This window comes from Marinobacter sp. (genome assembly GCF_052094685.1).
Classification (GTDB): Bacteria; Pseudomonadota; Gammaproteobacteria; order Pseudomonadales; family Oleiphilaceae; genus Marinobacter.
Map to the genome: position 1 here is coordinate 1 of NZ_JBQDKB010000021.1, position 44,117 is coordinate 44,117.

Below are 44,117 nucleotides of genomic sequence, written 5' to 3' on the forward strand. Positions count from 1 at the left end.
GCGGTGCCGTCGGCTACGTGGTGGTCGCCCTGGGCGCCTTGGGGCTGCTGGTGGCATTGGTGCAATATGCCTATTTGCTGCGCACCACGCTGACTCAGCGTCGCCAGCTTGTCGACCTTGAGCGGCTGCGTGACGATAATCCGCTGGGCCGCGTACTCAGGCGCTTTCACGCCTTTGGTGCCGAGCATGTGCCCGAGGCCCTCGAAGCGCGCCTGGATGAAGCAATGCTTGCTGAGCAACCCCGACTTGAGCGTGGCCAGGCGCTGGTCAAGATGCTTGCCGCAGTCGCGCCACTGCTTGGTTTGCTGGGCACCGTGACCGGCATGATCGTGACCTTTCAGTCGATCACTGTATTCGGTACCGGCGATCCACAGCTGATGGCCGGCGGTATTAGTCAGGCGCTGGTCACTACGGTGCTTGGTTTGATTACTGCCGTGCCGTTGCTGTTTGCCCATACCGCACTCGCCAGCCGCAGTCGTGCCTTAATTGGCAGCATGGAAGGTCGTGCCAGCGCAGTGCTCGCTGACCGCCTCGTAGCCGACTGCTTGTCGTCGGCTACGCCTTTGACCGGTGCGAAACGCCATGCCGATGCACTGGCTTGAACCTCTTGTTGGGTTGATCGAGGCCGGTGGCCCGATACTGGTAGTGATCGCCGGGGTGGCCATGCTGCTGTTCAGCGTGGCGCTGGAGCGCTGGTGGTTCTTTCGCTTCCACTATTGTCCGGCACGGCGCGCACTGGTGGCGCGCTGGGTGGCACGGGATGAGCGCTCCAGTTGGAGCGCCATGACTCTGCGGGAGGTGTGGGCCAATGAGCTGGTCGCCGGCCTGTGTGGCCCCTTGCCGTGGCTCAGGTTGTTAGTGGTGATTTGCCCGCTGCTTGGCCTGTTGGGCACGGTCACCGGCATGATCAGCGTGTTTGACAGTCTTTCTGTCAGCGAGGTCAATCAGGCCCGAGCCATGGCTGACGGCGTGGCACGGGCTACGTTGCCTACGCTGAGCGGCATGGCAGTATCAGTGGTGGGGCTGTTATTCATTACCCGCCTGGAGCATATCATTCGGCGCGAAGGACAGTGGCTGCACGACCGCCTTGCTCGCGCTGTGGAGGAAACTCATGCGTAAACGCCGGCTGGCAGCCGTGGCCGAGGAGTCCAGCGAAGTTAACCTGACTCCGATGCTGGACGTGGTCTTTATTATGCTGATCTTCTTTATCGTTACCACCAGCTTTATCAAGGAAAGTGGCGTGGAGATCGAGCGCCCCGAGTCCAGTGCGGCCACGCCGCGTGCCAATGTTCAGGTGCTGGTAGCGATCACGTCTGAAGGTGCGGTATGGGTCGATGGCGAGCCGGTGGATATTCATCGGGTGGGTACGCTGGTGTCGGGACTGGTCAGCGATGATGGCTCAGCGGTGATTCAGGCCGACCGCAATGCCACCACCGGGGTACTGATCGAAGTCATGGATCGCCTGCGCGATGCCGGCGTGGAGCAGGTGGCCGTGGCCGCCCAGCGGAGCCGTGACTGATGCGCTACTCCTTTGGCCTGCTGACCGGGTCGAGCTTGGCGCTGCTGCTATTCGTCCTGCTGGCCTGGCTGGTGGCGCCGCCCCAGGCGCCCAAACCGCTTAAGGAAATGACACTGAGCTTGGCGGAGATTTCCGATGTGCCCGCCGAACCGCCGATAACCAAGACGGCTAGCCTGTCGCCACCACCACCAGCGGTGGCACCGCCGGCTCCCGCGCCCAATACTGAGAGTACCATCATGCTTCCGGACCCGGAGCTTCCGCCGTTGGAGGAGCCTGCGGTCGAGCTGGATGCACCGCTGCCCGAGCTCACCGAGACGCCGCCTGAACCCGTACCTAAGCCAGAACCTAAGCCCCTGCCAAAGTTACAGCCAAAGCCGCAGCCTAATCCAGCACCCAGTGCTAAGGCCAGCACTGAGCTCGTCGCTGAGTCAGCGCCTGCGTCGTCACGGGAGCCGGTGGATGTGGGTAGTTCGGCTCAGCCGACGCGTCGCGTACTGCCGCAGTATCCTTCCCGCGCCCAGCGTCGCGGTCTGGAAGGGCATGTGGTGGTGCAATTTCTGATTCACGCCGATGGCAGCGTCGACACTGGCAGTATCAAGGTTCTCGAAGCGCGCCCGCAAAAGGTATTTGAGCAGGTGGCACGGCAGGCGATTGCAGACTGGCGCTTCGAGCCTGCGAGGGGCCTGCGCCGGGCTCGGCAGCGACTGGAGTTTCAACTGAAATGAGAAACTACTGGCGAAACCTGTCTTTACCCTGGCTGGCAGTGGGTGCTCTGCTGCTGGCGCTGCCGGTAGTGGCGGCACCAACGCTGCCGGGCGGCGTGATCGCTGATCTCAAGTCGATGGAGCGTCAGCTTCAGGATGGCGAACACGCCGAAGTGCGTCGACACGGTCGGGCCCAGGCGCAGCGGCTGGAGGGAGGCAATGCCTCTGACCGCTGGGCGAGGGCACTGTATCTGCAGTTGGCCGCCAGTGCCGAAGCACGCTCGGGTGACGCCGCTGCGGCCGCCGAGCTTCTGGCCGAGGCCCGTGGCATTCGCGGCATGGAGTCTGCTCAGATGGACCGCTGGCAACGCCAGGAAGCCGGGCTGCGGTTGCAGGCCAGGCAGCTCCAGCAGGCGCGTGATTTGCTCGGTAATTGGCTTGAGCGTCATACGGGCAGCGCTGCCGACCGCTGGTTGATAGCGCGGCTGCTGTCCGAGGATGGGCAGTGGAGCGCTGCGGCCTCGTGGGTTGAAAGCGCACTTGAGCTTGAAACTAGACCAGATGGGTCTCACAGCGCCTTTGCCGCCGCTGTGCTGCAGCGCTCCGGTGACAAAAGGGGCGCGCTGGTAATTATCGAGAAGCGTCTGACTCAGGCCGGCGACGATGCCACTGAGTGGCGACGGGCGGCAGGCTTGGCCCAGCAGTTGGCTGATGCCGGGCGTGCCGCGGCGATTTGGGAGGCTGGCTGGCAGCGCGGAGTGTTGGCCGGCAGTGATGATCTGGAGCAGCGTATTCGTCTGCATTTGGCGGGAGGTACCCCGGCGCGAGCCGCCGAGCTGCTTGCGCAGTCGCTGTCAGATGGTGCCCTGAAAGACAGCTTTGAGCATCGGCGAATGCTGGCATCTGCATGGCAGGCCGCCCGAGATCATGATCACGCACTGGCGGCCTGGCAGTCGCTTGCTAGGCAAAGCGAACAGGCTGACGATTGGCTGCGCCTCGGCCAGTTGGCTCACGGCTGGGGCAGATGGGTGTTGGCACGTCAAGCCCTGAAGCGTGCTCATACGCTGGGGGCTGGCGAAGCTAACGACTGGCTGAGGAACCTGCCCCCGAAGGACTCGTCGCGAGAGGACTCGTTTTAACTTTAGCCTGTGATGACGGCCCCTGGTTTCGGAGCCTTCTGATCATCCCGAATTAGAAGCTACCTTCAAGCTTTGCAACAAGCCCCCTGCCAGGTGACAGGGTTTCACCATCTGTCAGGTGTTCCCGGTAACGCTTGTCTAGCAGATTGTTGCCTTCCAGGGTTACCTTCAGGTTACTCAGATCACCGGTTGAGCCAAAATCCCACCCCAGTGATATATCGATGGTTGCATAGCCGGGTGTGCTGCTTTCCGTATTGTTGGAGAAGATATCCGCTGTTCTGTCCTGTTCAGCCACCGCACGAACCTGGCCATGCCAGTTGAAGCCCGGGCGGAAATGTTGGCCTACACCGAGGGTGAGTTCCGGTGCCGGCATCTGGTACAGCGGCTCGTTATCCTGTCTGTTTTTGCCCCGAAGCCAGGTAAGGCTGCCATCGAGATCAACTGCAGGGGCAGTGGCACTCAGCGCCTCCAGAGGCATAATGAACCCGGCTTCGGCACCGTAGATTGTCACTTCATTCAGGTTTTCTGTTTGTTTGATGGGCAGGTTGTTGTTCGGATTATTGGTGCCGGTTACCCGACCGGCGATGTAGTCATCGATCCGGGTGTAAAATGCTGCGAGCTGATACTCACCCAGGCGACCACGTCCTTTGAGGCCAATTTCAGCGCTGGTGGATTTTTCCGGATCCAGCTGTGGGTTTCCTTTGTGGAAGTATCCGTCGCCACGGGATGCGTCTTCAAAGCGTTCGCGCATATCTGCAGCACGGTAGGCCGTTCCCACTGAAACGTAAGGGTTGACCATCGCACTCAGGTTGTAGATGGCGCCGGTCGACCAGGAAAGTGTTTCAGTACTGTTTTTCAGGCCGTTCGTGCGCGCGCCCGGACCGTTACCCACCACCCGTGCATCGCCGGTCACTTTGTCGTATCGGGCGCCAATCTGAATATTCCAGTCGCCTGTGGCAATGTCGTCCTGCACAAAAACACCCTGGCTCTGTATTTCCCCATCCCGGAAGGGAGAATTGGATATTGCGGTATTCGACATCGGTGGGTTGTAAGTAAACCGCTCCGGGTCTGCTGTCATCTCCCAGGCTTCCAGCCCAACCGTAAGCAGGTGGGCATCGCCGATAGCCATTCTGTACTGTGCCTTGGCGCCATCCGTATCAAAGCTGACGTCGTTCCAGACCTGGTTGCGATCCTTGAAATCCCAGAAGGCTCTTATCTCACGCTCTACTTCTTGCCTGTAGATACTGGCTTCCAATGTTCCGGATGCGATTGTGGCTTCATAGCCAAGTTCCGCCAGGATTCGGGTTTGTTTCGGAGAGTGGATTGTTAGCGTGCCATTACCAGCCGGGCCGGGTTTTGCCGAGCCTGGGTACCAGACCTCACGGTCTTCGTGATTTTGCAGATTCAGGGTGAGTTTCTGATCATCGGTAAGGCGGTAGGCGTATTTAGCCAAAAGGGATTCAGAGCGATAACCGCTGTTCTTCACCTCGTCATCCGGGGTTTCATAATCGTCTATATCTTTGGCGGCAGCACCGAGAACCAGGCCATGGTTTTTGCTCGAGAGTTGAACCAGAGCGCCTCCGGCGAGGCTGCTGTCTACTGTGCCAGTACTGCCGGAGAAGCGGCCGTGAGTTTCCGCAGTCTCCGTAAATTGTGCTTCCGGTGTGCGCAGGTTAATAGCGCCACCCAATGCACCAGTTCCATGCAGTACGGAACCCGGACCTTTTACCACCTCTACACTCTCAAGCAAGCTCATAGCGGCTAAAGAGGCAATCGCCCCTTGGGGTTGGGCTGAGTTGAGCCGAACCCCATCTACTAACATGACAACACTTTCTTTTTTTAACCCTCGGATAACCGGGTTACCACCCCAGGCGCCGCCATCACCCTGAATGGCCAGGCCTGGCTTGCCTTTGAACAGGTTACCGGCGTTGTCTGATGCCGAGGCTTCGCCGGGGTTCAGCTTTTCAATGGCGCTGGCCGTTTCCAGCGTGTCGGATTCGTAGCCTTTTGCAGTCACAACCAGCTCGTCCAGTTGCACTTGTTTTTGCGCAAATGCCGGAATCGAGAGGGCGGGGGTTGCGGATAGTGACAGTATGGCAATGCATAGGCGGTTAGGATTCATGAAGGCTCCGGGTGTGATGTTGGTATTGACGATATGCGAACGGCAATTTATTAATGATAAGTTAAATGCAAATTAATATCATTTGAGTTTAGTCAAGATATCATGAGAAAGTAACAGCTATCCTTGATGTCTCTGGCAATGAGCGTTTCATTATGGGCAGTTTGTTTCGAGTCAGTTTGAGTTGGGGTGGCAGCCTGACCGGTATATTGCTGTTTGTGGCTTTATGGGAATGGGGCAGCCTGAACTACGGCAGCTTTCTGCTACCCGGACCTCGGGATGCTCTGGCGTCTATAAAGGGTTTCTGGCAACAAGGAGAGCTTTGGGGGGCGGTCTGGGCGACAACCTGGAGAGCAATGACCGGGTTTGCTTTGGCCTCGTTAGCCGGGCTGGTGCTGGGCCTGATGGCTGGCCTGTCTCATACGCTTGGACGAGCATTGGAGCCGGTATCGACTGTGTTGCTGGGGATTCCGCCGATAGCCTGGATTGTGCTGGCCATTCTCTGGTTTGGCAGTGGTTCAATGGCGGCTATTTACACCGTAGCGGCAACCACCTTGCCAGTTACCTTTGCGGGTGCGCAGATTGGTGCCCGCACGCTCGATAAGCGTTTGCAGGAGATGGGCGACGTTTATCGTGTGCCCGGCTGGATGCGTTTGTGGGATTTCTATCTGCCCCATATCGTCTCTTATGTATTTCCAGCCTTGATCACGGCGCTGGGCGTAGCCTGGAAGGTAACGGTGATGGCAGAGCTGTTCGCCACGGAGGAAGGCGTTGGAGCTGGTTTGGCAATGGCGCGGGTTAATCTCGATACGGCCGGTGCCATGGCCTGGATTTTGGTCGTAGTGGCACTTTTGCTGGTTGCCGAGCACGGCTTTCTGAGGCCGTTACAAAAAAAGATGGAGCCATGGCGCCAAGGCGCTACTCAGGAAAAACCATGTTGAATCTTCGCAACGCCTCCTTGGAACTGGGGCCGAACAAAATTCTTGAGGCTGTCGATTTGTGCGTTCAGCCCGGCGAATCTGTGTGCCTTGTCGGGCCTTCAGGATGCGGTAAAACCAGCCTGCTGAGAGTTGCTGCCGGGTTGGTTGAGATTTCCGATGGGTCGGTGGAAAACGGCTTCGTCTGCACGGCAGGGGTGTTTCAGGAGCCGCGGTTACTGCCCTGGCGGCGCATGCTGGATAACATCGCGCTCGGCTTGAAGGCTCGGGGCGTTCCCCGTAGAGAGCGACTGGATAAGGCTCGGGAACTGGCGGATTCGGTCGGCCTTGCTGACAAGTACACGCTGTTTCCCCATGAGCTCTCTGGTGGAATGCAGCAAAGAGTTGCTCTCGCCCGGGCACTGTCAATAGGGGCTGATTTCCTGTTGCTGGACGAGCCATTCAGCGCGCTGGATGTCGGATTGCGTAATGAAGCTCAAGAGCTTGTTCAGCACCTCGTGGTTGAGCGCGGAATTGCCAGCCTTTTGGTAACCCATGACTTGACCGAAGCCTTGCGGCTGGCTCATCGGGTTGTCGTAATTTCGGGCTCGCCCGGCAAGATTGTTTATGAACATCAAGTGAATGAGCCTTTTGGGAGCCGAACCCAGACCTGGCTGTATGAGGCTGCTGCGGATTTGTTGCGACAACCTGTAGTGAATGAGTGCTTTCTTTATAAACCGCATTCGGAGGTGGCATGAATCGGATAAATCGGCGTGATGTGCTGAGGCTTGCCGCCAGCTCGGCGTTATTGTCGGCTTTGCCTTTCCAGAGAGCTTTCGCGCAGTCATCCGGCAAGCTGATTGCAGCAACACCCTACGGCATTCCGCAGGTAATTCTGGCCAGGGCACTGGAAGATCCAGCTGTGAAAAAGCTGATTCCGGAGTCGGAGTTAAAAGCCTGGAAAGATCCTGACCAGCTTCGAGCCTGGTTGGCCAGAGCTGAAGTGATGCTTACGGCAACGCCGACCAATGTGGCCGCCAATCTATATAACCGGGGTGTTCCACTCGTGCTGATGAATGTAAACGTGTGGGGTACCCTTGGAATGCTCGGGCTGAAAGAGAAAGGCCCGCTGGCATCCGTGGAGGATCTTGCCGGGCGCCATATTGGCGTACCCTGGCGCGGAGATATGCCGGACCTGGTATTTCGGTATCTTATTGGCAAGGCTGGATTGGAAGTGGGCCGGGATTTGAAGGTCAGCTATCAATCAAGCCCGTTTGAAACCGTACAAATGTTTGTCGCCCAACGCCTGGACGCAGTGGTTTTACCTGAGCCCATGCGCACCGCCACGCGGCTGCAAACTGCGCAGTTTGGTCAGATGCCGGCGGAGTTGGATCTGCAGGAAGAGTGGGCGCGGCTGACCGGCGAGGCGCCGAATCTGCCGCAAGCCGGGGTTGTTTGTCGCCGGGAGTTTCTGGATCAGCATCCGGAGCAGGTTGCCGCAATACAACACGCCATCAGTCGCGCGGTGGATTGGGTGGTTGCTACACCAAATGAAGCGGCTTTGATTGGCAGCCAAAATTCGCCCCTGGCGACCAGTGTTTTTGAAGGCGCAATACCTGGAACGCGGATTCATATGGCTACGGCTGCGGAGTCCCGGCCAAGGCTTGAGGCGTTTTTTACAGCGCTCACGGATCTTTCCAGTGGATTCATTGGCGGCAAGCTGCCAGGCAGTGATTTTTATCTCCGCGAAATGGCCAGTAACGCTGGAGGCAAAGTATGAAGACAGAGAGGGTGTTTTTTCAAAGCCCGTGGCTTGCTTATGGATTCAGGCCGTTTTTCCTGTTAGCGGCCGTTTACGCGCCGCTGGCACTAATTCCATGGGTCGGCGCTCTGCTCCAGCAATTCACACTGCCCATGGCGATGATGCCTCTGGCTTGGCATGGCCACGAAATGCTGTTTGGGTTTGCGAGCGCTGCTCTGGTTGGCTTTCTGTTGACCTCTATTCCTTCCTGGGCGGGCGTTCGGCCTATAGACGGTAAAGTTCTGGCCGCTTTTGTTATTTGCTGGTTGCTTGGCAGGGTGACAATCTGGCTGTCGGCCAGTTTGCCGGGGCCCTTGGTCGCAGTGCTGAATATTGCCTTTCCGCTTTTCATACTTTTCTGGGCAGCGCCAGCTCTACTGACTAAAGGAGGGCGCAGGCACCTGAGTATTGGTTTGGTATTGCTGGCATTTGTTCTGGTACAGGGGGCATTTTATCTCAGCTGGCTTTGGCCGGGGCTACCGTTGCCGGCACCTCTTGTTCTGCTGAACACCGCCGTCAATATATTGCTTGTTCTTATCGCGCTGACAGCCTCGCGCATTGTGAGAGTGATTGCGACGGTCGCGAAAAAAGAGGCCGGAGAAGCGGGCCCGCCACGCCTGACACCTGCCCGCGAACATCTGGCAGTTACTGCGCTTATCTTCTTTGTGGCCGCCGATCTGCTGGCGCCCGGGCACCCGGTCACCGGCTGGATTGCTCTGGCAGCTGCCGCGGCTCAAGCCGACAGGTTAAGCGAGTGGCCCTGGGGCAAAGCCATGGGCAAGTTGTACATGTTGCTGCTGACTACGGCCTATTTGTGGATGGTCGTTGGTCTGATTCTGGTCGGCATCAGCGGATTGGTCGATGGCCTGCCGGGTTACGCCGGCCGCCATGCGCTATCGGCCGGGGCAGCGGGGACTGCCATACTGGCTGTATTCTGCATTGCAGGATTGCGGCATACCGGCCGCCCGCTGAATCTCCCGGGAGTTATCTGGCCGGCGCTCGCGGCCCTTTTCCTTACCGCATTGTTGCGCACATTGATTCCCATCTGGAGGCCGGAAATATACCTGCTGGCCGGCGTCGGATTGCCATTTGTGTTGTGGCTCACAGCGTATTTTCTATACCTGATTGGTTACGCCCGTTTTCTGGTCAGTGCGCGTGCGGATGGGCTGGCGGGTTAAAGAACCTGACTATCTCTTCTCAGCGTTGGGGTGTGGATAAGCCTACTTGGTCTGCTCCCGATCATTCCATGAAGTCCTTCGTTACGTCTTCATCGGAATCAAAATGTTCATCCCACACGGAGTCAGTTGGCCGTTCGTAGCGTTTGACTGACCCTTTGAGCCGTTCCAAGGGAGTAAGCTCCTGAGGGAGCGGTTCTGTCAGCTTGTCGGCATGAACTGTGTGAGCATTGAGGTTTTCCAGCAGTTCTTTTTCCGTCTTGCGCTTGGTGGACATGGATCCTCCTACAGGGCCAGGCAAGCCTTGGTTAATATGCTTTAATAACGAGAATGATCAATTAGTAAGTCTCGTTACTAATCTGTACTAACTGATACCGGTCTGTCTGCTGTTTGCGTGATAACACTCTCACACTGTCGCTGAGCGGATCCGTCGAACCAGCTCGACCAAAACATCAGAATGAGAGGCATCCAGCAGGTGTGTGCGGATGGAGATCCCGTTTAGACCCCACAGATAGATCGGCTTTCGAAACCACTCAAAGGCCATCCTTTCCTGTTCGAAAGGCGTCAGTAGTACCAACGACTTGTGAAGGCCAAGTAGCAGGCCAATTCGATCCACAACGTCCGCTGGCAGCTTTAACGTTTTGTTGTCGGTCGATAACCACTTCCGTATGGTTTCAGCTGTTACGCCGAGCAAAGTTGCCAGCTCAGCTTCGGAAAGTCCCCACTGCTCGCGGTGATCAGAAAGCCACAATAAGCCCGCAGTTTCGTGCTTGTCGGTTATTCTCGGTAGTTCATTCATTCCCCGGTCAGTATCATGAATCATACCGTGATTGATAAAGCAGCTAGATTGACAGATCCTGGCAGGCTTTCTAAATCGCATTTTCTGCCCTCCAAACGCAAGTAACCCACCGGTTTGAGATTACTACTACAAACATAGCCTTGGCGAGTATTATCGTAGAGGTGGTGGCGGCTCAAAAGCCAGAGGTGAAACAAATGCCACCCCAGATAAATCAGCGATCAACGGCACTAAAGATATGCCGATACTTAAGGCGTTCTAGGGAGGGTCTGATGAACCGAGGAAACAGTGTGGGGCTATATAAGAAATGGTGCGAGTCCACCAAGGAAGCAAACGAACGCAGGTATTACTGGACCTATGTCGAAAAGGACGGCGGCCGCGACGAGATCCACGATGACTTGGCCAAGACAATCCGCTCACATTACGACCGGCTGGAACGCATTGCCGAAGATGTAGATCGGCTCGGATACAAGGTCGCAGCACAGATCCTCAGCGAGGCGATGCCCCAGACACTTAGGGGTAGGTCAGGCGATCTCGGCGAGATTCTTGCGACTGAGCTGGTAGAGGAAGAGATCGGGCTGCGCGTCCCCGTGCGCCGTTTCCGCTACAAGGACGGGCGCAACATGGCGATGCGTGGTGACGATTTCATCGGCGCGGAATATGACGGCGAAACAGAGAAACTCCGGCTTCTCAAAGGCGAAGCCAAAAGCAACAAAGTTCTCGGGAGAACTACGGTCAAGAACGCTCGCAATGTGCTCAACCGCGACAACGGCCGCTGTACGCCTGATTCCCTACTCTTTGTCGCTAACCGCTTGCTGGAGAGCAACGTCTCTGACGACAAGAAGCTTGGACGCAGCCTTCGTGACGAAGTGGGCCTGAAGTCCCTCTACGCAGACCGCATCGACCATATGCTTTTCACCGTATCGGGTAACGGCCCACACCCTTCGCTGAAAAAGGACCTCAAGGCGACAGGTGCCAACCGAAACCAGTATGTTGTAAACATCCACGTCGAAGACCATCAGGACTTCATCGCAGACATGTATGCGGAGGCGGAAGACCTTGGAAACGATTGACGAACTGACCACGTTCCTGACGACCGCGACCGGCGATGGCATCCTTGGACGCCTTCTCTACCGCGGTGCGGCCTGGTCACTGATGCGCAAAAATGGTGTGCTGCCGCTAAATGCGCCGCCGCTCGGCGAGACAATTGAAACCGATCTCGCCGAACACGGCTTCTCCCTGCTTCGGGGCGCGATGGCTCTTCGTGCTCAGACCGGCAATTCGGAGCTGATCAGCAAGGCATTCGAGCGAGCAGCCAACGCTTTCGAAGCCCTTGTCCGCAATGGCGATCCGGAATTGCCTACTCGTGGCTTTCGCCGGACCATAGCGGCCGTAGCCTACCACCTCGCAGGCTTTTCAGCCGTCGCCTATTCGCTCTTCAACGAGACTACGGACGATCTCAACACCTCGCCCGGTGAAACAGCCATTAGGCACTTGATCCTGCGCGAGCTCGACCAATTACGCGGTTTCGTTCGTGGGTGGCTGGAAGACAAAGCTCACCAGGATGAGCAGATCGCCGAGACGCTTCAGGGTGAAGAGTCCGATGTCGATGAGGTGCTGTCGACGATCCTCAATACAACGATTTGTCGAGCCTTGGCTCATTTTGATTTCGCGCTCGAGACCGGCGAATCCGAACCAATCGAGACTGCTCGGGCACTACTCGACACCGCAGTTAGCCTGTCTGACAATGCGGAGAATATTCCGCTGTGGTGGATCTCGAACCTCTGCCGCCACCTAATTGACGACCTATGGCAGCATTCGCTTCATCAGACTTTACCGCCCGAACCACCGGAAGGAATGGAGGAAACATACCCGGACCTGCGGCGGCTTTTCATCTCGTCGCTCTATGCACGCAAGATTTCTGAGGTCGAGCTATGGCCATCGCAACGCGAAGCTGCCCGGCGTTCCACTGACGTCACAGATGACCTCGTCGTCGCATTGCCGACCAGCGCCGGCAAGACACGAGTGGCCGAGATCGCAGCGCTGATGACTTTGTCTGTGGAGCGCCGGGTGCTGATCGTCACGCCACTGCGCGCCCTGTCGGCACAGACAGAACGATCCTTCAGAAAGACCTTCGCGCCCCTCGGTTTCAGCGTCTCCTCCCTTTACGGTGCCAGCGGCCTTTCGGCTGGCGATGAGGACGCGCTGCGCACCCGCGAAATCATCATTGCAACACCTGAGAAGCTCGATTTCGCACTGCGAAGTGACCCAACCCTGATCGATGATGTCGGTCTTATCGTTCTTGACGAAGGCCATATGATCGGCCCCAGCGAGCGTGAGATCCGCTACGAAACGCTGGTACAACGCCTGCTTCGAAGGGCGGACGCAAGCGAACGTCGAATTGTCTGTCTGTCCGCCATCCTGCCGAGCGGCGATGAACTTGACGATCTTACCGCATGGATACGATCCGACGAGCCCGGTGAGCCAGTGCGCTCCGACTGGCGTCCCACGCGGCAGCGGTTCGGCGCACTTACCTGGCGGGGCAAGCACGCGCTTCTTCGTCTCGACCTCGACGACGATGGTCCTTTCCTCGATAAGTTCGTGCTGCAGAAACCGGCTCTCGGGAAAGAGACGAAACCTTATCCGCGCAAGAACTCGCACCTTGCCCTATTCGCGGCCTGGGAGTTTGCGAATCAGGGCAAGCGGACGCTGATTTTCTCCACTCAGGCGAACTGGGTCGAGAGCTACGGCAAACAGGTCGTAGACCTTTGTAAACGCGGCTATCTGGAGTCGCTGCTGGAGGATAAGGTGCCGATCGCCCGTGCCCTGGAGGTTGGCAAGGAATGGTTGGGAGAAAACCATCCCGCCGTCGCCTGCCTTGAGGCAGGCGTTGCCATACACCACGGCCGGTTGCCGAGTCCGTTCCTGCGTGAGTTGGAAGCCCTGCTGTCCGAAGGTGTGCTGAAAGTCATCGTCGCGTCGCCGACACTGTCGCAGGGCCTCAATCTCAATGCCGCCGTCTTGTTGGTACCGGCATTGTATCGGGCATCCGAGAGGATTGAAGGCGAAGAGTTCGCGAATGTTGCAGGACGTGCAGGGCGCGCCTTTGTGGACGTCGAAGGTCTCATAGTTCATGTGATGTTCGACAAGATCAAGTGGCGAAAGCGAGAGTGGCGAGGTCTGGTTGCCTCCGCCAAGGCTCGCTCTCTGAAGAGTGGGCTCATCCAAATCGTCGCAGAGATTCTCGAACGGCTGTCCCGTAATGGTGTCCTCGATCGCGATGATGCTTGGGAATATCTCGCCAACGCGCGTGAAGCGTGGCGTTCGCCTGAGGAGGAGACCGCTGTCGCAGAGCGGCTCGCTGCCAGTGTGGACTACGACTCTGATAGCAACGATGATGAACGCGGCGCTGCAGATGAAGAGGCCATCGACGAGGAACCGCTTTCTCTGATTGTCGAACGTCTCGATGCAACGGTGTTCGGTCTGGTCGAAGCGCTTGATGCTGAGCGCGTCGAACTGCCGAAGCTCTTGGACGACGCACTCAAAGGATCGCTTTGGGCCCGGCAGATCGCACGCGAAGGTGAGAACGTCGCCCCAATACATAAGAGAGTGTTCGAGACACGTGCCGATCTCATCTGGAAGACCACCACAGCGGAGTCGCGACGCGGACACTTTGCCATGGGCGTCGGGCTCGAAGCTGGCCTTACCATTGACGCCATGGCCGATGAGCTGGCCGAGCTTCTCGACCTAGCCGATGTCGCTGCCCTGAACGGCGACATTGACGAACTCGTCGACGCCCTAGGCGGCCTCGGCGAACATCTGCTGTTCATGAGGCCCTTCATACCTCACAAGGCGAACGCACTGCCGACGAACTGGAAAGCCATCCTGCGCAGTTGGGTCTCTGGAGACGATGTCGCCAAGATCGGGCCACAGAATATGCGGGCGGTCGAAGAGGCCTTCACCTATCGACTGGTCTGGGCGTTGGAAGCAGTCCGCACCCGGCGCATGTCTCTCGGCTGGTCACCGGAGACTGTGACGGGTGGAGCCGCAGCGGCACTCGAAACCGGCGTCCCTCAGCTCATGATGTCAATGTTGATCCGCGCGGGTCTTCCTTCCCGGCGAGCAGCGATGGCGGCAATCGAGAATGCCAAGCCGGACTTTGCAACACCCGCCGAGATGCGGGCCTGGCTCGAATCCGACGAGATCACAGCCATCACCGATGTTGGTGACTGGCCGACAGCCGATACGGCGGCGCTATGGGCACGATTCCGAAGCGATGCCCTCAGTGATGGTATTCAGAAATGGTCGATCAGACACTACAAACGCCTACTCGATACTTCGACCGTCCCACCAGTAGGCCTCTACCGGATTGTCACCGATGAGAGCGATGAACGAACCTGGCTAGCCACGGCAGATTATCGTCGTGTTGCCGCGTTCAAGAAGTCGGCGACCGGATCCAACCCCAGTCTTTTCTCAGGCCGGCTTACGGGTACGACAAAGCTCGTGGAAGCCGTGCGCATTGGACCTGGGAAACTGCACTGGCCACCCACCAATAGGTGAAAAAGTGGTATGTCAACCCTTTTTTATTCAACCTATTCAAACAGAGAGTCCGAATGCCTCTGGCTGCTTATTCGAGATCAGAACAAAATCGGTAACTCTGCCTCACCCTATGTAGAGGCCTAGGATCACCGGATAGCATTTACCCTGCTGATCGCTCTCGGTTTGCACATGATCTATGAAGCCCGGACCAGAAGAGGTAGAGAAGCCTTTCAGGCTTTCACTTCTTGAGGTTGCTCTGCCTGCACTCGGTACGAGTATTGATTCGCTGTCAGTCGGTGTTGGTTTCCGGTTTAGCATTTGTCAATGTGAATATCTGGCTAGCGGCTGTGCTTATTGGTATAGCCACAATAACTATGGTGACAATAGGAATCATGCTAGTGCGAGCCATGGATTCCATGTTGGGAAAAAAGCGGAAATGTTTGGCGGTTTAACGCTAATCGGGGTAGCCGTATGGATCTTATCAGGCCATCTATAATGACTAACAGGTAAGCATTCGGTCATCAAACTTTGTTAATGACAGCTGGTTTCTACCTATGTGGTAAAGCTCATCGATTATTCTGCATCGGCAGAGATATCAGCACATTCTTCAGGCTGACATACGGATCATATCCATTCAGCTTCGCTGACTGGATCGGGGTCATTGCAGCAGCCGAGCATTGGCCAGTGCGCAATAATTCCGAGAACAGTCAGAGAGGCCCAACGCCTGGCCTGGATTTCCACCCGGTTGTGAATCTTTTAAAGGTAGCTGAGGGCACATCTCTGTCACGATAGACGAAATGCCGCTGATATTGTTCGCAAAGGCTCCAAGCCTTGCGCAAGGATACTTTTGCGAATTTCCACATCCGCATCGGTTGCTAAAAAATTTAAGGATCCATCTTGCCATAAATGATAATGATAACTATTATCGTTAAAGTGAAGCAGAGGAGGATGCTATGAAATTTCTTTGTCCGCGCCATCGCTCGATGTTCGCAAACCTGTCACTCAATGAACAAAATGATTTGTGGATGTTCTGGATGGAAAACGCTTTTACCTATCAAGGAAACCGGGATTCAGAAAAGATCATCATGGTGACCGGCAATGCTTTTGATTTAGCCTGCCTGGCCCGTGCCAGCCGCCCTGACTGCATGCATGTGGAGTTGACTCTTTCCGCCATTCTTTTGTGCAGCATCCTACGTAGTTGCGGTGAACATTGCGTTGCAGACGATATGTTGCTTCGAGCCCTTGAGAGTTTGCGAGCGACAGAGCCCTGCCACATCCGCACGGGCGAATGTGGTAACAGCAATGAATGCATCGAGATCTTGCTGGATGCTTCACTCCAGCCTGAGTTTTTTGCCCAATACCTGAACTGGCCGACGTGTCCAGTCACCTTTCCGTCTAGGCAACCGGCAATGATGGTCCACTGATGCATCGGAGGAACTATGGGAATGCCTTTTAGCGGTGTGGATAATTTTCAGTCACAAAGCCTCTACGGGGAGGGTCGCCCTGATTGTCGGAAGCCCGAGCATTTGAGCATACGGATTGAGACAGACAGCCTGATCCGTTTACTGAAGACGAGGCAGCTCCATGTAGAGAATTTTTCCTGTGCTGACCTTGCCTCAAAAACGGTGATACGCAATCTGCTGCTGGGGTTTGCGCTAAAGTACTGATGTTGCCGCGCTACTTTCGACAATATCTTCCGCGAAACTTGTGACCTGAAGAATGGAGAGCATGCAGATCCAAGCTTGGAGGTCATCACTGAAGCGCTTTACTAACGAAATCATCAGGCTAGCCACACTCATAATTGACTATCGAATACACAAGTCCCATTAGTCTGTCCTGATTTTGCCGCCGCTTGGTGTTTCCAGCATGTCGCACCTTCAAAAGGAAGAAATAAGAGCCTATAATCCGCTTAAGGAACTTTGGCTAGGCGGAGCAGGCATGTCCCAGATTGACACAGCAACAAAAATTATTCAGTTCATTCACCATTACAGCAGCCCCGAGCTCTTTGAAGAGCTCCCAATCTTGATCCATGAAGCATTCAAATTAGCTGATGAAGACAGTCGTGGGCGTATTAAGCACTGTGCACTAAGGCAAAGTCGCAAACGTAGCCAGGATCGTTATTTTTACGTTCAGGATGCGGTGTGCAATGCTCAGTCAGGTTGGCGGCCTTCGATCCAGGTTACAGAAAATGAAGGAGAGTCATACACGGAGTTGGAAACTGCCAACATGCTGGCAACCATTCACGTTCCCTCCTGGTCCAGTGGTAAAGTCCGCCCTGCCAAGTACAGAGCTAAAAATGCTCGCCACAATATTGGTATTTGTGAGCAACTGGCGCTTCAGTTAGAGGCAAAATCGACGCCAGAGAAAGCGAAGAATTTCGAGAAGCTCAACCTTATAATTGTTGCGCAAGCTCCGTCCCCTGAGCAACAACAGGATGGACCTGCTTACATACAAGTGCGAGTGCCCCATGAGAACAACAAGGGGTACCATTTGATAATTGATATTGATGAGCTACTGGCTGGTTATGCTGCAGCCCAGCCACCTGTTGAACCTGAAGATCAAGCTTGGCCGAGGCTACGCAAGCAAATGCGCCAAGCTGAAAGTAATGAAAGCAATGAACAGAATGATTAAGGGGTACACACGATCATGAGATCCGGAATTCAAGGCTTTCAGTCACTGCGGCTACGACAACTTCGTGCCAGCGCAGGAATGACTCAGGCCGAACTTGCCGACCTCATTCAATGTGCAAAAGGCAATATCTCGAAATGGGAGCAGGGAAAAAGTAGCCCTGAAATTAGTAGTTTTCAAAAAATTTGTAGAACCTTCGGCGTTTCTGAATCTTGGTTGCTCGAAGTCCCGATCGCTAGTTGTGAAGCGCAGCCTAGCTTTTTTAGAGCACAAAATCAGACGCCAAAAATCTCAAGAGAGGTTGCGAGAATTCGGTTGGATTGGGCCGAAGAAATTTCTTACAAATTACAGGAAAGTTTAGAATTTCCACCCCTCAACTTGCCGGAGCACAAAGGTGACTTCAAAGCGTTGACTGACTATGAAATAGAAAACTTTGCTGCCGAGTGCCGACAACGTTGGAAGCTTGGCCAGTCACCTGTTGATAATTTGATTAATACCATGGAAAGCAATGGCATCGTAGTCACTCGTGGTAGCTTGGGTTTCGCTAAAATGGATGGAGTATCACGCTGGTCACAGGTGGATGCCCGTCCTTATGCCTTTCTTTGCATGGATAAAGCCAATGGCTTTAGGACGCGATTTGATTCTGCACACGAGTTGGGTCATATAGTGCTTCATAAAACAGTTACTGATGCAGACTACCAGAAACACTACCACCTGTTAGAAAAGCAGGCACACCGCTTTGCTAGTGCTATTTTATTACCGGCAGCTTCTTTTGTGCGAGAAGTGCGGTATCCAACACTAGACACTTTTCTGGCTCTCAAGCCAAAATGGAAAGCATCTGCTGCCGCAATGATTCGACGGTGTCGGGATCTGGAAATTATAGGCGAAGATACGGCCTTACGGTTGTGGAAAGCACGTTCTGCCCGCGGGTGGGTACAACGTGAACCACTTGATGAAACGCTAGAGCCTGAAGAGCCTAAATTGCTCGAGCGCAGTGTTAAAATGTTGGTTGAGAATCAAATCTTGGCCAAAAATACTTTACGTCAAGTCTTGGGAATGCCTGCGAGTATTATTGAAGAGCTTTGTAATCTCCCCCAAGGCTATTTTGAGGAAGACGAAACTAACAACGTCATCGAATTGCGTTTAAGATCGAGTGCACAACAACGTTCAACTTCGCAACAGAGCAGTAACAGCGGCGGGCGAGTGATTCCTCTCGAACGAAAGTAGGAGCTGAAAGAGTTCGGAGACTTACTAGTACCATGTAAGGCTCGAAAAGGTGAACTTCCGTGACTTACACTGCACTTGTGGGTAAGGCTTAGCGTGAAAAAAATTAAAAGTTACCATCTTTATTAACATGAAAAACACACCGGAAAGGATGACGGCACTTTTCAGTTACCAACTTTATTTTTTTATGTGGGCGAAGGTGTCCACTAAAATGGGCGCTAGGGGAATGTTTTGTTACCAACTTTATTACGAGACCACACCACCGGTGTTTTCAGCTCGGGGGTGAACTTAAGGCCCAGCTCTTTAATCAGTTGGATGCTTTCGCGATGGCTTAACAGGGTGCCTTCAGTGGCATACAGATTCGTGCGCCAATCGGCGGTACCGCCAAGATACTCCTCAGGGGTAGTGGCATCTCCATTAAACGCATCCATTTTTCCCCGGAGCGTCTTAAACTCAGCTAGCGTAATGTCACTGGTGCGGCATTCAGCCTCAGCCTTAGTGCCTGCGCTCGGATTGGCGGGCACGAATGGCTGTGTGCATTTGGCGTTCAGCTCTGGCACGGCCACAATGTTGGTCGTGGTGTGCAGGTCATTCTGAGCATGGCGGCAGACTAATTGCCGGTCCTTGGTAAAGGCAACGTCGCACTCAATAATCCCGGCCCCCATTTTGGCAGCTGCCACATAGGATTCGCGGGTATGTTCAGGAAACTGCAACGGCGCGCCCCGGTGGGCAATGGAGAAAGCGCTTGCGGTCGGGGTCATAGATTCACACGCTTGCAGCGTACTCTTCAGTTCACCCTCATCCATATCGTTAACCAGAAAGTAAGGCCTGGGACCAAGCTGAACCAGCGATTGGTTGTCATCAGGGGGGCTCACTTCGGGCGCGCTGGCGTTGTTATCGCTGTCGTTGCAGCCGGATAACATAGCGAGAGCGCCGATGATCAGAGGCAATATAAGCAAGATTTTCATAACGGGCCTTTTGTTGAATATATTGGTTTTTTCCAGCATCGCGTTAGTCGGCGAGAATGGGGTGGTTGGTTAATCTAAGGCTGTACAGGGGCTAATATTGCCTACGCTTAGTTAACGTCTGATGACAGTTTTGAGTCTCTGAGCTGGAATGTAACTGGAATCGAAGTACCGGCGAAGAACGGGACTTGCTGGGGTTGGTTGCAATAAGCCCTCCAATTTAACTTGCCTTGATGAGAATGGTTGTTATTATCGTTCGGTGAAAGCCAAGGAGGATGTCATGAAATTTCTTTGTCCGCACCACCGCTCGATGTTCGCAAACTTGTCACTCATAGAACAAAATGATTTGTGGGTTTACTGGATGGAAAACGCCCTTACTTTGTACGAAAGCCGGGATTCTGAAAAAGTCATAATTGTGGCAGGCAACGCCTTTGATCTAGCTTGTTTGGTTCGTACCCGAAATTCTGACTGTATGCATGTTGAGCTGACTCTTTCTGCCATTCTTTTGTGCAGCATCTTGCGTAATTGCGGTGAACATAGCGTTGCTGACGATATGTTGCTTCGAGCTCTTGAGAGCTTGCGAGCGACAGAGCGCTGCCACGTCCGCATGAGCGAATATTGCAGTAGCAACGAATGCATCGACATCTTGCTGGATGCGTCACTCCAGCCAGATTTTTTTGCCCAATATCTGAACTGGCCGACGTGTCCAGTCACCTATCCGTCTAAGCAATCGGCAATGATGGTCCACTGAAGTATCATTGGAACTACGGAAATGCCTTTTAGCGGATTGAGGCAGACAGCCTGATCCGCTCCCCGTATTTAACCGCCCAGCATTATCGTATGAGTGGGGGCCCAGATAGTCTCGTTCCTATGGGTAACCAGAATAACGGTGCCCGGCAGTCTTCTTATGATTTTGGCGATTTCTTTCTCGGTATTCTGATCCAAGGCTGAGGTGGCCTCATCAAGAACCAAAATGGGAGCGTCCTTAATCAATGCTCTGGCCAGTGCTAGACGTTGGCGCTCCCCACCGGAAAGAGCCGAGCCTTGATGGCCGACCGGCTGTTCTATACCAAGTGGCGAACGATCTATTACGCTTCCTAACGTGACGTACCTTGCAACCTTTTCTAGGTCTGCGTCTGATGCGTGCGGCTTTCCTATCCGAATGTTATCGGCGAGTGTGCCGGTAAAAATGACGGGGTCCTGCCCGACGTATGCAATGTGTGCCATTAGATCCTCATAGCGAATCTTCGCCAGCGGAACCTTACCGAGGGTAATTTCCCCACGCTCCGGATCGTCGAAACGCATCAGCAGTTCAATCAATGTACTTTTGCCACTCCCAGTAGGGCCAACGATTAGTAGTCTGGCACCCTCTGGGGCGTCCACAGAAATATCGTGTAGCATCGGTGAGTGGCTGACTTGCGTCGCAGCAAGGCCATATCCTTCTGGCTGTTTGACTTCATCTGGCCCGGCTTCTGGCAATGCTGGTGCATCAATGATTTGGTGATAGTCCTTCAGCGCAGCTCGCAGGTCGTTGATGACAAGCCCTGATAGGGCGAGTTCTTCCATAGGCGCTGCAGCGCGAGTGATAAGCACCAATAGCGCCAACAATTGGCCGGGGTTGTTGAAACCTGTAAAGATCAGATAACTTGCCAGCCCCACCAATGGCAAGGCTCCCGCCAGTGCCGAGATGAAAACTGCAATGGCTGCGCCCCGGTTGATTCTCGCCATCGCCTGTTCCTGATGCTCCCATTGGCACTCGATACGCTTTAGCGCCAGTACCGGCCCTGCAGCGTTTCTTAGCAGTTCCAGGTGGTCTATGAGCTCTTGCGTGGACTGGGCTGTGTTCAGGTCTCTGGTATGCCGTTCGATATCAATTCTCTTGAGGGCGCGCTGTGCAAAAAACTGCATTCCCAGCGACATGGCAAGTAAACAACCCGCCACAAGCATTATCTCTAGTCCACCGACTAATCCCAGACCAATCAGAAGTAACAGGGGTATGAGTGGAGCGTGCAGTAGTGACTGTAACTGGTGGGCTGGAATGCTCATAAATCCCGGAATTCCGCGTCCGGCCAGTACCATAACCTCTGCCTGATGCTCGCCGGAAAACCACGACAACTTGGCCCGTGCTAATGCATTGCCGAGCGCTGCGTACAGATCTCCAGACAACCGGGCGCCTGAAAGAAAGCCTGCGCGTGTCACTAACACGGTCATCAACATGGCTATCGCAGCGCTTGTTACCACTGTGACAGGGGGGTGATGGTGAACAATTGCCAGCGCTAGTGTTGTGTATGCAGTTGCTTCGAGCGCCGCGACAACAATCCAGCCTAGACTGATTGCCAATACCCGGTTGCGAGAGTCTCGTGAGAAAGGGGATTTACGAGTACTCTTTTCATTCAGCGTTGAGGCGTTCATTCCGGAACCCTTAGTGTATTTCCCTGCATTTGTAGATGAACATCTGCTTCGGCGGCGCACACCGGATCATGAGAAACAATGACAATGGTTTTGCCTTGACTGTGCGCGAGTAGCTGCAGGGATTTGATGATGTGTTTGGTCGTATCCGGATCCAGTGCACTGGTTGGTTCGTCCAGTAGAAGTACCGGTGCGGACGTAAGAAACATGCGCGCCAGCCCCAGACGCTGCATTTCACCTCCGGATAGATTGCCGGCATGGGCGTCGAGATCAACTTCCAGCCGCGCTTGACGCAGCGCCGCTTCGAGCTTTTCATCAGCCTGCTCTGGATCAGCCAGAGTAAGGTTCTCTCGAACGCTTGTTAACAGAGCAGAGCTGCCCTGCGGTAATAGCCGGATTGCCTGATGACGAGCTTCTTCATCAAGCATGGCCAAATCGATGCCTGATAGGCGCATGGAGCCGCTGTGTGTTTGCTCCAGTCCCGCTAGAGTTCTAAGTAATGTAGTCTTACCCGCGCCGCTGGGTCCGGATATAACCGTTATCGTCCCGGGAGAAAAACGATAATTCGCCCCCTCAATAACGGAATGTCCACCTGCCATTAAGGTGACTGCTTTTGCTTCCAGCAATACACGGTTTCCCGGCACCCTTGCATTGGCGCTGGGGAGCGGGCATTCGCGAAAAAAATCTGTCAGGTGGCGTGCCGCATTTCGTCCGGCGGAAACGTAGTCCAGACCATGCCCAAGCCTGAGCGAAGGGGTTACGATAGCCAAACCGAAAAACAGGCCAGCGGCTATTGCTGCGGTACCTTGCTGGTAGGTGATTGCGTAGGCAATGGCAAACGTTGCGACGGCCTGCAGAAGCGACACAGCAACCGCCGCGGCCGTTGCCACCTTTCTGACCCAGGTAATCATCCCGTGGGTAAATCTGTCTGTGGCACTGTGGTAGGAAGCCAGAGCCCCGGATTGTGCACCATAAATACGGCTAGCCCGAATGCCCCTCACATACTCGTCCACTGCGGTTACGATTTCCGACATGACTTTCGCACGCTGCTCACCATGACGTGCCGAAATTTTAGGCATAAACCATAGATAGTAGAGCGCTGCCACTGCACCGGGGGTTAGCACCAGCAGTGCCTGTAAACCAGAGATGGCCACGAGAAATGCAATAGACACCAGAGGGACGATGGCAAACGTAACGATTTCGGCAGGGAGGTGGGCTACCAAATGATGTAGCGAGAGGACATCGTTTGATAACAGGCTGCGCAGTTTCTTGTCATCCCACCGGGTAAGCGTGCTTGCTGGCAGCCGGATCAGGTGCTTAGCCACCTGTCGGCGCAGCCGGGCAGCAAACCCGGCTTCCGCTTTGTGAGTGGACCATGATGCTGCGGATGATAATATTGCGCTGGCTAGCAACAGCGCGCCTACTTCGATGATCCATGTTACGGATTGATCATCGATCACCTGCACCAGGCACCACAGTGCGCCCAGTTTTGTCAGGCCGGACAAGGCAGCCGCCAGGGTGCCAATTGCAAGCATAGGCAGCGCTGGTTTTAGCGCTGCCGTCAGGGGCTCGTTAATCAAGCCGGAATACCATTTAATACTACTCATACAGACACCGGTAATGAAGCAATTGAAGCGGATCGGTTGTCAAAAGTGTTCCACTGCTTAGAACCCCATCGTGGCCGAAAGCATGACCGTACGTGGAGCGCCCACGCCAAGTGAGGTGTAGTGTGGGGTCGCCCAGTACGTTTTATTGGTCAAGTTTTTAATGTTAAGCCTCCAGATCAGGGACTGACCTGAGACGCTGGTGTCGTAACGTGCACCCATGTCGTACAGGGTGCGGCCTGACAGCGATATGAAGTTGTCGGAGTTGATGTACTGTTCCGATACAGAGGTAGTGTTCCCGGTCAACGTCAGACCCTGCAGTGCTGGAACATCCCATTCCACGCCTAGTTTTCCGGTCAGCTCGGGTATCCCTGGGGCCTGATTGCCCTGATTCACGCCGCCTGCCGTTTTTGTGAGCTCGGCATCGAGATACGCGATGCCGCCCATCAGGCGCAAGCGGTGCAGCGGGGAACCGAAGAAGCTCCACTCCGCCCCTCGGTTACGCTGTTCTCCGCCAGAGGAGAAAACATTAGTAACCGGGTCGGTATAACTGTTTGGTCGCTTGATTTGGTAGAGACTTAGGGTATGGGCAAAGTCCCCCAGATCGAACTTTAGACCGATTTCGTTCTGCTTGGTCTTGTAGGGTTCGAAAACTTCACCTGCATTCTCCGCCGTGGTTGGTGCCGTTGCTCCCTGGCTCAGGCCCTCTATGTAGTTGGCATAAACCGACAGGGCGTCCGTGGCTTTGAATATCACCGCAACTGCGGGTGTCACCGCGCTTTCGTCATAGCTGCTCAGCGGCATACCCGTGCTGGCCAGAGCGCTGTCCTGAACCACTTCCTGATGTCGAAGGCCCAGAGTCAGTTGCACTCGGTCTTCTGCAACGGACAGCGTGTCCGCTATGCCATAACTGGTCAGGCGCAGATCGGTTTGGGTAATGGGCTGGACGTTGAAGGGGGTATCACGTGGATCCCAGACCGGATTGTAGATATTTGTGATCCAGTCTTGATTAAGGACGCCCCGGCGGGCGTTTAGTTGGTAGTCTTCTTTATATCGCTGGGCATTGATCGCTACCTCATGGCCAATGTAGCCGGTTTGGAAGTGGCTCTGAAGGCCCGTCTCTACAGAAGTCCGCTTAGCCTCGTCGCCCACGTCACCCATGTTATTTCGATAGTCGCCGGCGTCGTTGATTACCTGGGCTACAGATGAGTTCGTCGCCCGAAATGTCGTCTCACTGGTGCCGATTGCGGCGTACACCATGACCTGATCGCTTACATCGATCTCGCCGCGTAGCATAGCGCCCTTATCTTTCGAGTGGTTGAATCCCCAGTCGGGGTTCAACAAGGTATCGGGCTCAGGTGGCCTGGGTAGTTTCACTCCCGGTGCAAGGGTGAGACCCCGGGTAGCACCATTGATCCGGTCTTCGCTCATATACAAATCGGCGGAAATCCGGGCTTGATCTCCGCGCCAGTCCAAGGCCAGCGAGGCCAATTGGACTTCCTTCTCTTGCTGGTTAACGGCGGTTTCGCCATCCCGATAGACGCCATTGAAGCGCACACCGAACTGATTCCTCTTGCCGAAACGTCGTCCCACATCGATATGACCGCCAAACTGTGAGTCAGACATATAAGTTGCTGTAAACTCGGTCATTGGTTCGTTTCCAGCTCGTTTGGGGACCAAGTTCACGGAGCCGCCTACGGACCCGTTTGGCGGCATGCCATTCAGTAGCGCTGAAGGCCCTTTCAAAACTTCAATGCGTTCAAACATCTCCGGCGAGCTCCGATAGTAGGGGGCAACGCCGAACATGCCGTCGAACGTAACGTCGCCGATGTCGGAACGGAAACCTCGAATGGAGTAGCTTTCGAGGTTCTCCCCGGTCACGCCACTACTGAATACCGACGGATCGGTTGCCGCAATTACATCAGTTACCGCTTGAGCCTGACTGTCCGCAATAAACTTCTCCGTGTAGCTGACACTATTGAATGGCGTCTCCATGAAGTCCTTTTCACCCAGCATTCCGGCACGGCTTCCGTTCGTTACCTGACCACCTGAGTAGGCTTCATTTGCGGAGACCGTGTTGCCCAAGACGTCAAGTTGGGGAAGTGATTCAATGCTTGAAGGCTCGGGAGCAGTGTTTTGAGCAGACGCCAGCGGTACATAGAAGGTCACTCCCCCCAGTGCCAACCCAAGAACAATAGCCATGGGTGTGTGGTACCTCGCGACAACAGAGGTAAGTTGGCGTGCCTCACTCGCCTGGGCAGGTAAACAGCTGCCGTTCAATGTGCTTTTCATGGGAAATTCCTGTCAGTAAGTTGTAATAAACTAGCCCTGATACCCTGCGATAACCTCATCGATCAGAATCTTCAGCGAGGTCACGCTGGCAGCGGTGATGTACCAAGCGTCGGCATCAACAAAAACCACCCGCCCGTTCTTCCATGCCTTGGTTTGACGTAATAATGGGTTACCCATTTGCTCGGCAGTCATGACTGGGCGGCGTTCCATAACCGCCGTGCGGTCGATGACATAGAGAATGTCCGGGTCGGCTTGATGGATAAATTCGCTGGAGACGGGTTGGCCGTGCAGGCTGGATGCATCTATGTTGCTGGCGGGTTTCACGCCAAGCGCATTGAAAATAAACCCGTAACGTGATCGAACGCCGAAGGAGCTGAAAGTGCCGTTGTTGTGCATCACGATTAGAGCGGTTTCCGGTCGACCGTTTGTGACCTGCCGTGCTTGTGCTACCTTCGCGTCGATTTCATCTATTTTTTGACCGGCGACATCGCTCTTGTCGAAGATGCGGCCAAGCGACCGAAGATGCTCTTTAACGGCGGTGATGTGACCATTTTTGCTGTCTCGGAAGTCGACATCGAAATGTAAGGTGGGTGCGAGCCCGGATAGTTCTTCATAGTGATTGGCCTGGATAGGCGTTATCAGTATCAGGTCGGGGTTGAGGGCATACACCTTTTCCATGTTTGGCTGAGTAATAGCTCCAAGATCTTGCACGTCTGGAGCCGATTTGTAGCGGGCAAGAAAATGCGGCACATAGTCTTTCACCATCCCGGCAATCGGTACGCCGAGCTGATCGAGAAAGTCCGCCTCATTCATATCAAGCACCGCCACCTGACGGGGGCGCTGAGTAATCACTGTGCGTCCAAGGCTGTGTTCAACAATGACCGGTTCATCAAGAGGCAGAGAGGCCTGTTGGTTATTCGATTTTTCCCCGCACCCTTGCAACCAAATAGCCGTCAGAATTGTCAGAGAAACTATTGCCCGATGTGTCTTTTTCCATCTCATTTCCATACTCCGGAACGGGGGGTGAAGTAGTCGCAAACGCAGCCGCGTTCGTTGCTCAGGATTTCAAAGTCCAAGTCATACAAGTCGTGCAAAAGTGCTTCGGTGATGGTCTCGCCGGATGGTCCATTGAACCGGATCTGCCCGCCTTTTAAGGCCAGAATGTGGTCTGAATAGTTGGCAGCGAAATTAATATCGTGGATCACGAGAACCACGGTGCGTCTCTGCTCGTCACACAGGCGGCGCAGCGCATGCATAATCTGCACAGCGTGCTTCATATCGAGGTTGTTCAACGGTTCGTCTAGCAATAACACGGGCGTCTGTTGTGCGATGGTCATCGCGAGGAAGGCCATCTGCCGTTGACCGCCGCTGATTTCGTCTATGTAAGCGTGACGAAGTGGTTCAAGCGAGAGGAACTCGATGGATTCGTCGATCACTCTACGGTCATTGTCATTGATGACACCGCGGCTATAGGGGAAGCGGCCGAAGGCAACAAGCTCCCCAACCGTCAGGCGCATATTGAAATCAGAGGATTGCCTTAGGGTGGCGACACGCTTGGCGTACTCGGATGTAGGTATGCCTTCGACGGGTTCACCGTCGAAAAGGATGTCCCCACTGCTAGGCTCAGAAAGGCGCGCCATGAGCATCAGCAAAGTCGACTTACCGGCACCATTTGGCCCGATCACGGAGGTTACGCACCCGGGTGGAAAGCCGGCACTGACTGCAGACAGGACCGTCTTGGCGCCGTATGCCTTAGAGAGATTCTGGACAGTGATCATAGGGTGCCTCGAACTCGGACCGTCAACAGAAGGAAGTAGGCGCCACACACCAGATTGACTAGGATGCTGACGGTGGTTTTGTAGTTAAAGACGTGCTCGACCAGAAACTGGGCAACGAGGAAGATTGCGATGGCGATGGCGCAGCCGATTGGCAAGGTCAGGCGGTGCCTTCGGCTAGCTGCCAGCGCGTACGCAATATTGGCGACAAATATTCCCAGAAATGCCGTGGGGCCGATCAGGCTGGTCGAAACGGCGACCAGAATAGCGATTAGCGCAAGGTAGAGGCCCACGAGTCTGGAGTGATTAACGCCCAAAGACATCGCCTGATCACGTCCTAGCGCGAGGACGTCAAGCTCTGGTAGATATTTGCGGCCAATCACACACACCGCAGTAACCGCGACCAAAGAGTAGAGGAGGGTAGCGGGCTGGGCTCGGTTGAAAGAGGCGTAACTCAAGCCCTGAAACACTGCGAATTCACCAGGGCTGATCCGAAGCTGAACAAACTGTGTGAGAGTGCTAATGACCATTGTCAGCACCAGCCCGACGAGCAACAGACGGTAAACGTCATTGTTGCCGTTACCCAACAGCCATCGGTGGATGACCCAAGAGTAGAGCAGCACCAGAATTGATGAGATAAAGAAGTTCCCACCCAAACCGATGGCCACCAGCCCTTGCGTACCGAGAACAAGTAGCAGCATTGACTGCCACATCAGGTATACGGCCTCATAGCCCATGATCGCCGGAGTGAGGATTCGATTGTTAACGAGGGTCTGGAAGATAATTGACGAAAGCGCTACACAGATTCCGCCGACAATAATGGCTGCTAGCCGTATCAGACGCTTGGGAATAATGTACTCGAAATTAAGCCCTGAGCCTGCGAATACGAACGCCAGCGCCAATGCAATGACCGCCAAGAAAATGATCCACAGCGCGCCTTTGCCCTTCATTGTTTTTCTCCCCGTAGAATCAACACGAGGAATACCGCACCGCCTATGAATCCGGCGGTTAGACCAATGGGAACCTCAAAGGGAAAGATCAGCAGGCGGCCAACGATGTCGCAGGCCAATAGAAGTGCTGCGCCACCCACTGCAACCAGCGGAAGCGTATGCTTAAGGTTATCACCGTAGTGCAGAACCACCAGATTGGGCACCACCAGCCCAACAAAGTAAATTGCCCCCACGGTGATCACCGTAACGGAGACAGTGATCGCTACCAGCAGCAGCCCCAGCGTCGCGGTCGCTGCATAGCCCAACCCCAAACTGGTCGCCATGTCCTCACCCATCCCCAGAACGGTAAACCGGTGGGCATAGAGGTATGCCAGAACAGCAATAGGTAGAATGAGATAGATGACTTCGTATTGGCCCTGAACCACTCTGGAGAAGTCCCCCATCAGCCAACCTTGCATGCTCTGCAAGATGTTCTGCTGGTATGCATAAAACTCGGCGACCGCGCTGAGAACGCTGCCGTACATGAGACCAATTACTGGAACAAGCGCGGTATTCCTGAACTGGATACGTCTTATCACTGCGACATAAAGAAGGCTTGTGACAAAACAGAACCCGAGCGCGAACAGCATCTGACTGAACTTCCCCATCGCTGGCATCAGCGTTAACGAGACCAGAACCCCAAGTTTTGCGGCATCCAGCCCCCCAGAGGTGCCCGGCTCGACAAACCTGTTGCGAACAATGTGTTGAAGAATAACGCCACATACCGCCAAACCGACACCGGTTAGGATGAGCGCTGCCATACGTGGCAGGCGACTGGCTGTCAGCGTTAGCCAAGTATCCCCTGACAGGAGCACTACCTGAGACCACTCCATTTGCCGCGCACCAATCAGCAGAGACCCAACGCAAAGCGCGACAAACAGACAAGCCATTCTCATACGAGTGGCGCCTGATATTTGGCTGCCACATGCAGCTTTGATGGGCTGTTGTTCACTCTGAGCAGGAGTGCTCATGAAAAACCTTGATGGATGGTAATGATAATTAGTCGCAACACAATAAATAAAAATTTATATAGTTGCAACTGTATAAACTAATTTGACGTGAGCTTTGTAACGCGGTTTCATGGATGCCCCAGTCGACCAAGGAGCAAACATGGCACAGTCGCAAAATACCCCCGCCCGCGGTCGCCCCCCGGTTATCACCCGAGAACGAATAGCGAATGCGGGCATAGAGATGGGCCTGCCGAATATCACCTTTGTTGGCCTTTCGGCCTCATTGGGTGTCAGTCACATGGCGCTTTACAAGCACGTTCCCAGCCTTAAAGAACTTAAGCGACTGGTTGCCGAGGAGATCTTTCAACGATGGGAGATTCCGAAAGTTTGCGGTACGGGGAAGGATGGCCTGAAGGATCATCTGGTGGCGCTCGTCACATCTTTGCAAGATTTAGTAAAGTCCAACCCGGGCCTTCCGCCTTACCTGCTAAGAAGGTCAGCTTCAACGCCGCAAATCACCGCAAAAATCGGCGAGCACCACAAGCAAGTCGCCGATGTATATGGAATTCCCGAGAACCGCGCGCGCTGGATAGTCGCCACCGTTGCATTCCATTGCATCGCGGTAGCTGACACGATCTATTCCGCAGCAGAGAATGATTCGGGCTTAGAATTGGGCCATGTGGCTGATGAGGCTGAAGTTGAGGCGGAGTTTTCTCAAGGTATGAACGCCCTTATTGTCGGGGCACTGTTTATTCTGAATAAAGACCATGACAGGGGTTCATGATGGCGTACCGTGATAGAGGGTTTTGTTCAGGGCTTTGGTGAGTTAGTTCGTGATCAATTTAGGGTGCGGTTATCGCCGCTAGTGTCCTGTATGTGCCAAACATGATTAGTTGTGGTATCCCTTGGAAGGCCAGCTTTTAACTTGTCATCACCACAGAGGATGATTACCATTTGAATGGGAAACAGACCTGCCACGGAACTTGGATGTAAAGGCGGGATTTAAAACGGAATTTCTAAAGGGATTTATTATGAGCACAGCAGCTTTTGCGACCAGCTATACCCAGAACTTCGATACTTTGCTGTATCGAGTCAGGTCCGGGGACAGTCTCTCCAAGATTCTTTATCGGTACCACGCAGGCCTGAACGATGAGCAGCTTTCACTACTGATTCAGCAAGTGCAGGCCGACAATCCTTCGATTATCAATCCTGACCTGATAAAACCTGACCAATTAATCCGCCTGAAAATTCCCCAGCAGTACTGCGCTGCCCCTAGGCCCAACCACCACTTGCTGACCGTACGTACAGACAATCAATATTGGGTGCCTGAGCTGGAGCGTACCTGGAACCGAAGTACCCGCGAAGAACGTGATTTAATGTCTACTCTGCTGCCAGCCTTGATTGGTCTGGGAAGTGCAAAAATGTCGATGATAGACACCACTTTTTCTACCAATGCACCGCTTATGCGGGAAATGGTAACCAACCATGAAAACTACAAGGCCGGTGAGAAAACTAAAGGTCAGTACGACTATCAGCGGCGAAAGCTGGTTGCTCAGTTGACCACCAACCTTGGGCCCACCAACTTGATACTGAATGGCACACAAAGGCCTACAGAGGTGCTTCGTATATCCAGAAGCAAGGGTGTCACACCCACAATAAACATCAAAGCGTCGATCAAGAAGATGCAAGGCGCGGCGTCGCACGCCAAAACAGGCGGCATCTTACTGACTGGGGTAAGTCTAGGTTTGGCCTGCAACCAAATTGCCAACGCCCGAACACAGCGGGATAAAAACGATATCTTGGTGGAAACCGCAGGTGGAGTATTTGGAGGGCTTGTTTTCTCGCTCGGTGCGTCGCTTGTTCTACTTGCTATGACTACTCCTGTTGGCTGGGTTGGCGGTCTGGTTATCGGTTTTGGCGGTGTTGCAGCGGGATATGCTGGAGGTAGAACGGGTGTAGCACTCTATAATCTCAGTGGTGCGAAGGTCGATATTGTTTCGAAAGTAGGCGTCGGAACTCTCTGCTCTGTTGCACAAAAACATGGGCGAAAATCCTTACTTTCCGACGCCTCGTTGTCCATACTTTGAGCCGGAGAGCATTGCTGTGAGTGTTATTGATTTACTCTTTTACATTTACTTCGGCATCATGGGTGTTGGCTTACTGGTGATGCTTGTACTAATCCCCCTCTGGGCTGCACTCCATCACATCCTGCCGTCAAAACTGGACCCTATTTTGTTTCAAAGGCCTTTTTTTAAATCTTCGGAATTACTGAATTACCGGGTTTTCCCGTTGAGCCTTTTCCGCTCACTGAATTACGTTTATTTGATCGCATTGCCAACTTTTGCCAAGAAGAAACGCTTTAAAGGCTTCAACGAACCGCTTCCGGTGGGGTTGTCGACTATCATAATGTGCAAGCTACATGCTGCTTTATGCATATTACTTTTTTTGATGGGCGTCCCCTACTTACTCATCAGTATCTGGGGGCTATTTGCTCTCTAAGCTGTAGTTCTCAATCCGGAGATGATGCCGAGGTTTTCAAGTTCTCTGCTTTCGGCTTTGTAGGTTTCGAAATATGGAAGGTGCTGACCCCAAATTTATCGTTTTCCTCTCTATCATGCTGGCAGGTGGAGCTTTTAGCGCAGTCTATTATCCCCTATGGGGCATTCTTCACAAGGTGCTTCCACGACGGCTTGATGCGCAGCTATTTCGAAAGCCATTTTTTAACGATGTGGAGCTCATCAACTACCAAGCCTTTCCATTTAGTCTTGTGAAAACCCTGAACTACAGCTATCTGATCGCAATACCTAGCATGGCGAAACGTAAGCGCTTCAAAAAACTCGATAAAAGGGTAAAAGTAAATCCTGCTATCAGAATCGCATGCATTATTCACATCTGGTCGGCCCTTTTGGGAACGGTAATCTTCTTTGCTATGTTTGGATATGGAGGGGGACTGTACTTTTTTTATACATGACTCGGAGTTGTATTGTGTGTACCACACAAGTTTATAGTTCTGGCGATGTTTTTTATACGCTACTTTTCCTGTAATTGGAGCTGCTGACGCCAATGATTGGAGAGCATGCTGACTTTGTGTTTTTTATCGCTCTATCCGCCTGCATACTTATTTTAGGCTTGTTGTACTTCCCTCTTTGGGCTGCCTTGCACAAATACCTGACACCCAGCTTGGACGACTTATTGTTCAGGGAACCCTGGTTTCAGAAGGCTGAACTCACTAATTACAGATTTTTCCCGCTGAGTTTGCTTAGATCCTTGAACTATATCTACTTGATTGGTTGCCCCAGGATGGCCAAGAGAAAACGCTTCAAGGGGTTGGAAGCTGTGATCCCTGTTGGGAAAGCCGTTGTTATACTCTGCAGGGCGCAGATGTTTATGGCTTTTTTCGGGCTCGGTTTGGCCGTTGTCTACTTTGGTTACGGCGGGATCATGGCGGTTTTCGTTCTTTGAGAGTTGACGTTCGGCATCATGAGGTCTGTTTGCCCTCTAATCTGAAGTAATATCCGGCAATCCAAAGCATAGCTGTAAGCAGTGTTGCGACGACAATAGCTGGCCCCACGGGTACATCGGAAACCACGGAATAGGCGATCGCGACTAAATGGCCGGTGATTGCACAAATCGCCGCGATAATTGGCGGTTTATCTTGAACAGAACCCACGATCAACGGTGTGATGATTAGGGTCGCGAACACGACGTAAATACCGGCGAGCGACACCGAGTAAGTGACTGAAATTGCGAAAACAGGCATGAAGGCAGCACCGGAAAACCAAGCTGGCAGCTTCCAGCTGAGTAGCCATACAAACGCTGTCAGTATCCCTGTTGCGATGATGAGCTCCCAGCTCGCCCATAGTAGATCTCCCGCGGCCGCCCTCTGCAGGGCTTGAGCGCCGTGAGGGTCACCACCAACCATCAATACTGCCAGACTAGCTCCTAGTACATAGAGAATGCCAATCCACGCCTCTTTGACCGCGCCGAGAAACTTAAAAATCAGTTGTACGGCTATGGCTGCGAGTAGGGCAAACAGCAAACTGCTTATCGACGCCCCTGCAAGTGTATGGTCTGGCAGGAAATACAATCCCGCCAGAGTTCCCAGCGCCGCCCACTGAGCAATCGCAAGATCCGCAAAAATGACTCCTCGAGCAATCACCTGATACCCCAGTGGTACGAGTAGCAGGCAGAGAAGTGCGCTGCCGAGCACCGGTAGGAGCATCCACTCAAAGGCTCCCATTAGCAACCTCTGGCATGGCACTTTCAAGGCGGTTGATAATTTCAGAAATCAGCTCAGCTAAAGTGTCCGTTTTTGAGTCGTCAGTAACGGTTCCCGGTAGTACCAGAATGGGTTTTCGTGTTTGAGTCGACAGCCATTGCGCAGGCTTTTGGTTCTGGTGACTGGCAATCAAAATCGCTGCCGCATCTTCTAACCTCGGATCTGCTAATAGCTGATTCAGGTGGCTGGCGCTTGGGGGCAGACCGGGTTTCGGTTCCAGATCCATGGTTGCGTCTATGCCAAGCCATCTTAATAGATAGCCGAACCCGGTGTGCTGGATGACAAGGGAGCGCCCCTGCAAGGCTTTTGCTCTTTCTTGCCAATTTGCACGGTGGAAGTTCCAGTTAACGCGCCATTTTATATAACGCGCAAAGATATCAGCTGAGTTGTCTGGCCTCATTGCGCCAAGGCGCTCAGCCAGCGCCTTGGCGATGTTCGGTAGTTGGTCCGGCGAGAGATGCACATGGGGATTCCCCTCGGGATGTACATCTCCCATGCTGCGATCTACGTGATCATGGGGAGCAAACAATTGAGCGTGATCTGCAGCAAAGAACAGCCCGGGTTGGCCTGGCTGAATGTCTGTATTGCCGGCTCTCTGAAGCAGTGCCGGCAACCAGCCCGCTTCCAGTGAAGCTCCCGTACACACAGCTATATCGGCCCGACTCATGGCTGCGATCAGGCTGGGTCTTGCTTCAATGTAATGGGGGTCCTGCAGATAGCTTGTGGCCGTTGTGAAGTGAGCGTCTGGCATGAATGTTCGGGCTAGAGCAGTCCATTCGGGCTCACAAGCAAACACATGAAAGTCTGCTCGGGCGGGTAGAGACATCAGCCCGGTCAATACAGCGGTGATGAACAATGGTAAGTAGCGCATATCAGTACCCATGAGCCCCGTGTGCGCCGAGCGACACTACATATTGCAGCGCCACGGTATTATCCGCGTTGCTGAATCCGGTTGCCGACTGATGAGTGTATTGGAGCCTGAGTGTCGAAAAATGTGAACGCGACCAGGCCAACATGACATCCGTTTCTTTAAGGCGTTGGCTGTGGAAGTGATCACCGTGCGCCTCACGCAGATCCACTTCGCCATACCGGATACCCGCCGACCACTGCGGGGCGAATTGGTGAACGCCAGACACGTACCAACCTTCGTGATAGTCATCGGAAGTCGCGAATTTGTTCAGATCATCGGCATAGAGGTATTCCGCGCTGAGTGTGAGCTGTTGTTCGCGGGTGTTGCCGTTTGGTGACCATTTCCACACGGCATCAGCAATGTAGAGATTTTTACCGCTGTAGGAAGCGCCATGACTGTGATCGTGCCCATGTTCGTGATCATGGTCATGGTCATGGCCGTGGTCGTCTTCGTCCACGCTGATCTGACGGTTATGCAGATAGGACAGCCCTGCCTGCCAGCTTTGGGCGGCAGAAAGGTCGCCTCCTACTCGGGTATTCAGGGTATAGACACCGATATCTTCGGTCCCTTCCGAAAGTTGATCGCCACTGAATGCCTCGGCGCCTATTTGCCAGTAAAACGGAGTGGGTAGCAGAGCATTTATGCGCAGGCCGGTATCGTAATAGTGGCTTCCCAGCAGCGCTCGGTAAGCGGCTGGTCGCTCCATGAAATCATCTTCATGCATATGTCGGCCATTGAGATAACCTACCTGAGAAAGGAAGCGGCCTGCTCGTACGTTCAGCCCAAGAGGTAAGCCGTTGGTTTGCAGGTAAGCCTCTTCAATTAGAACCTCGCTCTCGCCATCATGTTCTTCGAAAACGGTGGTTAACCGCCCCGAGAATAGATCGTCGATGGGAGAGGAGAGTGAGAGCTCTGTATGCCCTAAGCCAAATCCTTGTGCTCGGTGAGATAGCGCGGTGTCATTCTGCTTGTAGTGTCCATCCAGAGTAAGGCTTACGTCTGGGTTGAGCTCGTTTGCACTGGCACCGCTTGTGAGCAGTGCTAGTGATAAGGCGGTAAAAGGTACAATGCGATTTAACATGGGTGCTCCAACGGCAACGCAACAAGGCAAGCCAGTGATCACCGGCCTGCCTTGTGAGGTTCAGAATGGGTTAGTGCGAGTGTTCTTCGTTGTGCTCCCCATTTGTCAGGCCCAGCCAGACAACGGAAGATGCGTTAAAACCTAGGTCGATGCTGCGGACAACATCACCATCAGCCATATCCACCTCAATCACGGTTTGATTGTGCAGTACGAACACGTGTTCTTGAGCCGCCGATACAGTCACCGCCAAGGTATCTTCCTCGCTGGGCGCGTCCATCAGTTGAACGGTTTTGAACAATGTCCAGTTATCGGCGGGGTTGAATAGCCGTAGGCTGCCGTCGTTACCAAGTACATAAAACACCTCACCGTGAGTCGTAAATCCTTGGGTGAGTCGGGCTACGTCTGGGCCAATGTCCAGCTCTTGGTAAATAGTCGCTTCTGACTCTGGATCGATGATAAAGAGTCGGTCTCCTGCAATACCCACCAGCTCTTCAACGTCGTGATTGCCGACGAGGGTTCCAATGCGTGCGCCTGTTTCAAGGCTGTCAGGGTTAGCCAATTTGGTAGCTGGATAGCCAGCTTCGTGGAGGTCGATCACTAGCACACCGTCACCGCACCCAAACCCGAGACTATGCGCGTTCGCGGCGGCACCGTGAAGCTTCGGGCAGGCCTCGTCGTACCGAGTCTCGAAACCGAAACTGGAGCCGTCAAAATGATAACGCTCGACTGCCGCTGGGAGTGTGGTATCTGTAATGCCACTATCACGGTAGGTCACGAATAGGTGGTCGCCAATCAGTTTGGCAACACCGTGCATGTTGTTTTCAAGATCGAGACTGGCGAGAGTGGAGCTGTTCCCCAAGGACGCGTCAGAAAAAACAGTCACTTTTGAACGGGCAGCAGAACCACCGTCAAAGAAGACGACACCGTAAGGCTCGCCCAAAGTGTAGTGAGTGGGCTTGTGGTCATTCAGCGTCAAGGGCAGCATGGTCGGGGCTTCGGCATAGTCGTGCAGATGATCGCCGTGATCCTCTGTATAAAGCCCGCCATCAAAGAACGACACTCGATCTCCTTCACGCTGGATAGCGACTGCATACCGATGATCGGGCGATGAATAGAGGCGTGGGGGTTCACCGTCCATAGTCATGGACGTAAGTACTTCTCCATCGTCCAAGTTCAAGAACTTCAGAGCTGACGCATCGGTATCAAACAGGGCCAGGCGCCCGCCGGTATCGATGTCTGTGTCGTTGTGCGCCTCGTCTGAACTGCTTCCGCCACAGGCGGTTAGTAATGTTGCAGAGGCCAGCGTCGCGATAGTCGCCAAGCGGCGAAGAGCAGAGGGGAGCGGTCGGGGTTGGTAAATCATAAAGTCTCCGATTACATGTTATAACGTTGCATTATTGACATTAAAGCGAGCTCATCCTGATTCGTGACGAGGAGTGGTACCCTGTCAGTCGCAGATACTCGCGAACGGGTTTGGTCTAAAAACGAGGTGCTTCTTAATAGTCTTAAATGTTATGTTATAACATAATTAGTGTAAAGCAGAGTTTATCTGATAACGAAGGATCAGTAGATGGCAGAAAATCCGACGCGCATCCCCACTCACTTAGTGCTTGGTTTTCTCGGTGCTGGAAAAACCACGGCAATTCTCAATCTGTTAAAACAGAAGCCCGAAGGCGAACGCTGGGCGGTGTTGGTTAATGAATTCGGTGAGGTGGGTATTGATGGAGCCTTTTTGTCTAATCAGGGCGTGGCGGTTAAAGAGGTGCCTGGTGGCTGTATGTGCTGCATTTCCGGGTTGCCTATGCAGATAGGGCTTAACAGTTTGATCAGCTTTGCACGCCCTGATCGGCTGTTTATCGAACCAACTGGGTTGGGCCACCCGGCTCAGGTGATCGAAACGCTAACGGGCGAGTTTTACAAAGATGTTGTGAGTCTTTCCACATCCGTTTGCTTGGTTGATCCGCGCAGGTTGGAAGACAAACGTGTGCTTGCTAGCCGACAATTCCATGACCAAGTGGCTGTGGCCGATGTGTTGGTGGCGAGCAAAGCAGATCTTTGTACGGCTAATCAGTTGGATCAATTTGATATCTGGGCAAACACTTGGCAACCCCCAAAGCAGCGCATTGGGCAGATCAGTGGCGGTGAACTTCCGCTAGATTGGCTAGCAGGTAGTTCAGGCAACTTGCCTCCACATTATCCTGAAAGTCATCACTATCATCATAGTAAAGCTTCGGCTGAAAAACCTTCGCTGGCGGATGAGCCCTGGCAGTCATACTTCAATCAGGGCGAAGGTTATAACAGCATGGGCTGGCGGGTTCATGAAGACCTAGTGTTTGATCCAGTCGCGTTGCAAAGCTTGGCCTCCAGTGCGGAGTTTGAGCGCTTCAAAGGGGTGGCCCGTACGACCAGAGGCTGGTGGATGTTTAATGCCGTGGAGGGTGCATTAACGCTGCTAGACGCGGAGCCGACCGATGAGTCCCGGCTCGAGATTATCAGCCGAAAACTGGAGCCAGCGCAGCTGGATCATCAGCTTCGCGCTGCTTTAGCGGGAGAGACCGGAGCCGCGCTGTAACACCTATCTGCCTCGTTGAGTTTCACTAGGTATCGGAATAACATGTTATAACATATCATTAATCCTAGAAAGGTAGAGAAATGCTCTCCAGAAAACGAGTGACACTGTCCATCGTCTCAGTACTCATCAGTGCGCCCCTAATGGCCGCTGATAATCCCGGTTCACACCTGCATGGGCAGGCTAATCTCCAGCTTGCGGTCAACGATAATCAAATTGATTTACTGTTCATGTCACCCGCCGATAACCTCCTTGGGTTCGAGCATGAACCGCGTACGACGGAACAACAACAGAGGTCAGGCAGTGTTACCGATTGGCTGAAGACGACACCGTTGATCAACTCCGCCGAATCAACCTGTACAGTGCAGGCTGCGGAAGTTCAGCATCAAAGTCACGATGATGGGCACGCCCATGGTGGTCAGCAGCATCACGCTGATATCGAAGCTACTCAGGTTCTGGTGTGCCCCGGTCTAAAAAAAGCAGGGTCTCTAATAACGCCTATTACCGTTCGCTTCTCAGGAGTGGAACATCTCAACATCGAATGGGTCGGCCCAGATGGACAGGGCGCAACCCGCTTGGAGTATGGGGAGCAGACCTTCAAACTCGGGCGCTGAGCCTATTCTGTATAGGGTTCAACGGCCTTGGCAACCATGGAGTAAGATGAGGTGCCAACGGCGGTTTCGGTGTGATCAATCACCAGAGTACCTTCAACCCACACTGGGTCGTACAAGGCTTCAAGCTTAAACCCCTGTTTGTATTTTATGTGGATAATTTGGTTGGGCGGCGGAGGCGGAACGTGTATGCAAGCGCCATAATAGGGCACCAGAAAGAACTCTAATATGCGCATGTCTTTGGTTGTTTTCAGAGGCACGACAAAACCGGGGATTCTGCTTTCAATATTGCTCATTTCCGGAACAACCCGACCGGTCATGATTTCGTCTGGCAATAGGGGCGGCCCATCACCCTCATGCTCCAATTCTGGCATGTTTTCCAGCAGCGCCAGATCCTCAGCGGGCATGAGCTCTAGCCAGTCGATTTCACGCGGTTCTGAGCGTGCTTGCATAGAAATGCTCAGTAATAAAATTAGAAAAGCTGGTACGAGAGCCTTTGTAGGGCCTTGAAAAGAGTGGAGCATTGCAAACTTCCCCGGAAAACATGCAGCCGTTTAAGCGGTTGCGGATAAGATAAAGGCATAATACACGGAGCCGTTAACGATCAACATGAACAGCCAGTTATTATCCAGCGCAGATGGATCTATCGATAAGCCTGCAGCAATTGAAACCTCAAATCTTACGTTTTGCTGGGATCGTCTTCAGCCGACGCTAAGATTCCCTGACCTCAACGTACCCCGAGGCGAGCACCTCTTTTTATATGGCCCAAGCGGGACCGGAAAAAGTACGCTCTTAAGCCTCTTGGCTGGAATGTTTTCACCAGCCAGTGGCGTGGTCAAATTGTTAGGCACCGAATTCCACACGTCAGGTGCAGGCAAGCGCGATCGTTTTCGAGCGGATCATATCGGTGTGGTTTTCCAGCAATTCAACCTTGTGCCTTACCTCACCGCCGAAGCCAATGTGACTCTGCCCTGTAAACTTTCATCTCGACGTAAATCCGCAACTGGGGAAAGCCCAACACTGGCGGCACAACGGCTATTGTCTGCTTTGGCTATTCCAGAGAGCCATTGGCAACGTAAGGTTACCCAGCTGAGCATTGGTCAGCAGCAACGCATTGCCGCTGCACGGGCGCTCATTGGCGCTCCGGAGATTATTTTGGCTGATGAGCCTACATCCGCACTGGATAGCGATAACCGTGACCGCTTCATCAACCTGCTATTGGCATTGGCGAGTGAGCGCAACACATCCGTGGTGTTTGTTAGCCATGACAGATCGCTTGCCCAGTATTTTCATCATCAGGTTGAACTCGGTCAGGTGCCAGCATGAAGATTCGTCTCGCATTGTCTCTGGCAACAGCAAGCCTTTGGTACAGGCGTAAGGTGCTGGCGCTGGTGTGTCTCACGCTTACTCTTAGCGTCACGCTGTTACTCGGCGTCCAGTACTTGCGTACTGAAGTGAAGCAGTCGTTTACCAGCACCATCAGTGATACCGATCTGATTATCGGCGCTCGAAGTGGCCAGCTCAACCTGCTGCTGTACACGGTGTTTCATATGGGTGATGCCACCAACAACATCCGATGGTCTACGTATCAGGAACTCAAAAAAGACAAACGCATTGACTGGTTGATTCCCATTTCACTGGGTGACAGTTATAAGGGGTTCCGGGTTGTAGGCACAGACAGCGGGTTTGGGAAGCATTTCCAGTTTGGTCGGGGGCAACATCTAACGCTGGCCGAGGGCCAATGGTTTAGCGGGATTTTCGATGTGGTGCTGGGCGCAGGCGTTGCCAAAACCTTGAACCATGGCATTAACGATAAGATCGTACTTTCCCATGGCGGCGGGCGCACCAGCTTCTCGAACCACAAAGACACCCCCTTCACGGTAACCGGCATTCTTGAGGCCACGGGCACGCCGGTGGATCAGGCGGTCTACATCAGCCTTCAAGGAATGGAAGCTATACACGTAGGATGGGAGTCGGGTGTTGCTATTCCAGGGCGCACACTCACGCCTGAACAGGCGCAAGGCCGGGATTTTACACCCAACGCCATTACTGCCGTTTTTGCCGGGCTGGATCGTAAGATCCTGACATTCCGCGTGCAGCGCGATCTTAATCAGTACACTGAAGAGCCACTCTCTGCCATCTTGCCAGGTGTCGCTCTGAGCGAACTATGGCGCTTGATGAGCCAGTTTGAACGGGCACTGCTTGGCATAACCGGTTTCGTAGTGGTTACCAGCCTGATCGGGTTGATTGCGGTGCTGCTCACATTGCAAGCGCAACGAGCGCATGAGATTGCCATCCTGCGCGCGACCGGAGCTTCCCCCAGCCTGATCGCCAGCCTTTACATCATCGAATGCCTGGCTCTTGCAATGGTAGCCTGCCTGATCTCACTTGCGCTGGGCACTCTCGCGATTTCGATGTTTGGCCCTTGGCTTCTGACGAATTACGGAGTCCAAATACAACTTCGCCCCTTGTACCTTGAAGAATGGGCTCTTCTGGCATCCGTGCCGCTGGCCGCTCTGCTGGTGGCGCTAGCTCCGGCATTAAGCACCTGGCAGCAAAGCCGCTCGCAAGGGTTCGGAAGCTCCGGCGAGTCGTGACGAAAGTTTCGCCGGAAAGTTGAAAACGACGGGCCGCCACGGATGGCACGCCTGTACATTGCCCCGGCTGAACCTTCAAGCGCACTTTTGAGCCACGGTTGTACCTCGTCTTCATTAGGGCCACGATGAGGCTCCAGAAGCTTCATTACATCAGAATCGAGCAGCATCGTTGTGACACCCGCTCCGATGACAACCCCCGGCCGTGCGAGGTGCCAGGCTTGATCGCTACTTTTGAATCCGGTAAGAATGGGTGGATAACCGATCTAGATGCTCCTGATATCAACAGGCCTGTGCACTCATAATCGATTATCAAATACACAAGTGACCAATTAATCTGTCCTGATTTTGCCGCCGCTTGGCGTTTTCAGTACGTCGCTCCTTCAAAAGGAAGAATTATGTGGCTATAATCCGTTTAAGGAACTTTGGCTACTCGGAGCAGGCATGTCCCAGATCGACACAGCAACAAAAATTATTCAGTTTATTCACCATTACAGCGGCCCCGAGCTCTTCGAAGAGCTACCAATCTTGATCAATGAAGCGTTCAAATTAGCTGACGAAGACAGTCGTGGGCGAATTAGGCACTGTGAACTAAGGCAAAGTCGCAAACGCAGCCAAGATCGCTATTTCTACGTTCAGGATGCAGTGTGCAACGCCCAGTCAGGTTGGCAACCTTCAACCCAGGTTACAAACAATGAAGGAGAGTCATACACGGAGTTGGAAACTGCCAACATGCTGGCAACCATTCACGTCCCGTCGAGGTTCAATGGTAAGATCCGCCGCGCCAAGTACAGAGACAAAAATGCTCGCCACAATATTGGTATTTGTGAACAACTGGTTTTTCAGTTAGATGCAAAACATACGCCAGAGAAAACGAAGAATTTCGAGAAGCTCAATTTGCTAATCGTTGCGCAGGCTCCGTCTCCTGAGCAGCAACAGGATAGGCCTACTCATATCCAAATACTTGTGCCTCATGAGAACAACAAAGGATACCATTTGCGAATTGGCATTGATGAACTACTGGCTGGTTTCGCGACAGCCCAGCCACCCGTTGAGTCTGAGGATCAGGCTTGGCCGAAGCTACGTAAGCAAATGCGCCAAGCGGAAAGTGATGAAAGTAATGAACAGAATGATTAAGAGGTGCATACGATCATGAGATCCGGAATTCAAGGCTTCCAGTCACTGCGGCTACAGCAACTTCGTGCTAGCGCAGCAATGACGCAGGCTGAGCTTGCCGACCTCGTTCAATGCGCCAAAGGCAATATCTCTAAATGGGAACAGGGCAAAAGTAGCCCAGAAATCAGTAGTTTTCAAAAAATTTGTAAAGTCTTCGGCGTATCTGAAGCGTGGCTGCTGGAAGCACCGATAGCTAGTCGCAAAACGCAACCCAGCTTCTTTAGGGCACAAAACCAGACTCCAAAAGCTTCAAGAGAGGTTGCCAGAATTCGATTGGATTGGGCTGAGGAGATTTCTTACAAATTACAGGAGAGCCTAGAGTTTCCATTTCTCAATGTGCCGGAGCACAGGGGTGACTTCAGAGCGCTGACGGACTATGAGATAGAGGGTTTAGCTACCGAGTGCCGCCAACTTTGGAAGCTCGGCCAGACACCTGTTGATAATTTGATTAATACCATGGAAAGCAATGGCATCGTAGTCACTCGTGGTAGCTTGGGTTTCGCTAAAATGGATGGAGTATCACGCTGGTCACAGGTGGATGCCCGTCCTTATGCCTTTCTTTGTATGGATAAAGCCAATGGCTTTAGAACGCGATTTGATTCTGCACACGAGCTAGGTCATATAGTGCTTCATAAAGCAGTTACTGATGCAGACTACCAGAAACACTATCACCTATTAGAAAGACAAGCACACCGCTTTGCTAGTGCTATTTTATTACCTGCGGCCTCATTTTCTCGGGATGTGCAGTATCCAACCCTGGAAACCTTTCTGGTACTCAAACCAAAATGGAAGGCATCTGCTGCAGCAATGATTCGCCGCTGTCAGGATTTGGAAATCATAGGCGAAGATACGGCCTTACGGTTGTGGAAAGCACGTTCGGCCCGTGGGTGGGTACAACGTGAACCACTTGATGAAACGTTAGTGTCTGAAGAGCCTAAACTGCTCGAGCGTAGTGTCAAAATGTTGGTTGAGAATAAAATCTTGAATAAAAATACCTTACGGCAAGTCTTGGGAATGCCTGCAGGTATTATAGAAGAGCTTTGTAACCTCCCCAAAGGTTATTTTGAGCAAGACGACACTAGCAACGTCATTGAACTGCGCTTGAGATCGAATGCTCAGCAACGCTCGAACTCGCAACACAGTAACGGTGGTCGAGTGATTCCTCTCGAGCGAAAGTAGGAACGGAACGGGTTTGGAGGCTTGCCTTGGGGATATAGCTTAGCGTGAAAAAAGTGAAAAGTTACCATCTTTATTAGCATGAAAAACACACCGGAAGGGAAGGTGGTACCTTTCAGTTTGCATATTCCGGCCCATCATGAACACCCATTCCGGGCCAACGTGAACACCTACTC

41 protein-coding genes and 1 pseudogene are annotated in these 44,117 nt (G+C 53.5%); 26 read left to right on the forward strand and 16 right to left on the reverse strand.

Annotated features, from left to right (window positions below; translation table 11 throughout):
• From ACTH3S_RS06410 to ACTH3S_RS06430, 5 genes are all read left to right on the forward strand, one after another.
• Positions 1–602 (forward strand): MotA/TolQ/ExbB proton channel family protein (locus ACTH3S_RS06410; protein ID WP_441808192.1); only part of this gene is annotated, 602 nt, incomplete at its 5' end.
• Positions 583–1,119, forward strand: coding sequence for a MotA/TolQ/ExbB proton channel family protein (locus ACTH3S_RS06415; RefSeq protein WP_441808193.1), 537 nt, complete (start codon positions 583–585; stop codon positions 1,117–1,119). The genes ACTH3S_RS06410 and ACTH3S_RS06415, both read left to right, overlap by 20 nt.
• Complete coding sequence (locus ACTH3S_RS06420) at positions 1,112–1,519, forward strand: ExbD/TolR family protein (protein WP_441808194.1); 408 nt, start codon at positions 1,112–1,114, stop codon at positions 1,517–1,519. The genes ACTH3S_RS06415 and ACTH3S_RS06420 overlap by 8 nt, the downstream gene beginning before the upstream one ends.
• Entirely contained in the window at positions 1,519–2,244 is a 726-nt protein-coding gene (locus ACTH3S_RS06425) for a TonB family protein (protein ID WP_441808195.1), read from the forward strand. The genes ACTH3S_RS06420 and ACTH3S_RS06425 overlap by 1 nt, the downstream gene beginning before the upstream one ends.
• Positions 2,241–3,362, forward strand: a complete 1,122-nt coding sequence (locus ACTH3S_RS06430) for a tetratricopeptide repeat protein (protein WP_441808196.1) — start codon at positions 2,241–2,243, stop codon at positions 3,360–3,362. Before ACTH3S_RS06425 ends, ACTH3S_RS06430 begins: the two co-directional genes overlap by 4 nt.
• 52 nt (positions 3,363–3,414) lie before the next feature.
• Here ACTH3S_RS06430 and ACTH3S_RS06435 read toward each other — a convergent pair whose 3' ends face one another.
• Positions 3,415–5,484, reverse strand: coding sequence for a TonB-dependent receptor plug domain-containing protein (locus ACTH3S_RS06435; protein WP_301515051.1), 2,070 nt, complete (start codon positions 5,482–5,484; stop codon positions 3,415–3,417).
• 152 nt (positions 5,485–5,636) lie between these two features.
• On the opposite strand from ACTH3S_RS06435, the gene ACTH3S_RS06440 reads away from it, so the two are divergent.
• The 4 genes from ACTH3S_RS06440 to ACTH3S_RS06455 are packed head-to-tail and all read left to right on the forward strand — an operon-like array spanning position 5,637 to position 9,377.
• Positions 5,637–6,422: an ABC transporter permease gene (locus tag ACTH3S_RS06440; protein ID WP_301515052.1), complete on the forward strand. Its 786-nt coding sequence runs from the start codon at positions 5,637–5,639 to the stop codon at positions 6,420–6,422.
• On the forward strand, positions 6,416–7,156 hold the full coding sequence (locus tag ACTH3S_RS06445; RefSeq protein WP_301515053.1) for an ABC transporter ATP-binding protein: 741 nt from the start codon (positions 6,416–6,418) through the stop codon (positions 7,154–7,156). The genes ACTH3S_RS06440 and ACTH3S_RS06445 overlap by 7 nt, the downstream gene beginning before the upstream one ends.
• Positions 7,153–8,178: an ABC transporter substrate-binding protein gene (locus ACTH3S_RS06450; protein WP_441808197.1), complete on the forward strand. Its 1,026-nt coding sequence runs from the start codon at positions 7,153–7,155 to the stop codon at positions 8,176–8,178. The genes ACTH3S_RS06445 and ACTH3S_RS06450 overlap by 4 nt, the downstream gene beginning before the upstream one ends.
• Entirely contained in the window at positions 8,175–9,377 is a 1,203-nt protein-coding gene (locus tag ACTH3S_RS06455; RefSeq protein WP_441808198.1) for an NnrS family protein, read from the forward strand. The genes ACTH3S_RS06450 and ACTH3S_RS06455 overlap by 4 nt, the downstream gene beginning before the upstream one ends.
• Before the next feature lie 61 nt (positions 9,378–9,438).
• On the opposite strand, the gene ACTH3S_RS06460 is transcribed toward ACTH3S_RS06455, so the two are convergent.
• Positions 9,439–9,651 carry a hypothetical protein gene (locus tag ACTH3S_RS06460; RefSeq protein WP_441808199.1) on the reverse strand — a complete coding sequence of 71 codons (213 nt, stop codon included), beginning with the start codon at positions 9,649–9,651 and terminating at the stop codon, positions 9,439–9,441.
• Positions 9,652–9,780: 129 nt separating this feature from the next.
• The gene (locus ACTH3S_RS06465; RefSeq protein WP_441808200.1) at positions 9,781–10,173 is read right to left on the reverse strand and encodes an antitoxin Xre-like helix-turn-helix domain-containing protein; all 393 of its coding nucleotides are present in this window, start codon (positions 10,171–10,173) and stop codon (positions 9,781–9,783) included.
• A 269-nt stretch (positions 10,174–10,442) separates the two neighbouring features.
• Here ACTH3S_RS06465 and ACTH3S_RS06470 point away from each other — a divergent pair, with 269 nt between their 5' ends.
• From ACTH3S_RS06470 to ACTH3S_RS06495, 6 genes are all read left to right on the forward strand, one after another.
• On the forward strand, positions 10,443–11,243 hold the full coding sequence (locus tag ACTH3S_RS06470; protein WP_441808201.1) for a Hachiman antiphage defense system protein HamA: 801 nt from the start codon (positions 10,443–10,445) through the stop codon (positions 11,241–11,243).
• A complete protein-coding gene (locus ACTH3S_RS06475; protein WP_441808202.1) occupies positions 11,230–14,730 on the forward strand; it encodes a DEAD/DEAH box helicase in 3,501 nt (1,166 codons plus the stop codon). The genes ACTH3S_RS06470 and ACTH3S_RS06475 overlap by 14 nt, the downstream gene beginning before the upstream one ends.
• Positions 14,731–15,005: 275 nt before the next feature.
• Entirely contained in the window at positions 15,006–15,161 is a 156-nt protein-coding gene (locus ACTH3S_RS06480) for a manganese efflux pump (protein ID WP_441808228.1), read from the forward strand.
• 501 nt (positions 15,162–15,662) lie between these two features.
• A complete protein-coding gene (locus ACTH3S_RS06485) occupies positions 15,663–16,133 on the forward strand; it encodes a hypothetical protein (protein WP_441808203.1) in 471 nt (156 codons plus the stop codon).
• A gap of 514 nt (positions 16,134–16,647) precedes the next feature.
• Entirely contained in the window at positions 16,648–17,340 is a 693-nt protein-coding gene (locus ACTH3S_RS06490) for a hypothetical protein (protein WP_441808204.1), read from the forward strand.
• A 15-nt stretch (positions 17,341–17,355) separates the two neighbouring features.
• Complete coding sequence (locus ACTH3S_RS06495) at positions 17,356–18,564, forward strand: helix-turn-helix domain-containing protein (RefSeq protein ID WP_441808205.1); 1,209 nt, start codon at positions 17,356–17,358, stop codon at positions 18,562–18,564.
• 254 nt (positions 18,565–18,818) lie between these two features.
• Here the strand turns inward: ACTH3S_RS06495 and ACTH3S_RS06500 are convergent.
• A pseudogene (locus ACTH3S_RS06500) lies at positions 18,819–19,529 on the reverse strand (glycerophosphodiester phosphodiesterase family protein); the annotation flags it as partial.
• A 277-nt stretch (positions 19,530–19,806) separates the two neighbouring features.
• Between ACTH3S_RS06500 and ACTH3S_RS06505 the strand changes: the two are divergent.
• Positions 19,807–20,277 carry a hypothetical protein gene (locus tag ACTH3S_RS06505; RefSeq protein WP_441808206.1) on the forward strand — a complete coding sequence of 157 codons (471 nt, stop codon included), beginning with the start codon at positions 19,807–19,809 and terminating at the stop codon, positions 20,275–20,277.
• 68 nt (positions 20,278–20,345) lie between these two features.
• Here the strand turns inward: ACTH3S_RS06505 and ACTH3S_RS06510 are convergent, their stop codons facing one another.
• Genes ACTH3S_RS06510 through ACTH3S_RS06540 form a run of 7 tightly spaced genes read right to left on the reverse strand, consistent with a single transcriptional unit; the run spans position 20,346 to position 29,491 of the window.
• Positions 20,346–21,938 carry an ATP-binding cassette domain-containing protein gene (locus tag ACTH3S_RS06510; RefSeq protein ID WP_441808207.1) on the reverse strand — a complete coding sequence of 531 codons (1,593 nt, stop codon included), beginning with the start codon at positions 21,936–21,938 and terminating at the stop codon, positions 20,346–20,348.
• Positions 21,935–23,542, reverse strand: coding sequence for an ATP-binding cassette domain-containing protein (locus ACTH3S_RS06515; RefSeq protein ID WP_441808208.1), 1,608 nt, complete (start codon positions 23,540–23,542; stop codon positions 21,935–21,937). The genes ACTH3S_RS06510 and ACTH3S_RS06515 overlap by 4 nt, the downstream gene beginning before the upstream one ends.
• 57 nt (positions 23,543–23,599) lie before the next feature.
• A complete protein-coding gene (locus ACTH3S_RS06520; protein WP_441808209.1) occupies positions 23,600–25,831 on the reverse strand; it encodes a TonB-dependent receptor in 2,232 nt (743 codons plus the stop codon).
• 30 nt (positions 25,832–25,861) lie between these two features.
• Positions 25,862–26,839, reverse strand: a complete 978-nt coding sequence (locus ACTH3S_RS06525; RefSeq protein WP_441808210.1) for a siderophore ABC transporter substrate-binding protein — start codon at positions 26,837–26,839, stop codon at positions 25,862–25,864.
• A complete protein-coding gene (locus ACTH3S_RS06530) occupies positions 26,830–27,609 on the reverse strand; it encodes an iron ABC transporter ATP-binding protein (RefSeq protein ID WP_441808211.1) in 780 nt (259 codons plus the stop codon). The genes ACTH3S_RS06525 and ACTH3S_RS06530 overlap by 10 nt, the downstream gene beginning before the upstream one ends.
• Positions 27,606–28,556, reverse strand: coding sequence for an iron chelate uptake ABC transporter family permease subunit (locus ACTH3S_RS06535; RefSeq protein ID WP_441808212.1), 951 nt, complete (start codon positions 28,554–28,556; stop codon positions 27,606–27,608). Before ACTH3S_RS06535 ends, ACTH3S_RS06530 begins: the two co-directional genes overlap by 4 nt.
• Entirely contained in the window at positions 28,553–29,491 is a 939-nt protein-coding gene (locus ACTH3S_RS06540; protein WP_441808213.1) for an ABC transporter permease, read from the reverse strand. The genes ACTH3S_RS06535 and ACTH3S_RS06540 overlap by 4 nt, the downstream gene beginning before the upstream one ends.
• 214 nt (positions 29,492–29,705) lie before the next feature.
• Here ACTH3S_RS06540 and ACTH3S_RS06545 point away from each other — a divergent pair, with 214 nt between their 5' ends.
• From ACTH3S_RS06545 to ACTH3S_RS06560, 4 genes are all read left to right on the forward strand, one after another.
• Complete coding sequence (locus ACTH3S_RS06545) at positions 29,706–30,329, forward strand: TetR/AcrR family transcriptional regulator (RefSeq protein WP_441808214.1); 624 nt, start codon at positions 29,706–29,708, stop codon at positions 30,327–30,329.
• A 247-nt stretch (positions 30,330–30,576) separates the two neighbouring features.
• Positions 30,577–31,632, forward strand: coding sequence for a LysM peptidoglycan-binding domain-containing protein (locus tag ACTH3S_RS06550; RefSeq protein WP_441808215.1), 1,056 nt, complete (start codon positions 30,577–30,579; stop codon positions 31,630–31,632).
• Between the two features lie 16 nt (positions 31,633–31,648).
• Positions 31,649–32,044 (forward strand): hypothetical protein, encoded by a 396-nt coding sequence (locus ACTH3S_RS06555; protein WP_417520269.1) that lies wholly within the window; start codon positions 31,649–31,651, stop codon positions 32,042–32,044.
• 73 nt (positions 32,045–32,117) lie between these two features.
• Positions 32,118–32,516 (forward strand): hypothetical protein, encoded by a 399-nt coding sequence (locus tag ACTH3S_RS06560; protein ID WP_441808216.1) that lies wholly within the window; start codon positions 32,118–32,120, stop codon positions 32,514–32,516.
• Between the two features lie 507 nt (positions 32,517–33,023).
• On the opposite strand, the gene ACTH3S_RS06565 is transcribed toward ACTH3S_RS06560, so the two are convergent.
• The 4 genes from ACTH3S_RS06565 to ACTH3S_RS06580 form a co-directional block, all read right to left on the reverse strand.
• Complete coding sequence (locus ACTH3S_RS06565; RefSeq protein WP_441808217.1) at positions 33,024–33,785, reverse strand: ABC transporter; 762 nt, start codon at positions 33,783–33,785, stop codon at positions 33,024–33,026.
• The gene (locus ACTH3S_RS06570) at positions 33,772–34,707 is read right to left on the reverse strand and encodes a metal ABC transporter solute-binding protein, Zn/Mn family (RefSeq protein WP_441808218.1); all 936 of its coding nucleotides are present in this window, start codon (positions 34,705–34,707) and stop codon (positions 33,772–33,774) included. Before ACTH3S_RS06570 ends, ACTH3S_RS06565 begins: the two co-directional genes overlap by 14 nt.
• Entirely contained in the window at positions 34,697–35,815 is a 1,119-nt protein-coding gene (locus ACTH3S_RS06575; protein WP_441808219.1) for a hypothetical protein, read from the reverse strand. The genes ACTH3S_RS06570 and ACTH3S_RS06575 overlap by 11 nt, the downstream gene beginning before the upstream one ends.
• A 70-nt stretch (positions 35,816–35,885) precedes the next feature.
• Entirely contained in the window at positions 35,886–37,178 is a 1,293-nt protein-coding gene (locus ACTH3S_RS06580) for a hypothetical protein (RefSeq protein ID WP_441808220.1), read from the reverse strand.
• Positions 37,179–37,385: 207 nt separating this feature from the next.
• Here ACTH3S_RS06580 and ACTH3S_RS06585 point away from each other — a divergent pair, with 207 nt between their 5' ends.
• A complete protein-coding gene (locus ACTH3S_RS06585; RefSeq protein ID WP_441808221.1) occupies positions 37,386–38,387 on the forward strand; it encodes a CobW family GTP-binding protein in 1,002 nt (333 codons plus the stop codon).
• A gap of 98 nt (positions 38,388–38,485) precedes the next feature.
• On the forward strand, positions 38,486–38,998 hold the full coding sequence (locus ACTH3S_RS06590) for a ZrgA family zinc uptake protein (RefSeq protein WP_441808222.1): 513 nt from the start codon (positions 38,486–38,488) through the stop codon (positions 38,996–38,998).
• A gap of 2 nt (positions 38,999–39,000) precedes the next feature.
• Here ACTH3S_RS06590 and ACTH3S_RS06595 read toward each other — a convergent pair whose 3' ends face one another.
• A complete protein-coding gene (locus ACTH3S_RS06595; protein WP_441808223.1) occupies positions 39,001–39,447 on the reverse strand; it encodes a DUF3299 domain-containing protein in 447 nt (148 codons plus the stop codon).
• Positions 39,448–39,604: 157 nt separating this feature from the next.
• Between ACTH3S_RS06595 and ACTH3S_RS06600 the strand changes: the two genes are divergently transcribed.
• The 4 genes from ACTH3S_RS06600 (at position 39,605) to ACTH3S_RS06615 (ending at position 43,944) form a co-directional block, all read left to right on the forward strand.
• Positions 39,605–40,321, forward strand: coding sequence for an ABC transporter ATP-binding protein (locus ACTH3S_RS06600; protein ID WP_441808224.1), 717 nt, complete (start codon positions 39,605–39,607; stop codon positions 40,319–40,321).
• Positions 40,318–41,592: an ABC transporter permease gene (locus ACTH3S_RS06605; RefSeq protein WP_441808225.1), complete on the forward strand. Its 1,275-nt coding sequence runs from the start codon at positions 40,318–40,320 to the stop codon at positions 41,590–41,592. The genes ACTH3S_RS06600 and ACTH3S_RS06605 overlap by 4 nt, the downstream gene beginning before the upstream one ends.
• 345 nt (positions 41,593–41,937) lie before the next feature.
• Positions 41,938–42,726: a hypothetical protein gene (locus ACTH3S_RS06610; protein ID WP_441808226.1), complete on the forward strand. Its 789-nt coding sequence runs from the start codon at positions 41,938–41,940 to the stop codon at positions 42,724–42,726.
• A gap of 15 nt (positions 42,727–42,741) precedes the next feature.
• Positions 42,742–43,944: a helix-turn-helix domain-containing protein gene (locus tag ACTH3S_RS06615; protein ID WP_441808227.1), complete on the forward strand. Its 1,203-nt coding sequence runs from the start codon at positions 42,742–42,744 to the stop codon at positions 43,942–43,944.
• The last annotated feature ends 173 nt before the right edge of the window (positions 43,945–44,117 follow it).

Coding starts and splice junctions, on each gene's coding strand:
- ACTH3S_RS06415 (WP_441808193.1), top strand. CDS start 583: ATGCCGATGCACTGGCTTGAACCTCTTGTTGGGTTGATCGAGGCCGGT.
- ACTH3S_RS06485 (WP_441808203.1), top strand. CDS start 15,663: ATGAAATTTCTTTGTCCGCGCCATCGCTCGATGTTCGCAAACCTGTCA.
- ACTH3S_RS06560 (WP_441808216.1), top strand. CDS start 32,118: ATGGAAGGTGCTGACCCCAAATTTATCGTTTTCCTCTCTATCATGCTG.
- ACTH3S_RS06550 (WP_441808215.1), top strand. CDS start 30,577: ATGAGCACAGCAGCTTTTGCGACCAGCTATACCCAGAACTTCGATACT.
- ACTH3S_RS06425 (WP_441808195.1), top strand. CDS start 1,519: ATGCGCTACTCCTTTGGCCTGCTGACCGGGTCGAGCTTGGCGCTGCTG.
- ACTH3S_RS06465 (WP_441808200.1), bottom strand. CDS start 10,173: ATGAATGAACTACCGAGAATAACCGACAAGCACGAAACTGCGGGCTTA.
- ACTH3S_RS06455 (WP_441808198.1), top strand. CDS start 8,175: ATGAAGACAGAGAGGGTGTTTTTTCAAAGCCCGTGGCTTGCTTATGGA.
- ACTH3S_RS06595 (WP_441808223.1), bottom strand. CDS start 39,447: ATGCAAGCACGCTCAGAACCGCGTGAAATCGACTGGCTAGAGCTCATG.
- ACTH3S_RS06525 (WP_441808210.1), bottom strand. CDS start 26,839: ATGGAAATGAGATGGAAAAAGACACATCGGGCAATAGTTTCTCTGACA.
- ACTH3S_RS06520 (WP_441808209.1), bottom strand. CDS start 25,831: ATGAAAAGCACATTGAACGGCAGCTGTTTACCTGCCCAGGCGAGTGAG.
- ACTH3S_RS06605 (WP_441808225.1), top strand. CDS start 40,318: ATGAAGATTCGTCTCGCATTGTCTCTGGCAACAGCAAGCCTTTGGTAC.
- ACTH3S_RS06420 (WP_441808194.1), top strand. CDS start 1,112: ATGCGTAAACGCCGGCTGGCAGCCGTGGCCGAGGAGTCCAGCGAAGTT.
- ACTH3S_RS06510 (WP_441808207.1), bottom strand. CDS start 21,938: ATGAACGCCTCAACGCTGAATGAAAAGAGTACTCGTAAATCCCCTTTC.
- ACTH3S_RS06580 (WP_441808220.1), bottom strand. CDS start 37,178: ATGATTTACCAACCCCGACCGCTCCCCTCTGCTCTTCGCCGCTTGGCG.
- ACTH3S_RS06515 (WP_441808208.1), bottom strand. CDS start 23,542: ATGAGTAGTATTAAATGGTATTCCGGCTTGATTAACGAGCCCCTGACG.
- ACTH3S_RS06540 (WP_441808213.1), bottom strand. CDS start 29,491: ATGAGAATGGCTTGTCTGTTTGTCGCGCTTTGCGTTGGGTCTCTGCTG.
- ACTH3S_RS06435 (WP_301515051.1), bottom strand. CDS start 5,484: ATGAATCCTAACCGCCTATGCATTGCCATACTGTCACTATCCGCAACC.
- ACTH3S_RS06495 (WP_441808205.1), top strand. CDS start 17,356: ATGAGATCCGGAATTCAAGGCTTTCAGTCACTGCGGCTACGACAACTT.
- ACTH3S_RS06565 (WP_441808217.1), bottom strand. CDS start 33,785: ATGGGAGCCTTTGAGTGGATGCTCCTACCGGTGCTCGGCAGCGCACTT.
- ACTH3S_RS06600 (WP_441808224.1), top strand. CDS start 39,605: ATGAACAGCCAGTTATTATCCAGCGCAGATGGATCTATCGATAAGCCT.
- ACTH3S_RS06575 (WP_441808219.1), bottom strand. CDS start 35,815: ATGTTAAATCGCATTGTACCTTTTACCGCCTTATCACTAGCACTGCTC.
- ACTH3S_RS06615 (WP_441808227.1), top strand. CDS start 42,742: ATGAGATCCGGAATTCAAGGCTTCCAGTCACTGCGGCTACAGCAACTT.
- ACTH3S_RS06445 (WP_301515053.1), top strand. CDS start 6,416: ATGTTGAATCTTCGCAACGCCTCCTTGGAACTGGGGCCGAACAAAATT.
- ACTH3S_RS06430 (WP_441808196.1), top strand. CDS start 2,241: ATGAGAAACTACTGGCGAAACCTGTCTTTACCCTGGCTGGCAGTGGGT.
- ACTH3S_RS06585 (WP_441808221.1), top strand. CDS start 37,386: ATGGCAGAAAATCCGACGCGCATCCCCACTCACTTAGTGCTTGGTTTT.
- ACTH3S_RS06470 (WP_441808201.1), top strand. CDS start 10,443: ATGAACCGAGGAAACAGTGTGGGGCTATATAAGAAATGGTGCGAGTCC.
- ACTH3S_RS06450 (WP_441808197.1), top strand. CDS start 7,153: ATGAATCGGATAAATCGGCGTGATGTGCTGAGGCTTGCCGCCAGCTCG.
- ACTH3S_RS06530 (WP_441808211.1), bottom strand. CDS start 27,609: ATGATCACTGTCCAGAATCTCTCTAAGGCATACGGCGCCAAGACGGTC.
- ACTH3S_RS06505 (WP_441808206.1), top strand. CDS start 19,807: ATGAAATTTCTTTGTCCGCACCACCGCTCGATGTTCGCAAACTTGTCA.
- ACTH3S_RS06535 (WP_441808212.1), bottom strand. CDS start 28,556: ATGAAGGGCAAAGGCGCGCTGTGGATCATTTTCTTGGCGGTCATTGCA.
- ACTH3S_RS06545 (WP_441808214.1), top strand. CDS start 29,706: ATGGCACAGTCGCAAAATACCCCCGCCCGCGGTCGCCCCCCGGTTATC.
- ACTH3S_RS06490 (WP_441808204.1), top strand. CDS start 16,648: ATGTCCCAGATTGACACAGCAACAAAAATTATTCAGTTCATTCACCAT.
- ACTH3S_RS06570 (WP_441808218.1), bottom strand. CDS start 34,707: ATGGGTACTGATATGCGCTACTTACCATTGTTCATCACCGCTGTATTG.
- ACTH3S_RS06440 (WP_301515052.1), top strand. CDS start 5,637: ATGGGCAGTTTGTTTCGAGTCAGTTTGAGTTGGGGTGGCAGCCTGACC.
- ACTH3S_RS06460 (WP_441808199.1), bottom strand. CDS start 9,651: ATGTCCACCAAGCGCAAGACGGAAAAAGAACTGCTGGAAAACCTCAAT.